At 59.6% G+C, this 47,415-nt stretch carries 50 protein-coding genes (1 of these 50 running past the window's edge); 30 read left to right on the forward strand and 20 right to left on the reverse strand.

The genetic code is table 11. The annotated features are described in order from the left end of the window. The 6 genes from PGN37_RS01055 to PGN37_RS01080 form a co-directional block, all read right to left on the reverse strand. On the reverse strand, nt 1-353 hold the 5' end (the start) of the coding sequence (locus tag PGN37_RS01055; RefSeq protein WP_335329157.1) for a type IV secretory system conjugative DNA transfer family protein. Its footprint begins 1,771 nt before the window's first position; 353 of the gene's 2,124 nt are visible here — the first part of the coding sequence; it begins with the start codon at nt 351-353; the stop codon falls past the left edge of the window. An 84-nt stretch (nt 354-437) separates the two neighbouring features. Next, a complete protein-coding gene (locus tag PGN37_RS01060; protein WP_335329158.1) occupies nt 438-656 on the reverse strand; it encodes a hypothetical protein in 219 nt (72 codons plus the stop codon). A gap of 187 nt (nt 657-843) precedes the next feature. After that, nucleotides 844-1,044, reverse strand: a complete 201-nt coding sequence (locus PGN37_RS01065; protein ID WP_335329159.1) for a hypothetical protein — start codon at nt 1,042-1,044, stop codon at nt 844-846. Then, a complete protein-coding gene (locus tag PGN37_RS01070) occupies nt 1,041-1,700 on the reverse strand; it encodes an MT-A70 family methyltransferase (protein WP_335329160.1) in 660 nt (219 codons plus the stop codon). Before PGN37_RS01070 ends, PGN37_RS01065 begins: the two co-directional genes overlap by 4 nt. A 270-nt stretch (nt 1,701-1,970) precedes the next feature. After that, on the reverse strand, nt 1,971-2,234 hold the full coding sequence (locus PGN37_RS01075) for a hypothetical protein (RefSeq protein ID WP_335329161.1): 264 nt from the start codon (nt 2,232-2,234) through the stop codon (nt 1,971-1,973). Then, nucleotides 2,231-2,371, reverse strand: a complete 141-nt coding sequence (locus tag PGN37_RS01080) for a hypothetical protein (protein ID WP_335329162.1) — start codon at nt 2,369-2,371, stop codon at nt 2,231-2,233. The genes PGN37_RS01075 and PGN37_RS01080 overlap by 4 nt, the downstream gene beginning before the upstream one ends. A gap of 98 nt (nt 2,372-2,469) precedes the next feature. Here PGN37_RS01080 and PGN37_RS01085 point away from each other — a divergent pair, with 98 nt between their 5' ends. Together PGN37_RS01085 and PGN37_RS01090 are read left to right on the forward strand one after the other, a co-directional pair. Continuing rightward, a complete protein-coding gene (locus tag PGN37_RS01085) occupies nt 2,470-2,724 on the forward strand; it encodes a hypothetical protein (protein WP_335329163.1) in 255 nt (84 codons plus the stop codon). 204 nt (nt 2,725-2,928) lie between these two features. Next, nucleotides 2,929-4,086 carry a hypothetical protein gene (locus PGN37_RS01090; protein WP_335329164.1) on the forward strand — a complete coding sequence of 386 codons (1,158 nt, stop codon included), beginning with the start codon at nt 2,929-2,931 and terminating at the stop codon, nt 4,084-4,086. A 432-nt stretch (nt 4,087-4,518) separates the two neighbouring features. On the opposite strand, the gene PGN37_RS01095 is transcribed toward PGN37_RS01090, so the two are convergent. From PGN37_RS01095 to PGN37_RS01110, 5 genes are all read right to left on the reverse strand, one after another. After that, a complete protein-coding gene (locus PGN37_RS01095) occupies nt 4,519-5,541 on the reverse strand; it encodes a hypothetical protein (RefSeq protein ID WP_335329165.1) in 1,023 nt (340 codons plus the stop codon). After that, complete coding sequence (locus tag PGN37_RS01100; RefSeq protein ID WP_335329166.1) at nt 5,538-5,849, reverse strand: hypothetical protein; 312 nt, start codon at nt 5,847-5,849, stop codon at nt 5,538-5,540. Before PGN37_RS01100 ends, PGN37_RS01095 begins: the two co-directional genes overlap by 4 nt. Beyond that, nucleotides 5,758-6,261: an alpha/beta fold hydrolase gene (locus PGN37_RS27245; protein ID WP_442932812.1), complete on the reverse strand. Its 504-nt coding sequence runs from the start codon at nt 6,259-6,261 to the stop codon at nt 5,758-5,760. The genes PGN37_RS01100 and PGN37_RS27245 overlap by 92 nt, the downstream gene beginning before the upstream one ends. Nucleotides 6,262-6,315: 54 nt before the next feature. Next, the gene (locus tag PGN37_RS01105) at nt 6,316-8,835 is read right to left on the reverse strand and encodes a PEP/pyruvate-binding domain-containing protein (RefSeq protein WP_335329167.1); all 2,520 of its coding nucleotides are present in this window, start codon (nt 8,833-8,835) and stop codon (nt 6,316-6,318) included. A gap of 101 nt (nt 8,836-8,936) precedes the next feature. Next, a complete protein-coding gene (locus PGN37_RS01110) occupies nt 8,937-10,181 on the reverse strand; it encodes an XRE family transcriptional regulator (protein ID WP_335329168.1) in 1,245 nt (414 codons plus the stop codon). Between the two features lie 510 nt (nt 10,182-10,691). On the opposite strand from PGN37_RS01110, the gene PGN37_RS01115 reads away from it, so the two are divergent. From PGN37_RS01115 to PGN37_RS01150, 8 genes are all read left to right on the forward strand, one after another. After that, nucleotides 10,692-11,432 (forward strand): 2OG-Fe(II) oxygenase, encoded by a 741-nt coding sequence (locus tag PGN37_RS01115; protein WP_335329169.1) that lies wholly within the window; start codon nt 10,692-10,694, stop codon nt 11,430-11,432. Nucleotides 11,433-11,966: 534 nt separating this feature from the next. After that, entirely contained in the window at nt 11,967-12,542 is a 576-nt protein-coding gene (locus PGN37_RS01120) for a GNAT family N-acetyltransferase (protein WP_335329170.1), read from the forward strand. 37 nt (nt 12,543-12,579) lie between these two features. After that, nucleotides 12,580-13,719, forward strand: a complete 1,140-nt coding sequence (locus tag PGN37_RS01125; protein ID WP_335329171.1) for a hypothetical protein — start codon at nt 12,580-12,582, stop codon at nt 13,717-13,719. A 120-nt stretch (nt 13,720-13,839) separates the two neighbouring features. Next, a complete protein-coding gene (locus PGN37_RS01130) occupies nt 13,840-14,058 on the forward strand; it encodes a helix-turn-helix domain-containing protein (protein WP_335329172.1) in 219 nt (72 codons plus the stop codon). A 435-nt stretch (nt 14,059-14,493) separates the two neighbouring features. Further along, nucleotides 14,494-15,915, forward strand: coding sequence for a hypothetical protein (locus PGN37_RS01135; RefSeq protein WP_335329173.1), 1,422 nt, complete (start codon nt 14,494-14,496; stop codon nt 15,913-15,915). 36 nt (nt 15,916-15,951) lie between these two features. Further along, complete coding sequence (locus PGN37_RS01140) at nt 15,952-17,262, forward strand: hypothetical protein (protein WP_335329174.1); 1,311 nt, start codon at nt 15,952-15,954, stop codon at nt 17,260-17,262. Nucleotides 17,263-17,302: 40 nt separating this feature from the next. Next, the gene (locus tag PGN37_RS01145; protein WP_335329175.1) at nt 17,303-19,048 is read left to right on the forward strand and encodes a phospholipase D-like domain-containing protein; all 1,746 of its coding nucleotides are present in this window, start codon (nt 17,303-17,305) and stop codon (nt 19,046-19,048) included. Nucleotides 19,049-19,330: 282 nt separating this feature from the next. Continuing rightward, nucleotides 19,331-19,882 carry a hypothetical protein gene (locus tag PGN37_RS01150; protein ID WP_335329176.1) on the forward strand — a complete coding sequence of 184 codons (552 nt, stop codon included), beginning with the start codon at nt 19,331-19,333 and terminating at the stop codon, nt 19,880-19,882. A gap of 6 nt (nt 19,883-19,888) precedes the next feature. Here PGN37_RS01150 and PGN37_RS01155 read toward each other — a convergent pair whose 3' ends face one another. Next, complete coding sequence (locus PGN37_RS01155; protein ID WP_335329177.1) at nt 19,889-20,329, reverse strand: hypothetical protein; 441 nt, start codon at nt 20,327-20,329, stop codon at nt 19,889-19,891. 192 nt (nt 20,330-20,521) lie between these two features. Here PGN37_RS01155 and PGN37_RS01160 point away from each other — a divergent pair, with 192 nt between their 5' ends. The 9 genes from PGN37_RS01160 (at nt 20,522) to PGN37_RS01200 (ending at nt 26,762) form a co-directional block, all read left to right on the forward strand. Beyond that, on the forward strand, nt 20,522-20,659 hold the full coding sequence (locus PGN37_RS01160; RefSeq protein WP_335329178.1) for a hypothetical protein: 138 nt from the start codon (nt 20,522-20,524) through the stop codon (nt 20,657-20,659). A gap of 5 nt (nt 20,660-20,664) precedes the next feature. Next, on the forward strand, nt 20,665-20,952 hold the full coding sequence (locus PGN37_RS01165) for a WXG100 family type VII secretion target (RefSeq protein ID WP_335329179.1): 288 nt from the start codon (nt 20,665-20,667) through the stop codon (nt 20,950-20,952). A gap of 15 nt (nt 20,953-20,967) precedes the next feature. Then, complete coding sequence (locus PGN37_RS01170) at nt 20,968-22,311, forward strand: putative toxin (protein WP_335329180.1); 1,344 nt, start codon at nt 20,968-20,970, stop codon at nt 22,309-22,311. Between the two features lie 30 nt (nt 22,312-22,341). Further along, nucleotides 22,342-23,184 carry a HEAT repeat domain-containing protein gene (locus PGN37_RS01175; protein ID WP_335329181.1) on the forward strand — a complete coding sequence of 281 codons (843 nt, stop codon included), beginning with the start codon at nt 22,342-22,344 and terminating at the stop codon, nt 23,182-23,184. Next, complete coding sequence (locus PGN37_RS01180; RefSeq protein ID WP_335329182.1) at nt 23,181-23,630, forward strand: YbaB/EbfC family nucleoid-associated protein; 450 nt, start codon at nt 23,181-23,183, stop codon at nt 23,628-23,630. The genes PGN37_RS01175 and PGN37_RS01180 overlap by 4 nt, the downstream gene beginning before the upstream one ends. A gap of 165 nt (nt 23,631-23,795) precedes the next feature. Then, entirely contained in the window at nt 23,796-24,059 is a 264-nt protein-coding gene (locus PGN37_RS01185) for a hypothetical protein (RefSeq protein WP_335329183.1), read from the forward strand. 169 nt (nt 24,060-24,228) lie between these two features. Continuing rightward, nucleotides 24,229-24,558 (forward strand): hypothetical protein, encoded by a 330-nt coding sequence (locus PGN37_RS01190; RefSeq protein WP_335329184.1) that lies wholly within the window; start codon nt 24,229-24,231, stop codon nt 24,556-24,558. A gap of 9 nt (nt 24,559-24,567) precedes the next feature. Further along, nucleotides 24,568-26,211, forward strand: a complete 1,644-nt coding sequence (locus PGN37_RS01195) for an alpha/beta hydrolase (protein ID WP_335329185.1) — start codon at nt 24,568-24,570, stop codon at nt 26,209-26,211. A gap of 98 nt (nt 26,212-26,309) precedes the next feature. Next, nucleotides 26,310-26,762: an LppA family lipoprotein gene (locus tag PGN37_RS01200; protein WP_335329186.1), complete on the forward strand. Its 453-nt coding sequence runs from the start codon at nt 26,310-26,312 to the stop codon at nt 26,760-26,762. A 284-nt stretch (nt 26,763-27,046) separates the two neighbouring features. On the opposite strand, the gene PGN37_RS01205 is transcribed toward PGN37_RS01200, so the two are convergent. Next, complete coding sequence (locus PGN37_RS01205; RefSeq protein WP_335329187.1) at nt 27,047-27,679, reverse strand: hypothetical protein; 633 nt, start codon at nt 27,677-27,679, stop codon at nt 27,047-27,049. A gap of 869 nt (nt 27,680-28,548) precedes the next feature. On the opposite strand from PGN37_RS01205, the gene PGN37_RS01210 reads away from it, so the two are divergent. Further along, nucleotides 28,549-29,058 carry a DinB family protein gene (locus PGN37_RS01210; RefSeq protein WP_335329188.1) on the forward strand — a complete coding sequence of 170 codons (510 nt, stop codon included), beginning with the start codon at nt 28,549-28,551 and terminating at the stop codon, nt 29,056-29,058. Between the two features lie 1,156 nt (nt 29,059-30,214). Here PGN37_RS01210 and PGN37_RS01215 read toward each other — a convergent pair. From PGN37_RS01215 to PGN37_RS01235, 5 genes are all read right to left on the reverse strand, one after another. After that, complete coding sequence (locus PGN37_RS01215; RefSeq protein ID WP_335329189.1) at nt 30,215-30,442, reverse strand: hypothetical protein; 228 nt, start codon at nt 30,440-30,442, stop codon at nt 30,215-30,217. A 98-nt stretch (nt 30,443-30,540) separates the two neighbouring features. Continuing rightward, on the reverse strand, nt 30,541-31,830 hold the full coding sequence (locus PGN37_RS01220) for an MFS transporter (protein ID WP_335329190.1): 1,290 nt from the start codon (nt 31,828-31,830) through the stop codon (nt 30,541-30,543). Between the two features lie 68 nt (nt 31,831-31,898). Further along, nucleotides 31,899-32,870: a hypothetical protein gene (locus PGN37_RS01225; RefSeq protein ID WP_335329191.1), complete on the reverse strand. Its 972-nt coding sequence runs from the start codon at nt 32,868-32,870 to the stop codon at nt 31,899-31,901. After that, nucleotides 32,867-34,141, reverse strand: coding sequence for a YcaO-like family protein (locus PGN37_RS01230; protein ID WP_335329192.1), 1,275 nt, complete (start codon nt 34,139-34,141; stop codon nt 32,867-32,869). The genes PGN37_RS01225 and PGN37_RS01230 overlap by 4 nt, the downstream gene beginning before the upstream one ends. Nucleotides 34,142-34,163: 22 nt before the next feature. After that, entirely contained in the window at nt 34,164-34,301 is a 138-nt protein-coding gene (locus PGN37_RS01235; protein WP_335329193.1) for a hypothetical protein, read from the reverse strand. Between the two features lie 2,157 nt (nt 34,302-36,458). Here PGN37_RS01235 and PGN37_RS01240 point away from each other — a divergent pair. The 3 genes from PGN37_RS01240 (at nt 36,459) to PGN37_RS01250 (ending at nt 39,590) form a co-directional block, all read left to right on the forward strand. Continuing rightward, nucleotides 36,459-37,475, forward strand: coding sequence for a PAS domain-containing protein (locus PGN37_RS01240; protein WP_335329194.1), 1,017 nt, complete (start codon nt 36,459-36,461; stop codon nt 37,473-37,475). A 379-nt stretch (nt 37,476-37,854) separates the two neighbouring features. Then, nucleotides 37,855-38,202 (forward strand): histone-like nucleoid-structuring protein Lsr2, encoded by a 348-nt coding sequence (locus PGN37_RS01245; RefSeq protein WP_335329195.1) that lies wholly within the window; start codon nt 37,855-37,857, stop codon nt 38,200-38,202. 86 nt (nt 38,203-38,288) lie between these two features. Beyond that, nucleotides 38,289-39,590, forward strand: a complete 1,302-nt coding sequence (locus PGN37_RS01250) for a HEPN domain-containing protein (RefSeq protein WP_335329196.1) — start codon at nt 38,289-38,291, stop codon at nt 39,588-39,590. A gap of 74 nt (nt 39,591-39,664) precedes the next feature. Here PGN37_RS01250 and PGN37_RS01255 read toward each other — a convergent pair whose 3' ends face one another. Then, nucleotides 39,665-40,117, reverse strand: a complete 453-nt coding sequence (locus tag PGN37_RS01255; protein ID WP_335329197.1) for a very short patch repair endonuclease — start codon at nt 40,115-40,117, stop codon at nt 39,665-39,667. An 85-nt stretch (nt 40,118-40,202) separates the two neighbouring features. On the opposite strand from PGN37_RS01255, the gene PGN37_RS01260 reads away from it, so the two are divergent. Beyond that, nucleotides 40,203-41,198 (forward strand): DNA cytosine methyltransferase, encoded by a 996-nt coding sequence (locus PGN37_RS01260; RefSeq protein WP_335329198.1) that lies wholly within the window; start codon nt 40,203-40,205, stop codon nt 41,196-41,198. Here the strand turns inward: PGN37_RS01260 and PGN37_RS01265 are convergent. Then, on the reverse strand, nt 41,195-42,046 hold the full coding sequence (locus PGN37_RS01265; RefSeq protein ID WP_335329199.1) for an HNH endonuclease: 852 nt from the start codon (nt 42,044-42,046) through the stop codon (nt 41,195-41,197). The genes PGN37_RS01260 and PGN37_RS01265 overlap by 4 nt on opposite strands. A gap of 117 nt (nt 42,047-42,163) precedes the next feature. Between PGN37_RS01265 and PGN37_RS01270 the strand changes: the two genes are divergently transcribed. The 6 genes from PGN37_RS01270 to PGN37_RS01295 form a co-directional block, all read left to right on the forward strand. Then, the gene (locus PGN37_RS01270; RefSeq protein ID WP_335329200.1) at nt 42,164-43,138 is read left to right on the forward strand and encodes a NaeI family type II restriction endonuclease; all 975 of its coding nucleotides are present in this window, start codon (nt 42,164-42,166) and stop codon (nt 43,136-43,138) included. Continuing rightward, a complete protein-coding gene (locus tag PGN37_RS01275; protein ID WP_335329201.1) occupies nt 43,135-43,761 on the forward strand; it encodes a hypothetical protein in 627 nt (208 codons plus the stop codon). Before PGN37_RS01270 ends, PGN37_RS01275 begins: the two co-directional genes overlap by 4 nt. Before the next feature lie 464 nt (nt 43,762-44,225). Continuing rightward, the gene (locus tag PGN37_RS01280) at nt 44,226-46,127 is read left to right on the forward strand and encodes a hypothetical protein (protein ID WP_335329202.1); all 1,902 of its coding nucleotides are present in this window, start codon (nt 44,226-44,228) and stop codon (nt 46,125-46,127) included. A 37-nt stretch (nt 46,128-46,164) separates the two neighbouring features. Next, the gene (locus PGN37_RS01285; RefSeq protein WP_335329203.1) at nt 46,165-46,365 is read left to right on the forward strand and encodes a hypothetical protein; all 201 of its coding nucleotides are present in this window, start codon (nt 46,165-46,167) and stop codon (nt 46,363-46,365) included. A gap of 298 nt (nt 46,366-46,663) precedes the next feature. After that, nucleotides 46,664-46,900 carry an RNA polymerase sigma factor gene (locus PGN37_RS01290; protein WP_335329204.1) on the forward strand — a complete coding sequence of 79 codons (237 nt, stop codon included), beginning with the start codon at nt 46,664-46,666 and terminating at the stop codon, nt 46,898-46,900. Between the two features lie 294 nt (nt 46,901-47,194). Continuing rightward, nucleotides 47,195-47,415: hypothetical protein (locus tag PGN37_RS01295; RefSeq protein ID WP_335329205.1), on the forward strand; the 221-nt coding region annotated here is incomplete at its 3' end.

Raw genomic sequence — 47,415 nt, forward strand, 5'->3', positions numbered from 1 at the left:
GGGCGAACCTGACGTCCGCCGCGGCGCGGACCGAGCACAAACTGCACGACGAGCGTTTCTCCGCCCTGCAGCCGCGCGGCCAGCGCTGACAGAATCGCCGTGGTGACGGCCAACGGGTCGTCAGTCCGCAGGGCGACGGCATCGGGACGAAACGCAATGTCAGCGACGCGGTCACACTGCGGTCGGTCGATCACGGTGTCCTGACTGCTGATCGCGATGCCCGCCAGCAGATCGCGCAGCGTCCGATACAACCAGGGGATTTGCGGTGGATGGACTGCGACGAGGTGGGCGATCCCAGCCGCAGTGGCACGGGTTTCGAGGACGAGCCACGGGCTCAGTGGGGTCAGCGGCAAGGCGCTCGAGAAACCACAGCACGCGTCCGGGGTCGAGCGGGCGCGGTAGCCACAACCGGTGAAACGCAGGAAGTGCTGGCGGAGTCATGATTCGGACTCCGGTTCCCCGTCGGACGGTTGTGGCGGTGTGTCGTGATCGGCCTTGGCGTCGGTCTCAGCCTGCGCAGCTGCCAGATCAGCGGCGAGCGCCAGCAGGGCTGCGGAGAGCCGCTTGGTATCAGGTGGGTCATGGCGCAAGCCACGGACACGGATGATTCGGTCGCTATTCCTGCGGTACTTGCGTTTTGGACGGGAGCGCGCCATCACTTGCCTCCTTTCGTGTGCGTGACGGTGGATAAAGCCAAACCGGCACACGTCCCAAAGGCGGCGGCATTACTCTTTCTATGCGCCCGTTGCGCTGACATGTCAATACGCAATGTCAATTTCACAACAAAGTCTGCTGCTGCTCTGAGATTTGCACGGCCAGAGGTTAATTGGAAGGAGCGCTCACTCACCATGGCTTTCTCCAGATACGCCAGGCGGTTATGCCCACGGCGATGAGAACGCCAAGGAGAAGGAATCCGAGCACCCAGTACCAAATGCTTTGCAGCAGGTGCACCGCCACCGATAAGGCCACGACGCCGAATAGGATCAGAAGACAGGCGTTGAGGAACCACCCAAAGGGGTTACCAGAAGGGGAGTGGTTGCTCATCGGCGCAAGCTCCCTGCCCCGCTGTTTGCCCCGTCCGATGGCACGGGGTACCCGAGCATCTCTATGTCGGAGTCAATCTCGTTACCCCAAGCGTCCCAGCCAGGCTGACGCCGACGCGCGAACAGCTCGAGGTATGGCCCTTCGCTGATGCGCTCGATGATCGCGTAGGCCTCTTCGGGCTTATGGCTGTGCTCCTGGAGCGGTGCGAACATCCATGTCGGCTGTGCGCGAAATTTCACGGGTGCATGACCCCGGGTGCCAAGGATCAGATGCTCGGTGGCGTTGCGCAGGTAGTTGCCAAGACCGAGTCGCGGCTTGATCCAGGTGAGCGGTGAACGTGGTACGAAACCCCACGCTTCAAGGACGTCGTAGCCGGCGCGCAGCGTGGCATTCGTCACCCACAACCAGGCATGACTATCCGGTGCCGCGAATGCGGCAACGGGCATGGCCTTGATGCGGTCGAGCGACATCAGGTTGTAGTGGCGGTCGGCGCCGCGCCCACCCTGCTGCTGGATGTCCCAAGGTGGGTCGGCCAGGATGGTTCGGTAACCCGGGTTCGTGGGGGCGGCAGTGGCGATACGAGGCGGTCTCCCACCCCGCGCTCCACCGGCCGCTTGGCCGGGTGCGGGATCATGGACTGTTTTGGTGATTTGCAACGGAAGCTCCTTTCTCCCAGCGTTTTCGATCGCACCGGAGTCAGGCAGTCATCGCAGGGGATGACTGCATAACGGTGTTGGCTGGGTATGTCTTGAATAAACGACGAGAAGGCTTCGGGCTCAATCGTCTGGCCGATCGACCAGTCGCGCGATGCGACGACCGGCCAGACAGTGTGTCTAGAGGCCGAATGTCGTTTTTTGGCAATAGATTTCGAGCGATTGCGATGTTGTGAAATGTGCAGCGCTTCTGGTCGACTTTTGATGCGTCGGCTAGAAGCGGCCGTGCTTCTGTCTCATGGCATGACGCATCTCGTTTCGAGCGTTGATGAACTCAGCCGATAGCCGGTTCAGCGATGACCTCGCCTCGGCGTCGATTCGATCCAGACGGGCCTGGAGGACCCGCTGCCGTTGACGGTGCACCCGCCACATGGCGATCAACCAATCCAGTGTGAGGAGGGCGGCGCAGTACACCGCCGACAGCAGTAGACACCAGAACGAGAAAACCAACAGGCTCTCGACGAGCGGCTCGCTCATGCCGGCCACCGCCCGATCCAGTCCAGGACGGTGCGGGCGACCGCGGCCGTGAGATCAAGCACGTGGACGCTGCTGCCAGGTGCGGCATCAATGTGGCGGTTGGTGATGATGTGGAGGTCGTCCTGGAGCTCAGTCACGCAGTCCAGGACATCGTTCAGTACGGCGCTTGCCGCGGCAGAGTCGTCGCCTTTGGGCACGGGCGGGGCGCAGGAAAAATGTCCGCTAACAGGAGCGGATGCCACAGATCGAGCCATCGGTGCTAACCCCCGAACCCGAAGTGCGCGACTTCATTGCCCGCAAACTCTGCGTAGCGATCGACGACAAAGTTGAGGCGAGCGGCCGCCGCCGGATCGCCGTCAGCCTGGAACGCTGCTTCCCTCGAAAGCATGCCAATCATCTGAAGCCCGGTCGCGGCTACCAGGCCCGCTGCCTTGACGCGAGTCGCGGAAACAAGGCCCCGGGCGACCTCGCGATTAGTGGAACGCATTAGATCCTTGCCTTCTGTGCGACTAAAGCCTTCGGGAACTAGCGTCGCCAAGCTGGAAGACTGTCTGTTGGCTGGAAGTGACATTGGTGAACTCCTGGTCCCTTTTGAGGTGGAAAGCCGGGCGTTTCCCGGTTGATCTCCACTCGACCACCCGTGTCGTCGCCGCTTCCGGCTGCGAGCCGGGCGTATGTCGGGCAGAATCCGTCCATGCCGGAAGCGGGGGGCGGCCTGCAGCACGATGCTGTGATCGAGGAGCTCAGGCGTGTACGCCAGAAGAGCCTCGGCGCGCTACGTCGGCTGTCGTTGCCAACACTGCATCGTGCCGCGTCTATGGCGGGGCTCACCACGACCGACGGTCAGCCCGAACCCGCGGCAATTGAGGACCTGATCCGAAAGGCCGTGGACCGCTTTGGCGGCGGCCCCTACGAGGAGGCGGCGCAATACAGCTTTGGCCTGATCGGCGGAACCAAGTTCGAGTTGGCCGCGGAGCGTCGCCGTCAAGCGGCGAAGGCATGCAACGTCTCAAGCGAAACGTTCAGGAAAACTCACGAACGAGTGGTTATCGAGCAGACGGCCGAAGGTGTGCTTGCGCTCGCACGCGATGCGGCAATGCGCCGGGCCAATGTAGAGATGCAACAACGCCACCCGGCAGACAGTCGCTTGGCAGTGGCGTGGGTGGAACGATTCGAGGCTTACTACAAGATTTGGACGCCCGTGTACGCACTCGCGGCCGACCTCGAAGCAGCGCTGGAGCATTACCGGGCAGAGCCTGCAGACCATTTGCCGTGGGACCCCGACAGTGACGAGCCGTATGACCCACAGCACGAAGCCTGGGGGTACGCGCGCAGTGCCCTTTACCGTTACGCCCAGTTTCTCCTGGAGATCAAGCGTTTCGTGGTCCGTCATGGCGGCATGTGGCTATTCTCCGATGCAGAGCGGGAAACCGAGATCAGCGACATGATCTACCGCATAGGCTGGCACAACCCCATCAACGAGGAGAACGAGTCCTGGTTGCGGCGAGCGCTGGCCACCTCGCAACTCGAAGAGGCACAACCGTTTTACGGACAGCTCAAGGCCAGCGCCCAGGGCGAGATGATCCACAAAATTTGGCAGCAGTTTGTCCGTAACGGCCATGCGCAACTGATCGGCGGTGAGACCGGTGCGAGTCAGGTTTATAGCACGATCACCGCTTGCAATGAGTACGTCAAAGCCCTCGACGAGGAGTGGCTGCTGATCGCCGACTGGTATGCACCCGGCACTGTCCGTCCTCCCGGCATTAGCGGCGCGTCGCTGTACACCGATCGAGTTGCAGCAGCCAAGCAGTCAGCAGTCAAACGATCGCTGACCGCTGCTCAGCCAAAGTAGCCGCGCAAGCTGGCTGCCGGCCCTTTCGTCGCCGCCCTTGCAAGTCGTATGTGGCGACGCCGGTTCATCGCCATGTTTTCACTATTTGAGCACGGGGCCTTGCGTCGCTCGCAACTAGTTTTGTATACCTCTCCGTCCCTTAACGTCCGCGGCCAGTATTTGACCAGCCGAAGCCCACGGGACTTCGCGTCCCGCGGCATTGGCTGACGGGCAAGTTCCGGGTTTGGTGGCACGTATGCGCAGATTGGTGCCACCGTGTGGCTAAGTCGGCGTTTGCATTTGGTGCCCGACAGACCTTCTGCCCACCTTGCCTCGATTGCGCGTCGCACATTGACGGTGATGGGCTTAGTCTGACAGGGACCGCCGCAATGGCACAGAAGCGAACTTTGCGCAGAATGTTGCGATCTCTGCCAGGGTTACCGGGGCAGGAAGTTACGACTTCAGTGCTGCCGCGATGGCCTCTTTTACGCTCGATATTTCGGTGTCGCGGATCAAAGCAGCTGCTCGGTCCCGCCAGACATCCTTATCTTCTTTAGCATCAACGACAAGGTAAAGACCGTCGATCCGGTAAAGGATACAAACGCCCACGTATCGAACAATGCGATTCTGTAATTCGGCTAATGCTTCTTTCGTCACGTAGTCAGCTAGTATTGAATTATAGCTCTTCATGAACTCTTCGATAAACGCTAATGCGTCATCTACGTTCACAGGCGGTACCTCGAGGAGAAAATGTGAAAATAAAAAGGCAGGGTCGAAAGCTGGATCGCCGCGCCAGCTTCGCTCGAGGTCAAGGAATCGAATAGTGTCGTTATCAACAAAGATATTTTTTGATGCGAAGTCTCCGCAGACTAACGTGCAGATTCCGTGCTGTCCGTCGGCAATCAGGTTGGTTGTCTCCGAAGGAAATGCCTCTCGCGCTGGGCCGAGACGCATACCGAGATGGAAGGCGATGGCTTCGTCATTGGACTTCTTATCGCCACGGACACGGACGTCGGAAATCCCTAGTGTTGCGCCGTGAATCGTGCCCATTTTGCGGCCAAAATCCTTGCCGGACGCTTGGTGGGTACGACCCGCAAGGAGTTCGTTTACGAGAAGCGGGGCGCCCTGTCGGACGTCGGTCAGGACGGAGATATTATTCGCGTCATCGTAGAAGAGAACCGCGGGGACGGTATCGGCTATTATTGACCCAATCAACTCTAAAATCTGCACTTCGAATCCGACTCGCTTCGGATCGACAGGTATGTCAGGGCGCGTTTTGACGCGGTCGCGACTTTGTCTGAGGTAGACAACCTGGTTCTGCTCGATTCTGGATCGCAATTCAACGCGATAGATCCAGTTCACGTAAGTATGTTCCGTAATTTCCGAAATGTCGGCGACGGTGCTGTCTGGAAACAGCGGCAGCACGTGAAGCTGGATGTAATCTTCTATATTCGTCAGATCCAGAGATAGAGTCATGCTGTCCCTCCAATTTGATCGAACCAATTTAGCGTTGCCTCGACAACTTCCGTTTCGCGGCCGGCGTAGTAGTGATCTGCACCCTCGATGATTTCGAGTCGCTTTGGACTCGACAGCAAATCGTAGAAGGCACTGGTATGACTGAGGCCGACCTTCGCGTCGTCGGAAGCCTGGAGCAGCAGTGTGTTTTTCGCGCCGGCGACCGCTGAGATCAACTCATTCTCTACATCGGACAGCTGATCGAAGAACGCGATCGGTAGCTTCCACTCGCCACGAATCTGGCCGGACCGCTCGAGGTTGTCTGGCATTCGCACGTAGCCGTCGACGGCTCGCGCTCGAAACTTCCCGAACGCTGCTTCGAGGTGAAGGGGGGGGCGAGGCCAACACGGCACCTTTGACGCTAGTTTGGTTCAGAAAGAAGCCAGATAAGGCGCCGCCGACACTTCGGCCGAAGAGATACTGGCCGGGATGTTCAAACCCCATGGTCGAGGCAAAGCTCAGAGCATCTTGCAGGCACTGCCGCTGATTTAGCCAAGTCTTGTCCTCGAAGGAGCCGTCGCTGTTCCCGCTGCCCAGATAGTCGAACATAAAGACTGGGTAGCCGGCACTTAGAAGGGCTGACCGCAAGTCATCGAAGACGGGCGCGTCGCTATGGCTGTTCGTAAGTCCATGCGAGGAAAACGACAGCAGAACGTCTTTCGACGCTCGGACGGTAAAGATATCCCGCCACTTCGCGCCCGCAGCTAGCGAAAGTTAATGTTTCGGCTTCGTCGTTCACGATTCGAATACCCTTCCGACGAATGGATCTGAGGCAGTGTCGATCATTATCAGGGCACCGTCGACGATGACGTCCGTGCCGGTCTCCGTTCCTACCACCGCGGGAATGGACCGTTCTTTTGCGACACGTATGGCGTGCGATGTAGCCCCGCCCTCGTTGGTAATCAGCCCAGATGAACGGAAGATGACGCTGTCCCACGCTGGCGTGGCTGCGTGAATCACGAGGATATTGCCGGACTCGAACGAAGCCGATTCCGATAGATCGCGAACAACCTGAGCTCGGGCAACGTGTACCGTATTGGTCCCTCCTTTCATGCCGGATATCAAGTTGCGGCCCCTTGGCCTCTGCTCATCGACGGCCCGGGGGTCGACTGAAAACTGTGTGGTCCCCGTCAGGGGGCGTGTCTGAAGGATAAATAATTCCCCGTTGGCGTAAGCGAATTCGATGTCTTGCCCTCTGCCGAAGCTGGTTTCGATCCGCTTGCCGATCACCGCGAGTTCCAGTAGCTGCGCGTCAGACAACTTGCGCTCGCCTGCCTGCATCGGCGCTATGCCCGTCCACCCGTCCGTCCCTAGCTGTCGGAGTTGAGTAGCCGGGAAGTGCTCAACGACGCCTTTCTGGGCTGCATCGACGATGTAACGATCTGGTGTTATCGAGCCGTCTACAAGGGGCGCGCCCAAACCCCAAATCGCCTCGATTTCAATCAGACTTGGACGTTCTATATCTGTAATCGTGTTGATGACTCCCGAGACGTCGGCAGGCACAATGCCCTGCACGATCACTGCCATCTGCACGGGTGTCGACGTCTCCAACCCCGCATGCGCCGCGTAGCGCAATGCCGGCGCCGAGTACGTTGACGCCCAGACGGATTTGACTGCGGCCAGCAAATCGCTCTTTTTCGCTGGCACAACAGAGCTGAAGCGACCCGCCCAACTGAGGTTCTCGGCGTCCTCAACCGTCGCCGAACTACGCACGGCTACCTTGTCAAATGGCAGTCGATCGGCTGCCGTGAGCAGGCCGTCGCAGAGTTTCGGGGGAATCTCTCCGGCGAGGAGTCGCTGCCGTGCCTTCTCGGCCACGGACTCCGTTGCCTCGTCCGACCTGACTACCGATTCCAGACTCAGCGCCCAAAGTCCCTGTAGCTGGTTCGAATGAATGAATCGATCGAACCCGTAAGTGGTGGCTACAAAGAACGGGGGTGTGTTCACGCCAGCTTTAAGCAGACGTATTAAGTTCAACGCCTTACCACCGACGTACTCCGCCGTAATATTGTGTACACCTCGGGCGTTGTCATCTGGGAAAATAACGCCCAAGAACTCATCTGAGAAGTTGGCGAAGTCATTACCCGCCATCACCTGCCAGGACTTATCGAGAGCGGATGTTCGAAGCGCCCACCCGTCCCTTCTCTCGGAGAGATTTGGCGGTATGGCCGCTGTGCGCAGGAACGTAGATATCTCGGGCGGAACCATGTTGTAAACGTCGTACGGCGAGAAGTGTCCGCGCTGGACGCCTCGGCGATCCACTTCCGCGAATAAAGGAATAGACAGATACTGGGCCCGAATTTTTAGTTCCATGCGATATGTACGTAGAAAAGTATAGTAGTTCGTATCGCGAATCAATTGCTTATCCCCATCAGAGATAACGTCAGAAGCGAGAATCGCATCGTACAAAAACTGATAGTCACGGACGTCGTGCGCGTCGCCAATTTTCGCGGCGTTAACGTAGGTCGCGATTTCGGCAACCACCTCATCGAATGTTGCCTCTCGAAAGCGAGGGGGGTAACCCCAGTGTGATAGCCAAGCGTATTTTCTATGGAGGTCCACCAAGCGCGCAGCAAGGTCCGGATCTATCCGCTCAATCATTCCGTGATTTGGTAAAGACGAACCTTGCATGAACATCGCATACGCGGGTGAGTCGCTCGCGACAATCCATCTGGCTGTCTGGCGGAAGGCATCGTCTTTTTCTTCCGACATCGTACGCCTCGGAGACCTGTCTAGCACAGACCGAACAAAGTCTTCTGATTTTTGTGCGTCGACTGCCAGATTAAAATCGACGCATTCGCTAGCGATTGCATGTAGATCGCCCATTGCTCCGTCTTTCGAACCGATCTGCTTCGCAATCTTGGTGACAAGTGCGGGATAGTCTTGGGCGTAGCGAAATTCTAGAATGAAAGGCAACCATAGAATCGTTGCATAATTTTGGTAGTAGCTTGCGAATACATCCACCAGTTCCGCGAGTTCGTTGTCGCTTACACCCCCTAGATCAGTCGAATCGAGCGACTCCAACCACGCGAGCCACTGATGGCCGAGCGACTCGTAGTGACGTCCGAGGTCGTCAAATACACTGGGACGGTCTCGGGAGACGGCAATCACGCCGCGAGCGAGTGACGCGAAGTTCTCGGTCCTCACATGCTCGCACCCAGGGGAGGTTGCAAGCAGTTGATCCCATTCAATTTCCGCCAGGGCTGGGTGATCGATCCGGGCCTGCAAATCGGCAACGCAATCAGCGGAGTTCACGCCCCAAAATCGAATAATTGAGTCTGGTCGAATGATTATTCGGCGCCATGCCATCTGCTTTTTCCTAGGGGTTAGATTATTTCGTGCGTACCTGGGGCCTTTTAAGACCAGTTGGCCAAATCAAAACGGGTAACCGTGGAGTCAATGATTGACTGCCGTGTGACTGGTTCGAAATCGGAACCCAACAGGTTGATCGCTCGCGCAATCTCCGAGAGGCCTACAATCTTGTTGGCGACGTCGTTGACCTCGTCGAACTCGTTGAATGCGACTTCGCTTATCAGCCCGGACGGCATTAGCGGAACGCTTTCCTGGTTGACATTTCCCAGCCCGAGTCGCGACAAGGGGTCCTGGAGTGCATCTTGAAATTGTTCACGAGCTCGCTCATTATTATAACTGATATCGTCGAGTTCCTGCAATAATTGCTGTCTGCGCTTCTGTTCTTTTAATACATCCCGGTGTGTTACAACTACAGTTTGTGGGTAATCGCCCACTTGCGACATGGTGAGGTCGGCCAGAAGGTGCAAGCGGCGGAATTCCGGCCTGTCAGATATATACGGATGAGAGGGGAGTGCAATGGCATCCAGTCGGCCTTTTCGGAGGTTGTGTATCAGGGCGCTGGTGCCGTAGGCGATCTCAATGTCGATTGATGGAGTCCCGTCAGGAAAACTCTTCTCCGCAAGTACTTTGTCGTCCTCTATGCCAATAAGCCGCCAAGATCGCTTCAGCCCAATGAGATGCACAATGAGTGCAACGGTCGACACTGTGTGCCAGCCATACGTGCCAATGCGCGTGATTGCGGCCATGTCCCTTGGGCCCTTCGCGAGCGTGTAAAGGCGCGAGGACGTGTCAGTTCCAATTTCGGAGGAGACACCTACAAGCGTCATCGCTGGATTAGTTGCCAAATGAAATAGGAAGGTGAACACCGGCAATTCGGTCGCCAGCCGTCCGAGAAGGTCGTCGGTAAGGTCGCCGGGCTCTTCAAGATCCTCGAGATCGCGAAGCAAAGAAGGCTTGGCGCGGGAGTCGCGAGCCGTGCTCTCACCCAGCGTGGAGTACGGATTGACCATACCGCGCTGCTGATCGTCGTGATAGCCAGCAAGCGTGCTCAACCGGTCCGCTGAGAGGCCAAGCGGCTCTGCGAGTTTGCGCACTTCCGAGTAGGAGGGGCGCATTGGGGCGCCGGTGGTGCCGTGCTGGCCTCGCTCCAGAAAGCTCAACCAAGTTCGGCTGACGTCCGCCCGAAGGGCGAGCTCGCTGATAGTCATCCCTTTACTCGAGCGTTCCCTTTTAATTAAGCGTCCGAGTTCTTCGAGGCCGGGATCGGTCTGGGTCTGTGGTCTGCCCATGTTTGGGGTTCCTTTCGGGGTTAGTTCTTGATTTGGTTTCGAAGTTGTTCGGCACGGGGACGGCGGCAAAGGGGTCCTGCCACGCGCCAATGACCTCAGGTCGCCGCGCAACGCATGCCCACAAAGTTACACCTGTAGCCAAGAACCTTCGCACGTCTCCCACCTGGGAAGATGCTGGACTACCAGGTGGAAGTATCAACAAAGCGTTACAGCAGTAACGTTCTGCTGTTGTGCTGATCAACTAGTCGTCTTATGATCAGTACGTAACATCGTAGCCGGGTTACAGCAGTGGAGACCGCAGAGGGCAAGCGTCAGCTTCTTCGCCGCCGACCGAGACTAACTCGGCTACGTCAGGCTCCTTGAGAACTGAACAGTGAACGGCAGTCCCGACGGGTGTCGCTTTCCCGGCTGACCACCCGTCAGGACGTGTACCTATCCGCATAGGTTGCCGTGCGGTCGATGATAACTGATCGCTACGGCCACCCAAACCCTTCTGGAAGGAGAAAACCGATGAAGGGTTCCGTTTTCTGGTTAGACCTGGAGGATATGCCAGGTTCGAACGCCAGGTGGATTGAGGATGTGCCGGGCGTCGTGATTGACGACGCTTTCTCGCCGCGGTTGCTGGCGTCGCTGGCAACGATGGCAGGGATGTCCGCGAGCTCCGGTCGTACTGGTATCTCGAACCATATACAAAATGCGTTCGAGGGTTTTGACGGATACGGCTGGCGCGACGAGTACTTCGAGCAGGTGCGAAATGGGCGAGACGATCGTGTCGAGGAGTTCGCGGAGTACGTGCGGCGCCATGTGGCCCGAATCGTCGGGCTAAGTGAGATCAGGCAGGCGCATGATGCGTTCGGTCGCATGTTCACTACGGCCGTCGTGCGGCAGACCAATGATGGTATCGACTGGCACTTTGACGACGCTCACCGCGAGTATCCCAAGACGCCACTTGATTTGGGGCCGGGTTCAAGGTGCCTTAGCTGGATCACCTACCTTAACTCACCGCAGGGTGGCCAGTTGGAAATCGCGAAGTGGAGGCCGGCGGACGCTGGGGAACACCCGAAGCGCTCGTATCCTTTGAATGAGAGGCGATTCACCGACGCTCCCCGTCAGTTGGTTCAGCCAGTCCTTGGCAGGTCCGTTCTTGTCTCCTCCGAGTACGCGCATCGAGTCCACCCCACGGTGGGTCCGCGCAAGTTCATCACGATGTTCATCGTGATTGGAGATGGCGAAGCGATCACTTTTGGTTGAAATGAAATTGGTGCGTCGTCCCTGGCTTTCACGCCAGGGACGACGCATCTTCTTTTGTAACGCCGACCCCTCGGGGCGACCGCGCGGATTATGGGCGAATCGCCGGCATTGTCCCTTGCTGTTGCGCGGTTGCAGTTGACGTTGCAGGTCTAATCGCCTGGCTTATGCCTCTGAGGCGCAGCGGAATTCGACCACGCTTTGAGTAGGAATGGGGACCTTGGACCCGAACGCGCGCACGACCAACGATGTCGGTGCGTGCGTTTTGGAAGGGTCCAAGCGCAGTTTCGAGCTGTCGGACGATTAGGGCGGTCAGAAAAGACCACTCTCGGACAGACTCCTCAACCGCTTACTGCCGTGAGTTGTCGGACGCGGCAGCGATGTTTTGATCAGCGAACAACGGCTACGAGTGCCGATGCCAATTCTGATCCGGCGCGAGATCCCTTGCTGTAGTGCCGCAGCGTCGGGCGCCTCGAGGATTGCAAAGCTACTTGAAAGTATCCATATGTTTAAGTAGCGTATCCGAAACCTTCTGGGGTGGAACGTCTCAATGGCGAGTTGACGGGTGGACGGGTGGCGATTCTCATCAGGGCGTTGACCAGCGACGATGTGTTTCCAATCGTTGCGGCGAGCAGTGACTGGACGGAGTTGTCTCAGTTCGGTCCGCCCCACTGGCGACCTCGGAGCCCGGCCGAGTTGCGCAGAAAGATCGAAGCGACAGCGGGTCCGCAACTGAGCAGCGAGTACAACTTTGTAGCACAGAGTCCCGATGGGTTGCTTGTAGCTGAGTGTTCAGTCCATGCAATTGACTGGCGTAACGGTGTGGCGCAGGTGGGTGTTTGTGTGTGGGCTCCCATCAACCGTCGCAAGGGCTACGGCCGTGTAGCGGTAAACCACTTAATCGACTGGGCATTCGGCTATCTCGGGTTGTGTCGGCTCGAAGCATGGATTGTTGACGGCAACGAACCATCTGTCGGATTGTTTACATCGCTCGGTTTCACCCATGAAGCGACGCTGCAGGGTCGGTATCTCCACGCTGGTGTGCGGCGCTCGATGCACGTCATGGCGCTGACGTCGCCTAGTGAGTGCGCGCGGCCCGCTCGCGCAGTATAGCCGCTGAGCTGCGCTTTTGTTACAATAGCAACAAGCAATGTCCGATAAGCAAGCAGAATCAGTGGCGTTTCGTCTCCGCAAAACCAAAGCGGCGCTGCTTGTGGTAGCTCTCACTTTCTCCGGAATCCTGCTCATCATGGCCAACGGCTGGCTTTCCGGCCTTGACCTCGGCGACTTCGGTTGGTTGCACGCGCTGCCGCTGGGCGAACTCGGTGGAACCCTCTTCGGCGCAGGACTTCTCGGGACGCTGTTCGAATACAGCTTCCGAAAGGACCAAGAGGAAGCGACGGTCGAGCAGTTCCGGGAAATCATTAGGGAGCAAGCGCCAGCCATGCGAGACGCTGTCATCGAGGGCTTCGCTATCCATCCCGAGGACTTGAAACGTGTTGCTAATGCAGAGCTTCTGGATGAGATCGCCGCCAATGTTATGAGTCTCCGCCTCGGCGACGAGCAGTTCGCTCGTGAGATCTACCGCGACATTCGGGATCAGGCGATCGGTGCCGCTGAACGTTGGTACGACGTCGAAGTCCGAGTGCGGCTCTCCGATGCAACGACGCGAGGGAGCGCCGTCACCCCTCTCTTCGACGTCGTCGTTGAGTGGGAGTACACCACCGTGCCGTCGGGTCCCGTGCGTCGGTTTGCTTGCGTCTCAAATCGAGACGAGTACAACGACCTTCGTGCAGACGTGCCCGCAACGTCCGCGTGGCTGATGGTTCCCCGTCTGGGGATGGATGCCAGCAGCCGCGATTTCTACGAGCTTCTCGAGCTGACGATCGATGGCGAACCGCAGGCAATCCGGCGCACCGCGCGAAAGTCTGGTCAGACGTACTCAGTTCATATCGGACCAGAGGCGTTGTCGGGCAATCCGGTTCGCGTCCGCCAGGTGTTTCGAACGGTGACGCCAACGTGGGGACACCGACTGTTCTTCGAAACGCCGCAGCCATCACGGGACGTTTCGCTGAGTGTCGACTATACGAATACTGGCATCGCCCACATGCGGGTCAGCGACACAGTGGGCGCGTTGGTGCCGCCGCGAGTCTCCCAGTTGCCGAGCTCCGTACCGGGCCGAGTTATCGAAATCGAAGCGCCGGGATGGCTGATGTCGAAGGCCGGCTTCGCGCTGACATGGACGCTGAATACAGAACTGCCCCGCGACGAGCGCCGCGAGGCAGCCTGACTTGCTCTGATTCTCTACTCGCCGCCACTCATTGGTGTCTCCCTTCCCTGGCGCTTCGCACTGACGCTACTTATAAGTATGTAGACCTTCAAGTAGCGGCCCGGAAGCGTAGGCGCCGTTATGGAGGGCAAGCTGCAGCGGGCCGTTGGGCGCAATCTGCGCCGGATCCGGCTGGAACGCGGCTACAGCCAGGAAGCTTTCGCTGATTACATGGGCGTGCACCGGACGTATATGGGCGCCGTTGAACGCGGTGAACGCAATCTGACACTGCAGACGTTAGAGCGGATCGCGGATTTTCTTGAGGTGGATCCGAAAGAGCTTCTGAACGAGACGGCTTAAGTAGAGGCCAGCGAGCGACCACTGCACTTTCTGGTCATCTGCCAGGATTCATCTGAATGGATGTGACTGCTCGCGTTCGACATGAGGCGTCGCCCGGCAAGGCCCATCCTCATTGGCAACTGGTGATGACTTCGTAGCGATCTAAACTTTTTCCGATCCCTCCGGCCACTCTGTGGCTCGGGATGGTCTCAACAGCTTGTAACCACGAGACGCGTCGCAGAGACCCCGGCGGCTCACATCGCCAGACTTCGCCGATCGGCGCGCGCTGAGGCGTAAGCCCGGACCTGCACGGGGACGGAGTTGGCGGCTTCCCCACGAGCAACTGGAACATGGTGTCCCCACGTTTCGCGATATTCGAGCGGTGGGGCGATCACACTGCTTCACTTGTTTAGGGGCGTTGTCTGCCAGTTGCACCGTCGCCACCCTGGGGGAGGTATGACCGAACGGGTCGCAGTTGTCATCGTGCACGGGATGGGAAATCAGCGTCCGGTGTCGACCGTAAACGGCTTCGTTGACAGCGCACTTGCGACGTTCGGCGGCTCCCGCGTTTACTACTCCCGCCCCGCTTTGCTCACCGACTTCTTCGAGGCGCGCCGACTCGTCGCCATAGAAATGGAGAGGGCGGGTGCCACCGCGCGGCCTCAGGTAGATCTTTACGAGTATCACTGGTCGTATCTGATGACCGGCAACAAGATTGGTCATCTCGTCCCCACGACGCTTCGGCTGCTTATTCGTCCGTTCTGGAGACTGCCGACCGCACTATGGTTCTACTGGTTTGCGCTCTTAGGCGTAGCTTTGTTCCTCGCCTTTGAATTATGGACGGCTGCCACCCAAGGACGCTTCAAAAGCTTCAAAGTGAAGGACATTATCGAGGCGATCACCCCAAACGTTTGGGTTGCTGCCGCCCTGTCCGCGTTTGTCTTCGCCGCCGCATCTTGGGCTACGTCCAACCTCGTCGATGTCGTGCGATACCTCGACACGTCGCCGCGTTCGTATGAGGTGAGACGTGCGATTCGCGGCGGCATGGTCGAACTGCTATCTGCGCTGCAGGACCCTCAGCGTAAACCCCACGCTTATAACCGCATCGTCGTTGTAGCGCACAGCCTCGGCGGTTACGTGGCTTACGACGGCATCACGTCGCTATGGACACAGACCGACCGTGGCCAAGATCAACAACGAACGTACACGACGCTGGGTGACCTGGAAGCGGAGGCACGAAGGCTGCCCGAACCAACGTCTCGGCCACCCACCGATCAGAGGGAGAACCTGGCCGACTTCCGCGAAGCGCAGAACAAGTTGTGGGCGGAGTTGCAGCAGAGCGAAACGCGTTGGCTGATATCGGACTTCGTCACGCTCGGAACTCCCATGTACATGGCTGACCTGCTCTATACGAGAAGTCGCCGCCAGTTCAACACGCTTCGACGCCGCTCCGAGCTTCCCCAGTGCCCACCGCGCAGTGACACGGAGCCCGTGGAGCCGAGGAAGGCAAGACGGACGAAGAACGCAGACAACCCGCCGCCCCTTAGCTACGGCTGGAGGGGCGAGAAAGTTCTCGTTACGGGGTCACCCTTCGCTGCGGTCCGGTGGACGAACCTGTGGTACCCGGCGCGCCTCGGGTTATTCGGCGATCCATTTGGTGGAGCACTCCAACCGCTTTTCGGATCCGGCATCAACGACAGGAAGGTGACGGCGCGCGGACGGTGGCCGTTCGTGCCGATCCTGGCGCATACGCACTACTTCAGTTACCCCGACCAGACCGGCGATGGCATCGTCACCACAGCACTGCGTGACGGGATGGCCCTGGAGCCCACCCTGACAACCATGACTGGCGCGGCACCAAATGCCGAACCGAACTAAACACAGGGTTTTACCGACGAAGTCGGGGGGTTTGACATGGTCATCATCAACAAGAAGCACGAGGCAGGGTGGCTCGGCACGGGGCACTACGGGATCGCCACGCATGCAGAGGAATCGGTGCGGAACGGAGCGCGCCATATCCGCGACGTTGCAGCCGGTACGGCCGGCGAACCGACGCCAAAGGAGTCCGGGCTTGCTGCCCTCCTCGCCGTGAACCAGGGCATGATCAGCTACACCCCGGCCGAGATCGCCCAAGGTAACTTTGAGCGTCGGCTCGCAGCCGATGGCGACGCTGGACGCTTCATCCCCCTCGCCGATGTTCCCGACGTCATCTGGAAACAGCTGCCGAAGTCGATCGATGAGCACGACGGCCGAGTGGGCGGACGTGACACGGTGAGAGCGGGTTTCGCGTCGGACGGGCCTGAACACCCCAATCACTATGCGGACATCGACGTCTCCGTCGACGGCGAGACCACGTGGCGCGAGCGGTGCCTTGCCGACCCAGATCTAATTGCCCCCCGAACCTGGCTCCGCGATCTCTATGGTGTGCTCGACGTGGCGCCGAAGCACCAAGGTCTGCTGCCGTTTCGGGTCTGGCAGCTGTTCGACGGCATGGTTGACTTTGTGCGGGCACGCGATCTCTCGGGATTCCTTGCTGCCGCTGGAGTGTGTGCGCACTACGTCGGTGACGCCGCGCAACCGCTGCACGGGTCAGCGCTATCCAACGGGGATCCTTCCCGCGATGTATACCGCACAGGCAGGGACGGCAAAGCTCACCGATTCGACTACGGCGACGGAGTCCACCTCGCCTACGAAGGCACCCTTATCACCCACAACGCGCGGGAAGTGATCGACGGCATCGCTGCGCTTGCGCCGACGATGCGATCGGCGCCGGCCATCACGACCGGCCGAGGGGCCGCCAGGGCAGTCCTGCAGCTGATGCACGACGTGGCCGCAATTCTGACACCCATCGACATCGTGAATTGCTACCAGACAGCGCGCACACAGTACGAGACGAACCCCGAGACAATTCCGCCACACCTGACGAAGACCACGGCTATCACCACGGATATGTGGAAACAATTGGGTGGCAGCACCATTGAGGTCATGCGGCGCGGCTCCGACGTCTTGGCGAACATCTGGGAGTCCGCATGGGTGACGGGCGGCGGTCGTGACATCACTGTCGAGCAAGTGAGTCAGCACACCATCACCAAAGACGCACTCCAGGCGCTCTACACCGATCCCGATTTCATGCCCTCCAGAAGACTCGACGAGATCGAGGATCAACTCCGGCCGTGGCGCCGACAGACGTTGGCCCGCAACGGTGATCGGCATACACAGCGTTAACCGCTGCGTGGAATTGCAGGAAGACTTAAGGGGACTGATCATGGCAGAAGTGACGGTGGCAAACGAGGTAGCGGGCTTCCGTGTGCGGCTCTGGCGCGGGGAGTCCATGTGTCTTCTCGGCTTTGACGTCGATGACCCCGAGCCTGACTTCGTCGGATTCGCCGTCCAATACCGCGAGCCGGGCCAGACGGTGTTCAAAAATCTTCGCAATCGACTGGCCTTCGACGCGAAGGATTATGTGGATGGAAATCGCAACTTCGAGACGACAAAAGCTCCATTGCAGACCTTCCGTTGGGTTCACTTCCCGTGGGAGCCGCGCGCCGGCACGTACACGTACCGTGTCACCAAGATGCATATGCCGAGCGACGGTTTGCTCCGGAAGGGCTTGATGATCGAGCTGCCGATCGATCTGAACCCGGTCACGATCGACAACTTCGTGGACATTGGCTTCGCACGAAATTTCGCTTCCTCGCAAGCGTTTGGAAGCAAGTGCAAGGATCTCGGCATCAATGATCCCAACGAGATCCTCCCCAACAAGCCCGAGGAAGGGCTCGGGTTTGCCGAGCAGAGATCGAAGATTGCGGCGAATCCGAAGGGGGATATCTACAAGTGGCTGGGATTCGAGGCGTACCGGCTGCTATTTGGATTCCTCGACTGGGCCATCGCCGATACTTCGGTCACAGTCGACGCGATGGCCTACGACCTCAACGAGGCCGAAATCGTCGCGCGCCTAGAACAACTGGGACCCCGTTTGCGAATGATCATCGACGATTCAAAGGGGCACGGCGGTCGCGTCACCGCCGAGTCTCGGGCCGCCCGGCTTCTTCGAAAATCTACCGGAAGCCAGGACGCGATCCATCGCGGCCATTTCCGGAATCTGCAGCACAACAAGATTCTGATCGCCAAACGCAATGGTGTCCCGATCCGCGTGCTCGGCGGGTCCACGAACTTTTCATATCGCGGTCTCTACATTCAGGCCAACAATATGTACGTGTTCAACGATGGCGGCATCGCTGCGAAGTTCTCCGAGATGTTTGACCTCGCGTTCGACAGCATGGACGACTTCACCGGCGAGGAACTCTCCAAAAAGTGGCACGAGGAGGATCCTGCCGGCCAAAAGCCCGTTCGCCTCTGCTTTTCACCCCATACGCATCCAGACCTTGCCTTAAGTCCAGTCGGTGGGGCGATCGACCAAGCGACGTCGTCGGTGTTCTACTCCTTCGCATTTATGAGTCAAACGAAAACTGGTGACGTGCGTGAGGCGCTTGACCGCCTCATACCCAAACCGCTATTCAGCTACGGCGTGGTCAACACCCGGGGTGGAATGAAAATACAGAAGCCTAGCGGCGAGACCGGCCTCGTCGACTTTGCGTACCTCGCCGACCACGCGCCGGAACCGTTCAAGTCCGAGTGGTCGGGAGGCAAGGGCATCAACATTCACCACAAGTTCGTTGTCGTCGACTTCGACAAACCCGGTGCCAAGGTGTTCACCGGATCGAGCAACTTCTCTCCCTCGGGCGAAAACAATAATGGCGACCACATGGTGGTTATTGAGGATCAGCGGATCGCCACCGCCTACGCGATCGAAGCGTTGCGCGTGTTCGATCACCTGAACTTTCGTAACCGCATGAAGGACGCGGTGGACCCGAAGAAACCTATTGACCCGCTCGTTCTGCTTAAACCAGTGGCGTTCGCACCGAAAATGCAGAAAGAGCCCTGGTTTGCGAAGTACTACGAACCCGGCAGTCAACGCGAACGTGATCGACTCACCTTCGCGCGTCCGTAACGGCTCCGCGTAGCGCGGTTCGGATATGAGGCTGCGCATCGCGGGCTGTTGGCAGGTTGTTCCAGGGGCAAGTCGCTTCTATGCGACGGGACCTGCTTCCGGCTCCCGTTCCTACTGGGGCGAATGCCGGTAAGAGCTTGGGCTGACTCGTGCAGCGATAGAGGGTCGCGATGCTCATCTCAACGCCAGCACATTTCCCGCGCCTGGGTACTGCGATGGGGCGTGTGGGTGGGCAGCACCGAAGCTTGCAAGTGCCAGTCGCACGACCGTTACGGTTGGCCGGTGACCAATCCGACCGGCCCGTGGCCAGATGAATATCGCCCGCGGTTCGACGAAAATCAACCCGTTCGAAAACGCGGTCGACGCGGGCTATGGGTGATCGTCGGCGCTATTCTGATCACGACAATCGCCGCAGCCGCCGTCTTCGTCCTGGTTGATGCCGACCGGGCTCGCGATTATGTTAAGTCAACCTCCCCTGGTACCGCCGAGCGACAAGTCTCAGGTGATCGTGATGACTGGACCGCGTCGGTGTGTCAGGAAGGTTCGGTTACAGCACCGTCGAGCGCAAACTTCCGATTCCCGAACGCCACTACCGTTGCGTATTGCTCGGCGAAAGCTGTGAGTCCGGGAAGTGTCCCAACTTCGATCATGATTGCGCAGTGGCCGGCCAGTGTTGCTGTGGGCGAGGAACTCTCGAAGTTCCCTGAATTTCGTCAGTTCGCCGCGGGTCCCGGCGGAGGTGAGGCTGTCGTCTTCGCGCCAGTGACCAGTGCGGATCGGTCCCTGCTGGAGCCGCTGACCGCGTTCGGCTTCACGATCGTTTCTCTGTCCTGAGCCGGATCAGCCTTCGGTGCCTGGCGGCGTCGGCCATAGTCGGTGCTCGTCGGTGGCCGCGGTGAGAGCATCGGTGGTGACGGTGATGCCGTCGGAGTTGTGGCTGTACGGCACGAGGATGTCGATCGCCGGGCCGTCTCGGTGCTCGAGACGCACATTGATGGCGTCCCCAGCGAACGGCTCTCGCACGGTGACGTCGAGGACGGTGGCGCGAGCACGGAGGTCGGCAGCGTCCTGGTCGCTTTGTAGCGCGGCAATTGCGGTTTCGAGGTTAGGTGCAGGTGTTGCCAGGCTGCGCATGCCACGGTCGCCGGTAGTGCTGATGACAAGCATGAACGGTGCTAAATTTTGGTGCGAAAGCCCCCGTATGGCCACTTGTATGCTGTCGGCAAGGAGCTGATCAAGGTCGGCTTGGGCTGTTTCAGTCGTTGTGGCGCGCCAGTCCATGCCTGCCTCGATGTCGTGGGGGTGTGCTGGTGGACAACAGTTTACGGGTCAATCCTGCGGCGCTAGTCGACGGTGCACAGCAGTTCCGTCAGACGCATGAGGGGCTGCGGGACGTGTTGACCAAGATCAATAGCGGCCACTACGCGCTGCACGGGAAGTGGACCGGGGGGAGCGGCGGCGAAGGGTGCCAGCATGTGGGCAGAGCTTCACGACGCGCTCGGCGCGCACGTCGACCAGCTAGCGGAAACCGCGGACAAGCTGCATAGCGCTGCCGGCCAGTACCGCGGCCAGGATGGCGGCTCTGGCGCCGACATCGACCGGCAGATGTAGGCCACATGCCGACCTTTCGCTACGACCTACCGGAAATGACCGACTTCGTCGACCTCCTGGACCGATCCATCGAGGAAGCGACGACGCACCTGCAGACTGCGCGCTCGACGGTTTCGACAGTCCTGGAAGAATATTCGGGCGCGGCGGCGACAGCCTTCACCGCGGACCATGACCGATGGCAAGCGCAGGCCGAAGAGCATCTGAGCGCGCTGCGGCAGTACCGGGCCTACGTCTCGACCGCTCGCGACAACTACGCCGAAGCGCTTCGTGCGAACGTTGAAATGTTCGGCTAGGCAGGGCGATTCGCAGTGGCAAAGGTGACGCCAGAGCAGTACTACCAGGTGGCGCAGAAACTGTGCGACGCCTCGAAGTCGATAGAAACGAAACTGCGGGGCCTTGACGACGGTCTCGATGTCGGACAGTCAGCCGGTACCTACTCCACCGGCGGCCCGGCATGGGCGTCGAGTTTCGATCAGTCCGCGTCCGACGTGTTCGAGGTGGGGTCGACAACCGCCATCGCGGCACGCGAGCTGGGCTATCAAGTCCACCAGGCCGGACTTAACTGGGCGCACGCCGAGAACGAATCTCAGGGAGGCGGCGATCAGCCCACATCAGCAATACCACAGGGCGCATCACTCGGTACCAACCTGCATCCTAAGAGCCATGTGGTGGGCGGCACCCACGAAAAGCCCGACCACTGGGACCTGGTTGCGGAGCATGTCACCACAGAGTGGGCCGATTGCCAGGAGGGCAAAATCGGCACTGCGGGAACCGCATTCGCCAACTTCGGCCGTGACCGGAAGACCGATGCGCAAACCCTGTGGTCGGACGTCACTGGCGTGTTTCCACGGGATGCACAGGACCAGAGCCCGGAAGTCAGCGGCATCGTCACTGAAGTAGGTAACGTCTGCCAGGCCCTCAACGACACCGGCGACGCGGCCACGGCATTGGGTGCCTCGTGCGCTGAGGTCCACCGCGTCGCGGACATTGATAAGAGCACGGGCCGTACGTCACTGACCATCCTCAACGCGATACTCATCTCCTACGAAATCGACAAGGCTGCCACGTACGCATTGCCCTATGGCAAGCTGCTGCGCGAACAGATCGATCAGATGATTGAGGCCAATAAGGTCGCGTTCGCGCGCGGCATGGACGCGCTGATGAATGGCATCAACGGCACCGTCGAAACCGCAGCGAAGTCCAATACCGGTATTTACGCGCTCGCGACCGGAAGTACGCAGCTGTTGTCGTCGATACTGAACCGCACTCCGCGCCAAACGAATCCGGTCCGAAACCGAGATGGAACGCAGAACAAGCGGGCGGGAGACGAAGGAGAGCGTCGGGCGGGAATACCGGAGGGTGCTCCCAAGCAAGAAGTCACTGTCACGGTGGACGGCAGACAGGTAACCGTCGTGCCCGACCAGATCGACCGCATCAACGAAAATGTGGTCGAGGTCAAAAACACCAACGAGATTCGCCCGTACACCGATCAAATCCGAGCAGAGGCGCAGTACGCCAAGGACCAGGGTTACACGATGACGCTCGTCGTGGACCACCGCACTCAGATCAACGATCCCCAGATCCAACAGATGATCGACTCCGGCCAAATTCAGCTGGTGCGCAAGGAACTTGATGACAACAATGACTTCTAACGATACTCCTCGCTCGGCAGGATTGACGGCATGAACGAGCCGCGACGACCGTCAAACGACGACCGCATCTCCCAGTTGCGTCAGGCGATTGGTGCTATCGAGTCCACGAGCGCCGATATGGTTCGTCGACCGCGGCAGGATAGCGACGCAACGTCGCCGACTGCACAGTCGAATGCCGGACGGCAAGCTTTTCCCGTCATCACCTACCCCGACATGCCAGAGGGCGATGATTGGATTCATCGGGTTCCGGCGCGCTATCACGATGGCGAGCGTGGCTTTGATCGGCGGATCATGGAAGATCTTGCCGCAGTGGGGGTTCCCTGCTACACGCTCAGCGACCTCCAGAAGGTTCGTACCATCCCGCAGGGCATCCCGATCTTCCTAGACTGGCTCACCCATCTCGAGGCCCGCATACCGGGGCCGGAGACTCGGCATCGGGCAATTATCCGGGGCGACCTCATCCGGAACCTCAACGATCCGGCCGCGAAGGGCAACCGCGACGTTATCGAGGCGTTGCTCGGACAGCTACGGCACCAGCCTCCTCTCGACAGCGAGACGCTCGACTTCGCCGTGCGCGCCTTAACGAGACTCGCGTCGAAAAAGGACTTTGCGCTGATCGCTGGACTGCTGGACGAGTTGCCGCCGGCGGTTCCCAAGGGGCCGCTCATCGAGTACATGGGCAAGGTCAAAACGCCGGAAGCGCGTGAGATCGCGCTGCGCTACCTGGACACCGAGTGGACGTACTTTGCGCTGAAGGCGCTGATTGCAATGAAGGCTGAGGGGGTGCGAGACCGTATTGAGCCCCACATGAAAGACGCCAACTCAATGGTCCGCCGGTACGCCCGCCAGGCAATGGAGAAGCTTCCGGCATGAGCGCTGATGACTTCGACATTGAGAGCGTCCGCGGTCAAGCTGCCCTGCTCGCGCAGACCCGCGCTGCGATTGAGGGTATTGGCGCGGTGGTCGCGTCATCGCCTGACGATCTCGTGCGTGTATGGGTCACGGCGTCCGGCAGCGTGGTAGATGTCGAACTCGATGAAGGGACGCGGCGCCTCGACCGAGATGAACTGGGCCGACTGATCACGGCAACCGCGCAAAAGGCCGCCCATAATGCGACAGCGAGGGTGCTGGCGGCCGTCTCTGAACTCGAACAGCACCGCTCGCGTGTCCTACAGCAACTGAAGGAGGTCGATCCCGACATTGTCGCGGCCCTTGGCGAGGCCTCGGCTGCCACACGCTTGTCCGCGCCACCGCTCGATGACGATCCGTTCAGCTTCTATCAGCCCCCGCACGACGCAGCTGACATCGAAAAATGGTGACGGTCGGGCCCCTGTGAGCAGTACGGGTCGGCGGTTGCGAAGCCCGTCGATACCAGAGTGCGACGTAAGCACGAAGTGGTACGCGATAGCCGAATCCGCGGGGATCTTGAAACTCGTCAGCTTGGGGCGGCGCTGTATGTCGGTGCCACGCCCGATCATTCACGCATGGACCTATTCGACATTCTGAAAGAACTGCTCAGCCTTATCCTCTGGGGCGCGATCATCATTGCGGCATTAGTCGGCGGAACCGCAGCGTGGAGGCATGCCCCGTATCAGAGCCGGACGATGTACGCCGCCGCAGCGGTGCTCGGGGTTGTCTTTGCCGTCATCCTCGTTCGGTCGGCGATATTGCCAATCGGAGCGCCCAACTTCCAACCTAGTAGTCCGCTCGAAAGCCCTGGTTATCAGACCAATCCGTACGGCCGGTAGCGGCTGGACAGCGGCATGGTCATGAGCGTTGTGGTTGAGGAGCGCTCAGCCAGCGAGACCTGTGCGTGAAGTTTCGGTACACAACCCCCTAGCCGAATTGCCGTCATCGACCCCTACCGCTTGCCAGTATTCTGGGCATCGACAGGTTTGCTGCGCAGAAGGAGGGACTGTGCCTGCCCGCGTTCAGGTAGTGCCAGAAGATCTTCACGTCTCTGCCGCCACCGTCGATACACACGCCGACGCTGTCAAAGCGCGCCACTTCGCCGCCGACGCGAGGATCGAAGGAGCCCAGAAGGGGGTGCCAGCGGCGTCAGTTGCCGCCTTATCTGGTGCGGTCACGAAATGGCAGGCTGACACCACTGCAATCTTCGGTCAAATGGTGGACCACGCGCACGGTCTGCGCACCGGAGCCGCAGCATATGTCGAGGCTGACCATTCGGGTGCGACCCAGGTGCAGCGCGCCGATCAGCAGATCAGCGATGTCGACCTGGGACTCTAAAGGCTTGCGGTGACGGTTTCGGCTGCTGATATCGACCGCTGGGACCCGGGCGACGTTCGCGAGGTGTTCCACGCGACACGCAGCCGAGCTGAAGCGGCCGCGGAAGCAGCCAACGGCATTGCCCAGCTGCCGGCCTTCGGCTCTTGGGGCGGTGATGCGGCCGAGGCCGCCCGAGCCGCGGTCGGTAAGACGCGAAAAGACCTGGATGCCCACGGAAATGAGGCCTTGGCGGTTGCGCGAGCCGCAGACAAAGCCGCCGACGAGATCGAGGCGGTCAAGAACAAGCTGGCCAACCTGCGGGAGCGAGCGCACCAGCTCGGCATGGAACTCGACTCGGTCTCGAATACGTTTGTGCCAGCGGCAGGTTCGCAGTTGGACACCGCCGACGTGGCCCTGGCTGAAGCCGAGCTGCAACCGCAGCTGACGGCGCTACTAGCTGAAGCCGCATCCATCGACGACGAGCTGGCCGCCGCCATCAACATGGCCACTGGCAAGACGCCGATTCCGCAGTCGGGGCCGCCAGTAGGACCCGATGGCCTCACGCCGACCCAAGTCGCGAGCGATGCGAATGAGGCTCGGCTCGAGCAGGAGCGCGCCACGACGCAGACGAGGGTCGATCAGCTGCAACGTCAGTTCGACGAACTTGCACGCAAGGCCTACATGACGGGCGACCACAGTGCGGAAACGATGGGCAGGCTGGATGAATTTGGGAACGAACTCAAGGGGGCGAAGAGCTACCTCGGTGATCTCAACTCGGTCCACGGCGCACTCGGCAAAGCGCCCGAAACTTATCTGACCGTGTTCGACCCGCGCACCGGCAGCGGCAAGCAGGTGCTGGCTGCTGTTGCGGTCGGGAACCCTGACACCGCCAAGAATGTATCGGTGACGGTTCCCGGCATCGGGTCGACGACCAAAGACACGCTTCCAGGCATGGTTTCGGAGGCGCAGAATTTGCAACTCGAGGCTGAGCGTCAGATGCGGGCGGCCGGTGTCTCTGGGTCAGCGTCGACAGTTGCGTGGATGGGCTATGACCCGCCGGCCAATCCGCTCAACACCATGAGCCCCGCCGATGCTGTGGCGACGATGGGGGATGGGCAGGCCAAGCTCGGCGCCGACAGCCTGTCTCAGTATCTCGAGCAGGTGCACGCCAACAATCCCAATGGTCACCTGACCCTGCTCGGGCATTCGTATGGTTCGCTCACGTCCTCCCTGGCACTACAGGAATTGAACGCTGATGGAGTACACGCCGTGGATGACGTCGTCTTCTACGGTTCGCCGGGTCTCGAACTGACAAGCCCTGATCAATTGGGTCTAGGCGCGGGGCACGCGTACGTCATGCGCGGCGCCGACGATCTCATCGCGGGCCCGGTGGCGGAGGCGGCACCGCTCCATGGGTGGGGCGTGAATCCCTACAACGGCATGTTCCCTGAACTGTCAGCGGCAGCCGGGGCCGATCCAGGTGGCGTCGTGAGGGAGGGCGTCAACGCGCACGCCGACTACGCGCGTCTTGGTAGTGATCAACAACTTCGAATGTCGGGTTACAACTTAGCTGCGGTGCTTGCTGGCCTGCCAGACAATATGAAACTTGCACCGCCGCCACCTCCGCCGATCACACCGCCACTGCCGCCGCTCATTCCGGGAATGCCAAGGTGATGATGATGAGTCTCACGAAAATCGTTGCGACTGCGCTGCTTTGCGCTGCTGTAGCAGGGTGCCAGTCGTCGTCCAGTCCATCGGAAACGGAGACAACCGTGACCACCACCAATCGAGAACAGCTCGAAATGCAACTCCGTGCAAAGCCATCGCTCGAAGCGGCGCAGGCGCAGTATCAGTCGCAGGTGGAATCCATGTCCGCCAAGGTCGCATCGCTAGTACCTGGTCTGACATGGCAAATCGAGAAGAATACCTGGATCGGGTGCGGGGGCGACTACGCCAACACCCCGGCTAAGCAGGCGTATGTGATGGCCGTCTTCAGTGGGCCAATTCCCGATTCTATTTGGCCGCAGACACTGAAGATCGTGAGAGACAGCGTGGCTCAGCAGGGTGTACGCGAGTTCGGCACCTTCCAGGACGCACCGGGCAACCACGATGTCTATATCGCTGGCGCAGACGGCGTCGAGTTCCGACTCGCCACACAAAAGGCCGCGACGTTGACAGCGAAGTCAGATTGCCGACTCAGCGAGGCGGACAAGGGTTCCAGCTGATAGGTGCGGAAGACCCAAACGCAGGCTGTCCGTCAGTGCGTAGATGTGATGTGGTGCCTGGGCGAAGTCAGAGCCAAGGAAGGGTTTGGCGGGGTCCGAAGATTGACTTGTCCGAGACGAAATAGTCTGTGTAACCATTCGGCCCGAAAATGGCGCCATCTTTTATAAAGTGATTCGAATAACCGCTGTGAAGGTATACATATCCGCCGCGAATAAAGCAGTTCGCGTATCCTGCTGCACTGAAGATGTAACCGTTGCCATCGATGAAAAAGCCGGTATACATCTCAGGCGACATTCCTGATGGATTCCAATAGCGAGATGAACGCCGCGGCTTCGCTTGTTAGCCAAGCGTCGAAGCCCCTGCGTCGACGCGTCGCTTTATGTAGCTTGCCGCGCCGAACGTCGAGCACCGCAGGCGTAAGTCTGGAGTCCTGATGTGTCGTCTCGATAAGGCGGATTGCGGCTTGGATGCCGTCACGTGAGGGCACAGGACCCTTGAGGTAGGGCCACACCAGATAGCTGTCTTTCCGATCGTGCCAGATGAACTGAGGCGATACCCTCACCTCGAGACCGACGTTGTGCCATTCGCGCGGCTGTGAAAACACCTCCAGCCGCTTACCGCGCCGCCACCCCATCCAGCCCGCGGCGAGCGCCTCGTAGTGATCGCGTCGCTTGGGGTTACATGCGGTCACGGCCTGGCGGACCCTGACGTCGTCGTTGCCGTTCGCAATGCCTTCTCCAATCGCCTTCCGGAACTGGCGGTAAAAATCATGGCTCGGCTCGTAGTCGCCAAATTCGTTGGCAATTACATTCTGTACGGCAATGATTCGGCCACTCGACATCGCTGATGCAAACTCGACGAAGCCTCCAAGGCTGATGCTGGGCGGACGGGAAATTGGCTTTGGATTCTCTGCCACGCTGCTCCTCGGACCTGTAAGTCACGGCGGGTGCCGTATCAACGAACCAAGGTCGGGCAATCGGCGCGCTTACCGTTGCCCCCAGCAAGTGCCGGTGTTACCGTCAGGGCCTGCCGGCCAAGAGGCCAAGAGGTTCCAGACCAAGGACTCGGAGTCCAGATGGACATCCGGTCCGGACTCTCTTGAATTGTAGATCTTGGGTCGGACACCGCACGGTACGTCGCACCGGTATCGATTACGGGGCATCATGAGGCTGACGTCCATTTGTTGCACAACGCACTGCGAATCAGTCCGAGAATGCGCAGCTCAGTGTGTATATTGATGATCCGCGGGAGTCTAGGTATCCGTGGATAGAGTTTGCCGAAATGAGCAATCGTCGGCGTTACGCGGCACGGCGGATTGTTTGTGGATTACGCTTGGCTGAACGGCGGCAGTTCTCGGAGCGCGATCGCAGTGTCTGAGTCGATCAGAACGGGAGTGTCTTCGTCGCGGCGTCGAGCTGGATGACGAATTCTCGGCAACGCCCGCAGGGAGCCATGAACGCGCCATGGCGGGTCACCGCTACCGTTCGGACGATGTCGCTCTGAACTGCTGCAGTAAGCATCGCAGCCGCAGCTAAATGCTCAGCGCAAAAACCCAGTGACGACGCAGTGTCCACGCAGACACTAACGAACACGCGGCCCTCAGCCGTCTCAATGGCCGCGCCGACAGTGCGGCACACAGCTGACTCAGTGAGCTGACGCGGGGCTACGGCCCACGCCGCGGCGAGCAGGGGTTCGAAACCACTCATCGCTTGAGGAGATGCACCGACTAACGCAGTGCCACCCAAACCCCATCCACACGCCAACAAGGGAGAAGGATCAAACACTATGTCCGACAATGACATACGAGACGGCGCCGAACGATTGGTTATCGAGCGCATGCTCGACCACAACCGCGAAGCACTTATCGAAACTGTCCGCGGCCTTCCCGAAGCCCAGGCCCGAATCCGACTGGTTGCATCGCTGACGACGCCAATCTCGTTGATCAAGCATGCCGCTGGTGCAGAGAGGATTTGGTTTCAGCGATTCTGGGCGGGACTGGAGGAATCTGAGTGCGATGGGTACTCGCGCCGCGACGAAGGTACTTTCTCCGTCACCGACGACGAGTCGCTGGAAGACGTCATCGCCGAGTTCCAACGAGCCAGCCAGAAGTCACGGGAGATTGCGGCGGGCTTCAACCTGGACGACACCAAAGACAACCCGAGGGAGGGGGCCGTCAGCATGCGGTGGACGCTACTGGCCATGATCCAAGAATTCGCCCGGCACGCCGGTCATGGAGACATCTTGCGCGAGCAGATCGACCGGCCCACCCTGCGCAACCCACGGGCAGAGGGTTAAGACACCAACCAAGACACCAACCTTGCGCCTGCGACAGGAAGCGATTGACCTCAAAGACCTAGTGCGTGGGGCGCTTGGTTCGGGCGCGTCGAGAATGTTTCGAACTATGGCGTCGTTGCCTTCGGTGTCGATGATGGCGCGGACGTGATCTAGTTTGAGCATGCCCACTGCTAGCCCAAGGGTTAGGCGGGCATCGGTGCTGACGATGGCGTCGAGTTACTGGCCAGCTGTCGTGGGGCGTCACTTCGGCCGCTGTTTGCGGGGCGTGGATTTGGATTACTTCTCCGCCAACGGCTATCCGCGGTAGTCGCGGGCCATTTGGCAGGCACTCGCCTCGCGAAGCGGCCAGGGAGAACGATGAGTAGCGATTCGGGCGGAACCGATCACCTTCGGTTCCGCGAATCGATAGTAATGCCGACCATCGGATGAGGTCCTCGATCGGCCCCCGAAGTTCTGCGCCGCATTGAATGACGGCGCACACCATGCGCACCTCGTCGCCGGCGCGGTGTTCGATGGAAACGACAAATGCCACAATGATTTAATGGCGGACAGAATCGGAAGCGGGGACCTCATCCTGCGGCCTTGGTCGCCTGGCGATGAGCGCCATATGGTTGCTCTTATCGAGGATGATGCGAGCGACCCCCTATGGGTCGAGCAGTTCCACTCGCTGCATGGCCCATGCGAACCCCTGCCAAGGTGGAAACAGACGATCATCGCCACCAATGGCAGCGGCCTTGTGGTCGGAGCGGCAACAATCGCCGCGAGTGCACTGCACGGGACCCGATTTCCGTGCGCGATAGAGGTCGTGCCCTCGGAGCGGCGGCGCGGCGTCGGCACGAAGCTTTTAAACGCTGTTCGAGGCGCGCGTCCCTACCCAAGAAACCTCTCCAGTAAAGCCAGAAGTTTGGACGCAGCAGCGATTGGCTTCGTACGTCACGCTGGAGGACGTGTCTATCAGCGGTGCTCGAGAGTCGTTGTAAACCCTCGTGATGCGGGTGTTCAGCAGTGGGTTACATCAATGCCCTATGCCCGGGAAGCGACGACAAGCATGGACCACCTGGATAGATCGTTGATCGCAGACGCGTTCGCAAAATGCTATCGGTGGGTGCATCAGTCATGGTCGCCAGTGACCGACAGCAGCGAGCTAACAGATGCCTCAATGGCGGAGGCTGCAGCTCTCGATCCTGTCGTTAGCACCGCAACCTGGGATGGAAGTCGTTTGGCGGCAGCCGTATTCGCCTTTCCCGTAGATCGCGGCTTTGAGGTGGTCGCGGAGACGGTAGTCGAAGACGAACTTGAGGGTGCTCGACTGCTCTCGTTGGCGCTTGCCCGGGTCTTTCGCATTGCTTCGAGGCGCGGAGCGCTGCTTGAGTTCGACGGGCATGTTACGGACCCTCACCTGCAGCCAGTGCTCGCTGCGCTGCCCCACCATGCGAGCGATGAACTTGCACTCGTTGAGATCCCCTGACCACGACGGAACGACTAACAGGTGGCGCTGCGCGGTCGCAGCACAATAATCGTCAGGACCAGTATCAGCGCGCCGAGTATCAGCGCCGGTGAAGGAGTTCTGTTAGCGCCAAGAACGAGGCCAGCCCAGATTCCTGCAAGCCCACCCGCCGCAGCGAACGAGTGTCCCCAGCTCATTACTTGGACGAACAAATCGCCGCGATAATTCTCCTGACGAGCGGTGACCTGGGTTACGTTCACGCCGGTCATGAGAAAGCTGGCCACCGTCGCATAGGAAAGAAAGCCGACAAATATCGCGGTGGGGTTAGTCCCAATCACTGTCGAGGATGCGGCCGTCGCAGCGACCACCATCAGTGCACCTGTTGCGGCGCTGCCAACGTACAGCACGGTCGGTGCAGATACCCAGGACCGCAGTCTGCGCGCCAGAACAGGGCCGGCCAAGGCGCCAACACCGACGCAAACAGCCGCCGCCGCAAAGAATGCGCCCTTGTTCTGGACTAATGACGCACACCATTGAGCGAAGTAGACGCCGCTCAGTCCAGTCGCCAGTGGTACAGCAGCAGAAAATATCGGCGAACCTGCTCCGCGGAGTTGTATCAGGTCGCGTAGGCGGAGTGGCGCAGAGCTGGATCGTTCTTCCACTTCTTCCGGCAGCTCAGTCTCAGAATCTCCGACAATCGCTTCGCGGGACTGCATGCGGGTAAAGCGGCGCCCGAGGCTCACACTGCGATAGCGGGCGGCGATGGCACACGCTGATGCCACTGCATTGATGAAGAGGACCGCAAGGACAGAGACACCAGCCAACAAGCTGCCCAGCGGACCGCTGGCGAACTGCGACACGGCTGGCATCGCTGCATAGAGGATGGTATTGAAGCGCGCGGCGGATCCTGGATCAAGAGCCTCGATCTCTGCACCGTAGAACTCTTCGGCAAGATCAATGAACAGCGGAAGAAACGATGTCGCCACCGTGTAGCAGCACAAGACCACGATTATGGAAGCCCCACCGAGAACTGCAATGAGCAGCACCGCGAGCACGGTGAGGATGAGGTCCAAAAGTTCGCAGAAGACTAAAATATGACCTGCGTCGTATCGCTTTAGTACCTTTGCGACCGGCGCACTGCACATGTCTTGCAAGTTCTCTAGTGTCGCCATAACCGGTAGCCAAATGAGTGGTAGCAGCGACAGGGATACCAACACCGGAGTCGCGCCACCCACGATTGTTGTGCCAAAGTACGACAATAGAAGACCGACGAGCATCCAGGTCCGCGCCACCCGCAGAACACGCCTGCCGCCGACTTGCGCCATAGCTCCCACAATGAGGCTCCTTCTTGGAATTTCGGGAATTGGGCGTCGTCCTGCGGGTGCGAAGCGCGTTACGCGACGAGGCTGAGTTGACGTTGTCCAGCCTCCGTCAAGTCGAACGGCTGTATCCGAATGCTGTCCAGCCAACTGACCAATTGGTGGCGTTCGGCGCCAATACCGGCGCAGTCGGGATTGTTTCGCAGTTGGTTGGAGAGGTAAGCGGCGCGGAAGCATATGCGCCGAAACTGATCGAGATCGCCTTCCAGCCTGTCTCTTTCCCACACCGCGCATGACTGCACAGTGAGGTGGGAGTAGACATAGAATGCGTCGTAGGTGCGAACCGCAGACCAATGTGTGACTGAGCCGTCCTTCTCATGACGCCACGGAATCGCGATCGGCTTATCATCCTCGTTATCGTCCTCGGATTCTCCTGCCTTCAGATTCGGCATTCCTCGTTCGATCCACACCGTTTTCGAATGGAGTGCTTCATGGAAGATGGATTCGGCGAGGACTTTTGGAGTAGCGAATGCCGCTGGGCCAAAGAGCACAAGCCCTGGATACTCCATCCAGGTTTCGCCGATCATGTCAGTGCGGTCAGTCAGAACGAAAAGATGTAAGTACTCAAATGCGTCGGCAGCAAGAGATGGGATGGTCTCGTCGAGCAACGCGAGAGCTTGATCAAGGACTACTTCCTGCGCTTCGTCCAGTTCGATGATCGTTCGAGGCGACAGCCGACCGTTGATCACTTCACACAGCTCTCGGTCAGCTTCTGATGGTCCGGGCCGTCGCTTCGCGGTGTGAGGCGTTCGACGGAGCGCAAGAGCAGCGTCCCACTCGAAAGATGTTGGGGATTGGAGGTTTCCATCCCCATCCGACATCGATGCTGCATTGTGTATCAGGGGGTGGACGTCTGCAGCTCTCACGTTGGTCTCTGGAACATTTGCAGACGTGAACCATGGCATCGCCGCGGAGCGGATCTCGTTTGCTTCTCCCCAGCGTCCAGAGAGCAAAGCACCCTCGCGAGCGCGAATGTCAGTGTTCATGGTTGTCCTTTCATGTGATTTACTACTTCGCCGCGGCGAGGCCCGCGACAAGCTTCGAGGGTTTCGGCGGTACGCAAGCGGCCGACGGGCTCCACGTCGAGTCCTAGTCGAACGAGATGAAACTTTTCTGCACCGACGACGACAACTTGCGCGACGGTAGGGCTGGCGTCGCCAGCTGGACCAGGTTTCTTGAACAGGACACGCCTGGCAACGGGAAAGCCCCTATCGCCCAGAGCTTTTGCTGCGGTGGCGTAGTCACCGACTTGTTTAGAGCCGTTGGCGACGTACGCTGTCGGCTGCGAATAGGGCGGTAGTTCGGCCAGGAAGTACGCGCGGCTGAGGAATGGGTGACAGCGAACAGTGTCAGAGTCCTCGACATCGTCCTCGTCCTCAGATAGGGCGCCAGCTTCAAACTCTTCTTCTACTGCGCATTCTTGTTCGTACTCCAGCAGTGCACGCTCAACGGCGTAGGCGGGGCTTCCTGAGCTGCCTAGCCCGACTAGCCGACGCCCGTGATAATCAAACCGGTCGCTGCATGCCATACAGACTGCGCCTATCAAGCACGGCAGCGCTCGCAGTTCGACTACGGATCTCGTCGATGCTTCCACACGCATTTTGAGATCTGCCAACTCGTGGTCCGATACCTGCAGTTGGGTACCCACTGGCCGATAGTGGCAGGCTGCAATTAGGAACTCGCTGAACGCATCTCGTTCGACGACTTCGTTCAGTGCGTGAAGCGTAGCGTCACTTGCGGTCATGCCCGCTGCATATCCGTTCGAACTCCAGTACCGCGCAGTCTGTGCCAACACCTCGTCGTGTGACCATTCACTCCTTTCCTCGCAGAGCGAGGAGGGTAGCCATATTGGTAGCGCTGTTCGAGTATTGATCAGTTCGAAGAGCGACCCCTCAGCGGCCGTCAGTCGGTCCACGACGAGAGACCCAAGCCAGTCCGGCCGAATGGCGCCCTGTAAGTACATTTGAGAAGTTGGGATCACTGGGGTGTCGACAGGCCGAGTGACGATCCCCATTGATACGGCATGTTCCAGCAATTCGAACAGTGCGCTTGCGAGGCTCTGCATGCCTATGCCCTTGCCATGGCTGCGAACCGTGATTCCCGCGGGAGTCGAGAGTGTCGCCCACGTTTGGTTCGGGTATCTCGCCGAACTGACTCCGTAGTCCAAGGACCCCGTGGAGCGAAGGACACGCTGGACCTCTTCGAGCGCGACCGTTGTATCGACCGATCGCTCAAGCGAGGCCAGCGTGCCCTTCATGATCCGTTGTTGCCCTTAGCCGCTATGCTTTGGCGGTGCTCGCCATTGCTGACTGAGCGAGCGGCACAAGGAAATCCGCCTCGTAGTCCTTTCCGCCGGGTTCTGCCAGCGTCACGACGTTGACGGGACGGACCACTCGTTCGGTTCTGGTTGTTCCCATTGATATTCCTTTCTTCGGGTTTCCATTACTTCCCGGTCGTCCGGCCCAAAAATCGGGCTTCCAGCGACCGAGCTCAAATCCACGCCTACCTCCGGATAGCCTCTAGGCGCGGATGTTTGACGGCAATAGCAGGAGAATCGGCTGCCTCACTGAATCCGTCAGTTGGAAGGACCATGCCAATTACCACGCGGTTGATGACCGACTAGGTAATGCTCTGCCGTCCTAGGCGATCGGGTTTACGCAAATCCGTGCGAGTTAGTGGATCTGGCTGCGTCGATGACTTCTCGTTTTAGCAGGACGATTTGTACAGTACGCCGGTATTGGTCCGGCACAAGGTTGTTGCACAGAACATGATCGATCAATATCCCGCATTCGCTCTGAAAGAATCGCCAGACCGCATAGACCGACCCACGAGAGTTGCGATGGGCGACGGGCGAACACCCTATTCGCTTGACGCATCAAGCCCAAGGACGATTAGGTGTGGACCAGAATGTTTGCGAAATGCAGACGCAGGCCGTGTGTCTCGCGCCTCGTTCACGACTTGAGGCCAAGAACGAGCGAGTTTTAAGACGCTTGTTGATGGCGACTGGCCGCGAGCGCTTCGGCGATCAGAGCCCAATTTGCACCGTTCCGCTGTGCCAGATCAATTGCCCGGTCGCGGGTGTGCTCGGGCATAGACTGGAGAACTTTGAGGCCATCCTGCATGTCAATGGAGTGGCTGAATAACCAACGTAGGCAATCGCGGCCGGCTGCGCTCAACCGGAGCGCAGGATCGCGTGCTAACGCCGCTAGCAGTAGTGCAACATCCGACGGTTCGTTATTCAGACTTGAGGGTGAGTGATGGGGTGTGGTTGCGGTACTCGCCGGCGCCGTTCCACTGCTGGCTGGGGATTTGTTCGCCATACTCGCGGGAAGCGGGCTGAGCCCCTGCTGTAGTCGTTCGCGGACGTCGCGAACAGTGCCGGGTGACAGTCCCACGGCACGTGCAACGTTCCGCAACGACGCCTCTGGATTGGCGTTTAAGTAGCGAGCGGCTTGTGCGCGCTTCTCGGCGGTGTGCAAAGGCCTTTGGCGACCATCTCGGCCGACTCGAGTGTTCAACTGCTGCTCGTCTTCAGTTGAACGGCGCAAGTTGCTTACCGCCTTCGCGGAGAGACCGGTTTCGAAGGCTATAGCCCGATCAGATAGTGCGCTGTGAGATGTTAAAAAGCGCTTGGCCGCGGACCGGCGATCAGCAATAGATAGCGGTAGGCCGTGCCTTGCGTTGACTCTCACCGCTAGCGCAAACGCCTCTTCATTAGCGCAGTCCACCAAACATGCCTCTATGGCTTTCATTCCCTTGAGCTTCGCGGCCTCAAGTCGGTGGCGGCCGTCGATGACACGGAGACTGGGGCCGTGAACCAGGATCGGCTCCACCGGCCAATCTGCGTCGGCTAATCGTTGGACATGAGATCTGTCCAGACCATTGCATCTCGGCGAAAGTCCCTCTGCGCGAAGACTGATGAGAGTGACTTTGCGGACTACTAGACCTGTCTCACGAATGCCCTCCGGGGTTGGTCCCCGCATGGCTGGATCATGAGGGTCAGAGGTGTTCATTGGAAAGAACATTCGGGTTGGGATCCAAGTCGGCTGCGGTACGACGGCGGCACCTGAAATGCCTCGATCATGGTCAGCGGTGTCTGCAGACGGGCGATCAGCTTGAGCCACAAAGTACCCCCCGTGCTAAGCAACTGTTGCCAGACCATTCGTTCGCGCAGCGTTGGCGACCCGTTGATCTAACTTGTCAGTCAACGCAAGCGGATACACACGAATTGCGTCGCACCTTCGGCGTACAGAAGCCGAAGTGCCTAGATCATATGAACACAGCTTTCGGATCGCAACAGCTTTGTACCGAAGCGCAACTTCTTGGGTTGTCAACGTAGGTGGAATTCGCGGAGGTCGCCTCGTCGGCTTTGTATAGACCACCTGGTCTCAACCATCTCATTGGGAGCTATCTGGCAAGCGGCAGCGTTCCGCCGACGTGCAACTTCGCTATTGCCAAGGCAAGTGGAACTCGCGGAGGGTCGCCTCGCCAGCTTTGTATAGACCACCTGGTACTAACCAGCGTGGCAAGGATTTTGTGGGAAACAGCAACCATTCTGCGGGTTAGCCTTGGCTATGACGCGTGATTGGCTACTTGTCGAGATGCTCGGTAACCGGCCAGAGGTGGTTGCGCAAGGCCGTGAAGTCCGCAGATTCGTTCCGTTGCAGGCATTTCTACGACGCAACCCGAGGCGTGAGAGAGTTACGGCAGCCGTTCAAGCTGCATTCCACGTCAAAGAGGCTGCACGCGTGCGTGTGTCCGACGATAGGCCGTGGGCAATCATTACTCATCCGGTCTGTATGAGTGACGGTCGTGTACACGGAATTCAGGTGTGGACGGGGCCAGCCCAAATCGAACCTCCCGAGCGTCCACGTATTGGGGCAATCAAGTGGAACCTCACGACCGGGGCGGCCTTCGACACGTCAGCGGCGCTGCTCAACAGTGGGATGGATGCGGATCGTGAGCCGACGGATTGGCGGACTTTCGCAGACGATCTGGCGAGTAGCGAGCTGCACGACATTGATGCTGCCGCTTTGGCACTCACGGTGCGCACCGCACCCGGACGAACGTTCTGCAGTACTTGGGACGGTCGGGATTACCAAAATCGGCCGATCCGCGTCAGCTTCTGCGCCCGTACAAATCTAGAGTCCTGTGGTGAAGGGGCGCCGCATTTGATCTCGCGGGCGATGAACTGGCGGGCGACACCAGTGCCGGCGCCGTCATCGCGGTTGAACCTAACCCGGCAGATTTTGCATGGTACGAAGCAGGACGGTGTTCACCGAGCTCTCGTCGATCTGGACCGGGGGCGGCTTCTAAAGTGGATCGACGACCCTTGCCCGCATTTCGACTGGCGGGGTGTGATCAGCGACCGACCTCTCGTTCATCCCGAAGATGCCCATCAATTGACCTCGCTTGCAACGCGACTCGCCACTCAATCGACAGACGCAGTCCTACGGTTGCGCACCGTTACCGGTTGGACGCCTATGCATATTCGTGCCTTCAGGATTGAACTCGATACGGGTGTATACGCCGCCGTGGTATCCATGCGGCTTGATGCGGAATCAAATCGTGCGGTCGACTATCACTTTTAGACGGTTACGTCGGGTGCTGTTGCGTGCTCCACTAGCCAGCGAGTCGCCTCGCCCCTGGAGAGGTGCGACAGTCAGCTCGAAACCCCAGCCGTCGGAGCGGTGCCTATTCGTCGGGCTTCCGGCGGCCAGATCGTCTGTGCCGACGGCGCCGTGTATTCACCTACGGGTCAGTGGCTTAGACAGCTCTCTCCATGTTCCGGCGCCCTCCTCTGGTTGAAAATCAGCAGCGGCGTCGACGTCGCTCCGCCGATGGAACCCGCAGCACACATAGCTATCGGACAACTATCCACATTTTGTGTCGGTTTTGGATCTGGCCGTCTCCGTTAGTAAAGTTATCTTTGTTCGAGTCCGGGGGTTACCCAAGAAGGAATCCAAAAAAATGGCCGAGAAGATCGTGCGACAACTTATCGATGATATTGACGGCACTGAGATTGCCGATGGCGCTGGGGAGCGCGTCGAGTTCTCTTTCCGTGGTGTGGACTACCAAATCGACTTGACCAAGTCGAACGCAACGAAGTTCGACAAGGCGCTCAAGCCCTACACCGATGCCGCGGCCAAGGTGCGCAGTGGTGGGCGCAGCCGGCAACCGAAGGCCAGCACAAATGGGAAGGGTTCGCCTGAGCAACTGTCGGCGATACGGGAGTGGGCTCGGAAGAACGGACACGAGGTCGCTGATCGCGGGCGAATCAAGGCAGAGATTGTGGAGGCTTTCCAGGCGGCGCACTAGTGTTCGGCTGGCATGGCACACCCGTCATGCGGCTACTCACAGCTCTGCGGTGCTGCCACCGTCAGCCGAGCGAGTCCTCTGCCGAGGTGGATGCAATTAACGACGAGTTCATCTACGAAGGTTGGTTCTGGGCCCCGGAGACGCCCGATAGCCAGGCGCCGGGCAAGTTGGTCATAAGGTCATGGACTCTGCCGGTTCTGAAGCTTGACGCCACGATCGTGGACTGGCCATCAATTCGGGGGATAGCTGGGGGCTTCGTCGATATGGGAGATCCCGACGATATCGTTAGGGACGCTCAGCCAAGAACCATCCATGGCCGATTAGAAAACGGCACATATTTAACCCTGTTTGGAGCACAAGCCAACGGGCCTCAATATTACCGCGCAAAGACAGCGATAATTGGTGGTCTTCACGAAGGCGACGCCCTACGGTTCCATTCAACGCGATTTCAACTTGACAACGACGTTCTGTGGGCCCATCTCGAAGGGGGTAGTGCCTCCACCGATTTCGGTACCGTGTCTCGCTCGGACAGTTGGTTCACCTTCACTCCAGCCGCGCCAATGACGCTTCGGGATCTTGGCAAGCACGGTCTGATTGCCGCGCGAACGCTCGCAAGACTCGCGTTGCAGCCTGAACTCCAAGTCGGAGTGGCTCAAGTTCGCGAAACCGAGCAGTCCGGGTGGCTGGCGTGGCACGGGCAATCAACAGCAATCGCGAGAATCCAAGCCTACAAAGGCGATTGGCTTATCGCTCCAGATGCAATATCTATGCAGCATCTCGCTGATTGGCTCCCCGTGAGCGCTCGACTCGACGGACTCGATGCTGCGGTGGCAGACCAGAAATTTCCGGCGATCCTGGAGCTACAGTGCCTGTTGTTTGCAACGATGATTGAGGGTCTTCACCGCCGATTGTTCGACGAGGAAGATGTTAAATACGCCGGACTCACGCGACCGAATGCCCGAATAGTGAGAAGGGCTGGCAGAGAAGCGATCTCGAAGGCCATGAACGATCTTGGATTTCCGACGAGTCCGTCCGATTTTGATAACTTGGTTGCGCCGCTGAACGATTACAGCTTTCAGCAACGACTGCAGAGCATCAAGGCCGTGGTTGACGAGGCTGTTCCGGATGTTCTGGCTGACTTTAGCGACTGGCCTTCGTTAGTGAAGAGAGTTCGCAATCACCTTGCCCATTGGCTCCGCAACGACGATCAGGACGCCTCGCCGCCGACCGATGACGAGAAGATGCTGGTGTACTTGTCTATGCCGTGGGTTTTGCGAACTCTGCTGCTATACCGCGGGGCCAAGCTTGATGGAGAAGCGATGAGGAACGGGTACAACCAGAAAGACGAATACCCGATGTTCCGTGCGAACGTGCGGGCACTGATCTAGTCGGCCGCGATGCCGCACGCGTAATGGTTCGCCAACTGGATCGGCCACGCAACGCCTTGGCGCCTGTAGTGTGATCAATCCTGGAGCTGGGCGATGACCACCTGCGCCATCTGGTCAACAGTCTCGTGTTCCCAGAGCCTGACCACATGCCAACCGGCTTGTTCGAGCGCGGCCGTTTGGCGCCTGTCGCGCTCCGCGTTGGCGGCCAACTTCGGCGACCAGTATTCGCCGTTCACGCTGGGCCGCCGACCGTGCTCGGGGCAGCAGTGCCAGAAGCAGCCATCCACAAAGATGGCGACCTTGCGCTTTGTGAACGCAATATCGGGCCGGATAAGCTTTCCGTCGATGCGGACCGCATAGTCCTTCCGGAAGCGGCGGCCCTCGTGGTGCAGTCTGGATCGGAGCGCGACCTCGGGTTTTGTGTTGGCCCGGCGTATGGCTGCCATGTTCCGCGATCGCCCCGGCGTGGTGAAGTAAGGGGAACCCTTGGCAGTCGCCGGCGTGGTGAGACGGTTGGCTGCGGGCACCCCACTACGGTACTTCCGAAACGGCTTGACTGTCGGCGGTGCATATCGGTAGGTTCGTCGAACAAATGTTCGATTGGGAGGTGTCATGGCGGCAGGCCTGAGCTGCTTAGAGATCTGCGCAGGGGCCGGCGGTCAGTCGCTTGGTCTTCACCTTGCTGGCTTCAATCACGAACTTGCAGTCGAAATTGAGCCGGATGCCTGCCAGACGCTGCGCCTGAATCAGCCCAAGTGGAACGTCCACGAGGGTGATGTCCGAGACATCGATGGTTGCGACTACCGCGGAATCGACCTTCTGGCCGGCGGCGTGCCCTGCCCTCCTTTCTCGATCGCCGGAAAGCAGCTCGGCGAGGATGACGAGCGGGATCTGTTTCCCGAGGCTCTTCGGCTTGTTGAGGAAGCGCAGCCCAAAGCGGTCATGCTGGAGAACGTCCGCGGACTGTCGACGGTCAAGTTTCAGACGTACCGCAAATCGATTCGCGACAGACTGGAGCAACTCGGGTACCGGTCGGATTGGCAGGTGCTGAATGCCAGTGAGTTTGGCGTCCCGCAGTTGCGTCCCAGGTTCATTTTGGTCGCCGCCAAGCCCGAATATTTCGATCGCTTCAAGTGGCCTGCGGCGATCGGCACGCCGCCGACTGTTGGGGATGTCCTTCTGCCACTGATGGCTCGTGATGGCTGGCCAGGTGCTGAGGAGTGGGCAGAGCGAGCCCAGGGCATAGGACCGACAATCGTCGGCGGCTCACGCAAGCACGGCGGACCAGATTTAGGACCGACGCGTGCTCGCGCTGCATGGCTTGAGCTTGGCGTGGACGGCAAGGGGCTAGCGAATCAGGGGCCCGATGAGCTGACACCGATCGACCACACCCCTCGCCTGACACTCGAGATGGCGGCGGCGATTCAGGGGTTCCCGCCCTACTGGCATTTCTATGGCCGCAAGACAGCGGCCTACCGTCAGATTGGGAATGCGTTCCCGCCGCCGGTAGCGGAGGCTGTCGGGTTGCAGATCCGCTCTGCCATCACCGGTAAGGCGGTGCGTCGGCGGCGGAGCGGCAGCACACTGCGTGCCCTCGCGAGCGCTTAGGCGTCTTCCAGCTCTTCGTCAGCGTCGAGGCTCGATTTCTGGCCGCGCCTCGCCGCCTCGGCCTTGATAGTGGCGATTATGTTCGCTGGCCACGGCGCCGATTTCGTCAGGCGGTAGTACGTGCGGACCCGCCCGCCTTCCTTCTTCTTGCGGAATTTGTAGTCCCAGCCGATGAACCGCAGGTCACGCATGCGGCGCTGCCAGTCCTCCTGATACTCCTTGGCGCTGGCAACAATCTCCAGCAGGTCGGAGCGAACTTCAACGCCCAGGCCAAACGCAAGGAACAGCTCACCGATGCGGCGTTGCGGCTCGTCGTAGGTTGCGGCCTGCCGGATCTGCTCGGCGAACTCGTCGTAGGTGCGGAAGTGATCCTTCTTGCCACCGTTGCACTCCTCGCAAAGCGGCTGGAGGTTCTCGATGTCGTTAGTTCCGCCCCACTCCTGCGGAATCTTGTGATCGACAACTAGCTTGACGCCGTCGTCAAGTGGTGTGCGGCCACACATAGCGCACCGCTGCGGCTGTCGTACCCGGGCTTTCGTCTTCGCGTCTAGGGGCCTATCGGAATCGGAGCGCGGAGGTTTCCGCGACCGCAAGAAGTAGCCCGGCCGACTGTGGGGCGGCGTCTTGTCGATGTTGAAGTGCGGATAGAGCTCCCGGACACGGCGGCCGCGTTGCCCGGCCTGCTTCCCGGTGACCTCCGCCAGGTAGTCGCTAATCTCGACGGTCGTCGGCGGGGCCTCCCGGCGTTCGTAGAGGAATTTGTAGATCCGCCTGTGCTCCTGCACCGTCAAGATTGCGGTTAGCTCATCGCTATCCGGCTCCGGCAGCGGCAACTCGTCGGCTGTCATTGGCGCAGGTTATCGCCACAGGATGACAACGACGACGAAGCACCAGCGCGTGCCTCGGGGCGAAATTGCCCTCGTTGTCGGCCCGGAGGCATACCCTGCCCCCATTCTGTCGGCGCGGTGGCGGGGGAGAAGATGTCCTCAATAGTTGGAGACGGCCTGCTCTCTGGTGGCGACCCAGAGCTTGATGCAGTCGAGGCCGAGCTCTACCGTTTCGATCCGACTGGTGACCGAGTTGCGACCGTCCTCCGCGATACGTTCGACCAGCTGTACGACGGCCAGCACACCGGCCGCTGGAACTTCAATGACCTCCACAAGACCGAGAAGACCCACATGGGCACGCTCGTGGAAATTAACTTGCACCGGGAATTCGACTTCGATGACGGCGAAAAGACCGACTATCGAATTGCCGGAATCGAGGTCGACTGCAAGTACTCGATGAAGCCATTCGGATGGATGCTGCCGCCCGAGGTCATCGGTGAGATCGCCCTGCTGGTGACCGCGAACGACGAGTTGTCGACTTGGCGAGCTGGGTTGCTGCGGGTGACCCCAGAGAATACGCGCGGCACCCAGAACCGGGACGCGAAGACTTCGTTGTCGCTCCTAGGGCGGGAGCGCATCCGAAGGCTTTGGCCAGTTCACCCTGGTCTCGCACCAAATCTGTTCCATGAGCTCGACGAACAGATCCGCGACGCAATCTTCAACGCGAAGTCGCGACGCGGGAATCAGCACGGGCAAGCCCGTGTAAACGAATTGTTTCGGCGAGTGCACGGGCGCGTTGTCCGGCGCGCGGAGCTCGCGACGGTGGCGCAGCAGGACGATTTTATGAAGCGAGCGCGAGGGAACGGCGGTGCGCGGACGGCTCTCCGATCGGACGGAATTCTTGTCCTTGGTCATCAGGACAATGACCCCCTGGTGGCAGCAGCGTTGGGACTGCCGAAACCACGAAAGGGCGAACTGGTGGCAGCACGCGTGGTGCCGGCGCGGCCGGATCAAGTCGATCCGGTCGCCGAGATCGCAGGCGAAAGTTGGTCGGTCGCAAGTCCCGGTGATCCAGTGGTACCTGCACCCGAGGTGTCGCGGGGCCTTCGATGATTCCGGAAGTCGTTGTGTCGGGTGAATCTCAAATCCCTCCCCAAGCCACGTTTTGGTTGCCGGACACATCAGAGTTGAACGAAGAAGGCATTGGCTATTTTCGAGGCGTGTGGACAATCGTCGACGTCTCGCCATCGGAAGCACAAGAAGTGATTGAGCAAGAACAGGCGCTGGTAGCACTCGTAGATCACCTGTCGGCGAATGCCGAAGACTTCGATCGCCTCGCGCACTGCATCGAACATTGGGATCCGGACGAAGAGGCTATCGAAGCCCCGAGTCGCGAGACCGCGATCCTGAATGCCGCCCCCAGTGACTTTGAATTCTCTCCGCTCCGCGGTCTGGAGCTTGGCGTAGCCGGCTTGGTGTACGCGTTAGCTGCGAATGGAATTGTGCCGGCGGCGAGCTGCCGTGGCCATCTGGGTTCGCATGCCTGGTCCGAGTCGCCAGTAGTGTTATTTGCCGCCGATGAATCTCACGCAAGAGGTCTGGAGATGCCCGTGCAAGGAGCCGGCTGCTTTTTCGATATCGATCCAGCCCGTCCTGAGCTTCTCGCCGTCGGCGGGAAATCCATTACTAATTTGATGCGTTTAGCATTGCTGCTATTTCAGCGGCTTTCTCATTGATATGGCAGTAGTGGGAGGCTTCGAGAATTGTTGCGATCTGCACCGCCTCAACGGACGATGTCTATGATCACTTGATCTGCCGCGCTCCGATGTCTCTCGCTGAACCGCATCCACACGCGCAACGTGACTGCCGTGGGTCCGTCTAAAAAAGTACGCGGTGCCGACCATTTCTCGTCGCGGCCCGGTTCGAAGACTCCTGTCACCCCGCCGACTATGGCCCAGCAGTGATACTCTTGGATATCGCCTTCGTGTTCAGCTGGGCGTTGGGCAAGGCCAAGGTCCTTGCTGGCGGGAGCACCCCGCCTCGTGTACGCCGAACCAGGTTCCGCAAGATGCGGATCGCTCCGGGGAGGCCGACTACGCCAACGTGACTGAGGTCCGCGACGGGTGTTCCGCGGATACTCAGGTGGCGCCGCGGCAGCTGTTTCGGCAGCTGGGCCTCCCGGCAGGTGTTCGGGGTTCAGGTGAAGGTCTACCTGCGATTGGCAGTCATGACAATCTTTGATCCGTACGAAATCGATGTGCCATTTAAGGGTGCCAAGGAAGATTCGCGCGTCCAGGTCGTCAACCTTCGGCAGTCCATTCCGGAGCCTGACCTCAGCGAACGCCGAAAACTCGTCACCTACGGCGAGAAGCAGTGGAACCGGTTGTCCAAGAACGACTGCTGGTCGATTGCGCACGCCGTAGCCGATCCGAATGCAGCCATCTTGGCTGCGCAGGCAGGTGGCCTCACGGAACAGTTCGCCGGCGAGTCCGCGCTGACTTTCCTTCGTGCTGACGTGAACCTGCCTTCGCTGTTTCCACTGATTCAGCCTCGCACTGCGGATGTGCCCTCTGTCCTGACGCCACCGAGAACCTACGGGGTGGTGGATCAGAAGGGCCGGACTGGCGCCGCCATGATTGTTGAATTTCAGAGCATGGCGCACCTTCGTGAGTACACCAAGAACGCAATCGCAGGAACGCTAAAAGCTGGCAGGGATCTTCGAGGATCGATTCTCTCGCATGGAGTTTCGCAACCCGTGCTTTGTTATGCCGCCACGATTCGGATCGCGGACACCAGTGAAGAGGTCGACGTGCTAGTGGTTGTCGACGGTCTCACTCGGGTCGTGATGTCGTGGTGGTCGATGTTGGGCGGTGAAGTTACAAGCGCCCAGCTGCCGGCGGCAGTGGTCGAAAAGCTGTTGAGTAAGAAGGGCGCCGGCGGCGCGGACGGAGTGTCAGGGGCTTACCGAAAGGGTCGGTCGGATACCTTCAGCATGTTGCGCGGGAAGTATCAAGCTGCGGCGGGCGACACGAATGACCCTGACCTGACTCGGTATGGGCAAACGCTCCGCTTACCAGCCAGTATCATCGTCGACTTCCGCCGGGTCGGAACGCCTCTGACCGGCGATGCACGGCCTTTTGAGTTCCCGGATGCCGTCAATTCCGCGGTGGATCAGCAGCACAGTCTTTCCAAGGCGTGGGCTCCCAGTGCGGTGGGGGCGAACGCTGGCGCGCATGCCGTTCAGCGGGCAGCCGCGGAAGGAAGCCTTCCGTCGACGGTGGCGGAGGTCGCAACAGGCATTGACGAGTTCGGCTTCGATCTCGTTGACTTCATGGATTCTGGCGGCGAACCCTCCGCGATCGATCCAGGTTTGGCGCGTGCGCTGTGGCTGGCCGCCGAGCTCACTCAGCCCGAACCCTACAACGTAATCAAGCGCAATCTGCGAAACCTGTTGGGTGAGCCTCAGATTCATAAGCGCGCCTACGCGGACAGGATCTTTAGTCTGGTCAACCGCGGGTGGTCAGCCTGGAAACCCGTCTCCTACGGCAATGCGCAGCGTGCGTGGGCAGCCGGTGGCCCGATCCCTCACACCCTGATGGGTACGCCCTGGAAACCCCTATTCCCGCGCCAGTTCACGGATTTGATGGAGATCGCGCTCGACAAGAACGATCCACTCCACGAAGCGGCTGTGGCTACCCTTCAGGTAGCTGGCGGTATCGCCCTCGTGGCCGATGGGCAGATTCTCGCAGCGTCGGGCTCTACGGCAGAAGGCGGTTACAAGCGAAGTCAGCCCCCCGTCGTGATCGAGGCACTAGGTAGTACACCGCGTGGTTTGTGGTTACTCGCTCATGCTGCAGATAGTTTCCGTAGCAAGCGGCAGGCGGTTAACTCGTTTACAAAAATCTCGGACATCCCGACGATGCCTACCGCATACGTTTCCCCAAGCCCTCCGATTCGGCGGTGGGTGTGGAATCGGCCGCTGACGGAGGGCGACTCAATTTCGACCCTTGTGCGGGATATCGCCGGCCTCCGTCAGCCAGATGGTGAGGAGTCGCCCGAGGAGCAGCCGGTCGAGGACGACCACGACCGCATGGTGTCCTGAGATTCCGCATGACGACAGCGCGGACAACTTGGCCGCTATGCGGACTGAGATTGCCAAACTCGCGAAGGCGCGACCTGACCTCTCCGTGTTTCCGACGCGTGCGGAGTGGGAAGCGGTAAGGGATCCGGTGCAGGCTGTGTTCTCGACGGTGATCAGCTGGGAGCCCGCCGACGAGTCGATTTTTGAAGACGGTGAGTTCGAGACCGAAGATCCCGACGCGGACGAGGTCGACGCCTGATGGTCCGCCTATCGTCATTCCCGGCGCCACCTAGCAGCTGGGCGCTTGTCTTCGATGTTGCCCACCTGAACCACCGGAAGGCTCGATCAGCATCGCCATCGGCTTGGGCAGCTCGACGTCCGATCTCTTCCAATGTGCCCAGTTGGTGGTCAGTGGTTGTGTGTGGTGTTCCCTGACAAGCACTTGGCTAACGCTGAACAAGGCTGCGCCGACTTCAGAGCGAGGGGGACGGCGACCATGTCGTCGGTCTCGCCGTTCACCTCGTCGCTAGGCACGTACCGGCGGACAGGAGATGCTCATGACATCGCCACGTCCTGATCTTGGGGCTCTGTACCTTGCTCACCGAGACGCGATGTACAAGGTGGCAGCCTCTGTACTCAGGGATCAAGGCCTCCAGTCACAGGCGGCCGACGCCGTAAGTGAAGCCATTGTCTCGATCTTGGCTTCCCCGCCGGAGAACGTGGCGAATTGGGAGGCGTTTCTTGTGACAGCAGCCAAGAGGAAGGCACTCGATATCATCCGTCGGCGGCAGTGAAACACGCCGGTCCCGAGCTCGTCGTCGAAGTTCATGACCGAGGCGATGACAGTGATATCGCCCAAGACGTTGCATCGAAGGTCGATGACTTACACCAAGCGGCTGTGGCATGGGATTGTCTTTCAGTTCTTGATGATCGTGATCGAAAGGTTGTTTGGGAAATCGGCGCTCTGGGTCGCTCTAGAGACGAAGTTGCAAAGCAGCTCGGTGTGAGCCCCGTCGCGCGTAAGCCAGATTTTTGGTCATGCACTCAAACTTCTTCGTGAAGAGATGAATCGAAGGGAGGGAAAAAGCATGAATGAAGTGGAGCGTGATCGGTTGCTAACAGAGCTGATCGCGCAGCCGGAGCGGCGCAGGTACATCCTGCAGGGTGCTGAACTTGATGACCAAGAGCGTGAAGAGCTCGAAACGCTGGTCGCCACTGCAGACCTCCTTTGGTTATCAGCTCGTGGGGCGCCACCGCTGGCTGACGGACCCCTGCAGCCGCCATACTTGGTCTCGTACCGGATGAGGAA

Source organism: Mycobacterium kyogaense (assembly GCF_036946525.1).
Lineage (GTDB): Bacteria > Actinomycetota > Actinomycetes > Mycobacteriales > Mycobacteriaceae > Mycobacterium > Mycobacterium kyogaense_A.

Bases quoted from the DNA above. Each gene is read 5' to 3' on its own strand.
- PGN37_RS01140 (WP_335329174.1), top strand. From the start codon at position 15,952: ATGGTCATCATCAACAAGAAGCACGAGGCAGGGTGGCTCGGCACGGGG.
- PGN37_RS01290 (WP_335329204.1), top strand. From the start codon at position 46,664: ATGACATCGCCACGTCCTGATCTTGGGGCTCTGTACCTTGCTCACCGA.
- PGN37_RS01240 (WP_335329194.1), top strand. From the start codon at position 36,459: ATGACGCGTGATTGGCTACTTGTCGAGATGCTCGGTAACCGGCCAGAG.
- PGN37_RS01145 (WP_335329175.1), top strand. From the start codon at position 17,303: ATGGCAGAAGTGACGGTGGCAAACGAGGTAGCGGGCTTCCGTGTGCGG.
- PGN37_RS01065 (WP_335329159.1), bottom strand. From the start codon at position 1,044: ATGAGCAACCACTCCCCTTCTGGTAACCCCTTTGGGTGGTTCCTCAAC.
- PGN37_RS01225 (WP_335329191.1), bottom strand. From the start codon at position 32,870: ATGAACACTGACATTCGCGCTCGCGAGGGTGCTTTGCTCTCTGGACGC.
- PGN37_RS01180 (WP_335329182.1), top strand. From the start codon at position 23,181: ATGAGCGCTGATGACTTCGACATTGAGAGCGTCCGCGGTCAAGCTGCC.
- PGN37_RS01095 (WP_335329165.1), bottom strand. From the start codon at position 5,541: ATGACTCTATCTCTGGATCTGACGAATATAGAAGATTACATCCAGCTT.
- PGN37_RS01235 (WP_335329193.1), bottom strand. From the start codon at position 34,301: ATGGGAACAACCAGAACCGAACGAGTGGTCCGTCCCGTCAACGTCGTG.
- PGN37_RS01135 (WP_335329173.1), top strand. From the start codon at position 14,494: ATGACCGAACGGGTCGCAGTTGTCATCGTGCACGGGATGGGAAATCAG.
- PGN37_RS01265 (WP_335329199.1), bottom strand. From the start codon at position 42,046: ATGACAGCCGACGAGTTGCCGCTGCCGGAGCCGGATAGCGATGAGCTA.
- PGN37_RS01155 (WP_335329177.1), bottom strand. From the start codon at position 20,329: ATGGACTGGCGCGCCACAACGACTGAAACAGCCCAAGCCGACCTTGAT.
- PGN37_RS01260 (WP_335329198.1), top strand. From the start codon at position 40,203: ATGGCGGCAGGCCTGAGCTGCTTAGAGATCTGCGCAGGGGCCGGCGGT.
- PGN37_RS01230 (WP_335329192.1), bottom strand. From the start codon at position 34,141: ATGAAGGGCACGCTGGCCTCGCTTGAGCGATCGGTCGATACAACGGTC.
- PGN37_RS01175 (WP_335329181.1), top strand. From the start codon at position 22,342: ATGAACGAGCCGCGACGACCGTCAAACGACGACCGCATCTCCCAGTTG.
- PGN37_RS01060 (WP_335329158.1), bottom strand. From the start codon at position 656: ATGGCGCGCTCCCGTCCAAAACGCAAGTACCGCAGGAATAGCGACCGA.
- PGN37_RS01125 (WP_335329171.1), top strand. From the start codon at position 12,580: ATGTCCGATAAGCAAGCAGAATCAGTGGCGTTTCGTCTCCGCAAAACC.
- PGN37_RS01275 (WP_335329201.1), top strand. From the start codon at position 43,135: ATGATTCCGGAAGTCGTTGTGTCGGGTGAATCTCAAATCCCTCCCCAA.
- PGN37_RS01185 (WP_335329183.1), top strand. From the start codon at position 23,796: ATGGACCTATTCGACATTCTGAAAGAACTGCTCAGCCTTATCCTCTGG.
- PGN37_RS01130 (WP_335329172.1), top strand. From the start codon at position 13,840: ATGGAGGGCAAGCTGCAGCGGGCCGTTGGGCGCAATCTGCGCCGGATC.
- PGN37_RS01075 (WP_335329161.1), bottom strand. From the start codon at position 2,234: ATGAGCGAGCCGCTCGTCGAGAGCCTGTTGGTTTTCTCGTTCTGGTGT.
- PGN37_RS01090 (WP_335329164.1), top strand. From the start codon at position 2,929: ATGCCGGAAGCGGGGGGCGGCCTGCAGCACGATGCTGTGATCGAGGAG.
- PGN37_RS01165 (WP_335329179.1), top strand. From the start codon at position 20,665: ATGCCGACCTTTCGCTACGACCTACCGGAAATGACCGACTTCGTCGAC.
- PGN37_RS01285 (WP_335329203.1), top strand. From the start codon at position 46,165: ATGCGGACTGAGATTGCCAAACTCGCGAAGGCGCGACCTGACCTCTCC.
- PGN37_RS01110 (WP_335329168.1), bottom strand. From the start codon at position 10,181: ATGGGCAGACCACAGACCCAGACCGATCCCGGCCTCGAAGAACTCGGA.
- PGN37_RS01220 (WP_335329190.1), bottom strand. From the start codon at position 31,830: ATGGCGCAAGTCGGCGGCAGGCGTGTTCTGCGGGTGGCGCGGACCTGG.
- PGN37_RS01115 (WP_335329169.1), top strand. From the start codon at position 10,692: ATGAAGGGTTCCGTTTTCTGGTTAGACCTGGAGGATATGCCAGGTTCG.
- PGN37_RS01215 (WP_335329189.1), bottom strand. From the start codon at position 30,442: ATGCCCGTCGAACTCAAGCAGCGCTCCGCGCCTCGAAGCAATGCGAAA.
- PGN37_RS01245 (WP_335329195.1), top strand. From the start codon at position 37,855: ATGGCCGAGAAGATCGTGCGACAACTTATCGATGATATTGACGGCACT.
- PGN37_RS01160 (WP_335329178.1), top strand. From the start codon at position 20,522: ATGTGGGCAGAGCTTCACGACGCGCTCGGCGCGCACGTCGACCAGCTA.
- PGN37_RS01210 (WP_335329188.1), top strand. From the start codon at position 28,549: ATGTCCGACAATGACATACGAGACGGCGCCGAACGATTGGTTATCGAG.
- PGN37_RS01085 (WP_335329163.1), top strand. From the start codon at position 2,470: ATGCCACAGATCGAGCCATCGGTGCTAACCCCCGAACCCGAAGTGCGC.
- PGN37_RS01100 (WP_335329166.1), bottom strand. From the start codon at position 5,849: ATGCCAGACAACCTCGAGCGGTCCGGCCAGATTCGTGGCGAGTGGAAG.